A 56,396-nucleotide genomic window follows, 5' to 3' on the forward strand; every position below is an offset into this window, starting at 1 on the left:
CGCCGTTCCTGAGATAGCCGAGCAGGATGGATTCGTCCGGGATCGGATCGAGTTCGGCGAGTTCATAGGGCGCAAACAGCGGATCGATGATCTTCTCGTCATGCTTGACCACGAGCTTGCCGCCGGCAAGTGCGAAGGCATGGACGTTTTCCGCCTTGAAGGCCTGTTCCAGACAGTCGGCGGCGCGGTGTTCGGATTGGCGGTCGAGCGTGTTTTCCGCAAAGGCCACCATGGTGCTGGGTTCCGCATGCGGGCGATAGATATCGAAAAGCGATGGCTTCATGGGGTCAATGCGTCCAAAAGCTTGGCTGAAAAGGCCTTGGTTTCCTCGGCCGAGCGCGGCTCGGCGGTGCCGAAGCCCCAAACGGGGCCGGGCCAGTTGGGATCGCCCTCGCTGCGGGCAATGACATGAACATGAAGTTGGCGCACGATATTGCCGAGCGCGCCGGTATTGATCTTCGTGGCGCCCGTCACGGTCTTCAGCGCCTCGGCGACGAGCGTGGTCTCGAAGGTCAGCATGGTCTGGTCGAGCGGCGTGAGATCGAAGACTTCGCTGACATCGGAGCGCTGCGGCACCAGAACCAGCCAGGGCCAGCGGCTGTCTTTCATCAGGCGCAGTTCGCACAGGCCGATCTTGGTCAGGAGATCGCTGTCGCGCGCCAGCCGGTCGTCGGGTCGAAAATCGCTCATCGGGGTCTCCCGCATGCTGTTATCGTCGATTCATGCCACGCGCCCGATTTCCCTCCAACAGTTTTTTGTAAGCCGCGCTTGCATTCGGATGGAATATTGCCGATATGGGGAACGGGAGGTTGGTGGTGGACGAGCCACTCGCCAACCGGGTCAGGTCCGGAAGGAAGCAGCCCCAACGAGCTCCGGCACGGGTCATCGTGCCAGCCTCCCACCTTACCGTCCTGCTTCTGGCCGTCCTGTCGGGACAGACATTTGAATAACGGCAGGGTCGATGAGCGACGAAACCTCTAAACCGTCCACCGAAAAGCCCGCCGCCTATCGCGTCCTCGCGCGAAAGTACCGGCCGAAGGATTTTTCGGATCTCATGGTCGGCCAGGAGCCGATGGTCCGCACGCTGACCAACGCGTTCGAGACCGGCCGCATCGCCCAGGCCTATATGCTGACCGGCGTTCGCGGGGTCGGCAAGACGACGACCGCCCGCATCCTCGCCCGCGCACTGAACTACAAGACATCAGAGATCGACAAGCCGACGATCGACCTTCGCGTGCCCGGCGAACATTGCCAGGCGATCATGGAAGGCCGTCATGTCGACGTCATCGAGATGGACGCCGCCTCCCATACGGGTATCGATGACATCAGAGAGATCATCGAGCAGGTGCGCTATCGCCCGGTTTCGGCACGCTACAAGGTCTATATCATCGACGAAGTGCACATGCTCTCGACGCAGGCCTTCAACGGCCTTTTGAAGACGCTCGAAGAGCCGCCGGAGCACGTGAAGTTCATTTTCGCGACGACGGAAATCCGGAAAGTTCCGATCACCGTCCTGTCGCGCTGCCAAAGGTTCGACCTGCGCCGCATCGGTGCGTCGGATCTCGTCGGCCTGTTCACCACCATTCTCGGCAAGGAAGGCGTCGAATTCGAGCCGGATGCGCTCGCCATGGTCGCCCGTGCTGCCGAAGGTTCGGCGCGTGACGGCCTGTCACTGCTCGACCAGGCGATCGCGCATGGCGCCGGCCGCGTCGAGGTCAATGCCGTGCGCTCCATGCTCGGCCTGGCCGACCGCGCCCGCATCGTCGATCTCTTCGCGCATATCGTGAAGGGCGATGCCGCGGCAGCCCTTGCCGAATTCGCCGCACAATACGAGGCGGGCGCCAGCCCCTCCGTGGTGCTGACGGACCTTGCCGATTTCACCCATCTCGTCACGCGCATGAAATATGTACCGGATGCGACCGGCGACCAGTCGCTGAGCGAGGTCGAGCGCGTGCGCGGCGTCGAATTCGCCAATTCCATCGCGGTGACAGCGCTGTCGCGCATGTGGCAGATGCTGCTGAAGGGTATTCCGGAAACAGAAGCCTCCAGCCGCCCGGCCGGTGCCGCCGAAATGGTCATTATCCGCCTTGCCCATGCGGCAAACCTTCCCTCGCCGGAAGACGCCGCGCGCCGGCTTGCCGACCTCACCAGCGGTGACGGCGGCGGCAATGGTTTTCGCACGCCACAATCGGGCGGCAATGGTGGCCAGCCCTCGGCGCAGGCTTCTGTCTCCGCCGTCGCGCGCCAGCCGGATCAGCCGATACGGGCCCAGGCCGGTGGTGGCACCGTGACCATGCTGCGCCCCGTGCCGCAGGCCGAGCCGGCCGCGCAGCCTGTGGGCCGGGTTGATACCGCGCCCGCCGCCCAGCCGGCCGCTGCACCAAAGGTTCCTGTCAACTCGATCTCCGACGTCGCCGATCTCTGCACCAAGAACCGCGATATTCGCCTGCGGGCGTTGGTGCGCGCTTTCGTGCGGCCGGTCAGTGTCGAGCCCGGCAAACTGGAAATCAGCCTGACCGACGACGCGCCGAAATCGCTCGTCGCCGACCTGTCCAACCGGCTCCAGGAATGGACGGGCCAGCGCTGGCTGGTCATCCTGTCGCGGGAAGCCGGCGGTCCCACGCTCTCCGAAGCCGAGACGATGGCGCAGGAGGCCCGTGTGGCCGATGCGCGCCAGGACCCCGACGTCGCGGCCATTCTGCAACGCTTTCCCGGCGCCAAGATCACCGACGTGCGCATCAAGGTGCAGGAAACCGAAGACGAGGCAGAGACCGTCGAGGTTGCGGCCGCAGCGGAATCTGCCGAGGGCGACATCCTGCCCGGCGACGATATCGAACATTAAATATTCAGAGAACAAAAGGAGAGGCCGATGCGCGACATCATGGGCATGATGGGCAAGGTCAAGGAAATGCAGGCCAAGATGGAGAAGATGCAGGAGGAGATCGCTGCGCTGACGGTGAACGGCTCTTCCGGCGGTGGCCTCGTCTCCGTCACGCTCGACGGCAAGGGCAACCTCAAGGGCCTGAAGATCGATCCCTCGCTCTTCAAGGAAGACGACGTCGAAATCCTCGAGGACCTGATCGTGGCCGCCCATAAGGATGCCAAGGACAAGGCCGAGGCCGAAACCGCCGAGCGCACCAAGGCGCTGACCGCCGGCCTGCCGATCCCGCCCGGCTTCAAACTGCCGTTCTGATCCTGTAGGGTGAGGGCTTCCGAGGAGGATTTCCGATGAGCCTGATGACCCTGCTTGTCTTTGCCGGCGCGCTGATGATGGCGGCCGGTTCGCCCGGTCCGAGCATTGCCGCACTCGTCGCCCGCGTGCTGTCGCGCGGGCCGAAGGATGTGCTGCCTTTCCTCGCCGCCATGTGGATCGGTGAGGGCGTCTGGCTCACCTTCGCCGTGCTCGGCCTTGCCGCGATTGCCGAAACCTTCCATGCCGCCTTCGTCGTCATCAAATGGCTTGGTGTCGCCTATCTGCTCTATCTCGCCTGGAAAATGTGGTTCGCACCGACCGAGACCGGTGAGGAGGCGCTTCCGGAGGCGCGCTCCGGCGCAAAACTGTTCTTCGCCGGGCTGACGGTGACGCTCGGCAATCCCAAGATCATGATGTTCTATGTGGCGCTGCTGCCCGCCATCATCGATCTCGGCGCCGTTACGCTGGTCGGCTGGGCCGAGCTGGTCGTGACGATGTTCGTCGTGCTCGTGGCGATCGATCTCGCCTGGGTCTTCCTCGCCTCGCGTGCCCGCCTGTTCCTGAAAAGCCCGCGTGCCGTGCGCATCGCCAACCGGCTCAGCGCCGGCACCATGGCCGGGGCCGCGGCGGCGATTGCCGCGCGCTGATCAGCCGGTGAGTGCTGCGCGCAGCTTGTCGGCGATGGGGGCTGCGAGATAGCGGATACGGTCTTGCTCGGACATGTTCTTGCCGTAGGTGCGCAGCAGTTCCGGCATGGTGACGGGCTCGCCGGGGAAGGGCGTATAGGTCACCGCATCACCCGCCTGCATAACGCCGTCGCGCAGGACACGGCAGTAAAAACCCGGCCGGCCGGCCTGCATGAAGCGGCGTGCGAAACCGGGATCGCCCATCTTCGCCGTCAGCGTGTTGCAGGGAATGCGCGCCGAGGTCACTTCAAGAAGCACGCTTTCCGTCTCGAACCGGTCGCCGACGGAGACGGAGCGGCTGTCGATGCCGTCGATCACGACGTTCTCGCCGAATGTCCCCGGCTCGATGGTGCGGCCAAGCTCCTTCGACCACCAGTCGAGATCCACGGAGCCGAGGCCGTAAACCGCCTGTTCAGGCCCGCCATGGTGCTTGCGGTTGCAGATGGCGTCACCCAAAAGCCCCTCGCGGTCGACGACGATGGCCGCATCCGTCGGCACCTTGAAAATGCCGGTCTTGTAGCTTTTGCCGGGGACAGGGCGGGCTACGCCCGTGCATACCGCGAGGATTTTGATCAAGCGTCGAACTCCCGAGATTCCGTTTCCTCTTGATATGGGCTAGATAGCGGCAATGGCAAAACGAGTCACCGGCCCCGAAATCGAAAAACTCATCCAGCTCCTGGCCAAGGTGCCGGGCCTCGGGCCCCGTTCGGCGCGGCGTGCGGCGCTGCATCTCGTCAAGAAGAAGGACCAGCTGCTCGGCCCGCTCGCCGAAGCGATGGGCGAAGCGCATCGCAAAGTGCGCATCTGCTCGTGCTGCGGCAATGTCGATACCAGTGATCCCTGCACGGTCTGCACGGATGTGCGCCGCGACCATGCGATGATCATCGTCGTCGAGGACGTTTCCGATCTCTGGGCGCTGGAGCGCGCCGGCGCGATGAACGCCGCCTATCATGTGCTCGGCGGCACGCTCTCGCCGCTCGATGGCGTGGGTCCTGACGATCTCAACATTCGCGGCCTCGTCGATCGGGTGGCGAAGGGTGGCGTGCGCGAACTGATCATCGCCGTCAACGCCACCGTCGAGGGCCAGACGACGGCGCATTACATCACCGACCAGCTCTCCGGCCTCGACGTGAAGATCACGCGGCTTGCCCATGGCGTGCCCGTCGGCGGCGAGCTCGATTATCTCGACGAGGGCACATTGACGGCCGCGCTCCGCGCCCGCACCGCGATCTGAGGAGACCCCTTTTGAACATTCGCAAAGCCTTCAAGGCCTCCGTCGGGATCGCCTTGTTTTCCCTCGTTTTCGCCCTTCCGGCAGTGGCCGCCTCCAAGGCCGAGGTCGAAAAGATGTTCCGCGCCTGGATCGATAGGGATCTCTGGCCGGCGGCGAAGAAGACCGGCGTCAGCGAAAAGACCTTTCGCGCGGCGCTGGAGGGCGTGACGCTCAACTGGGACCTGCCCGATCTCGTGCCGCCCGGCTCCAAGCCGAAGAAGGAACAGGCGCAAAGCCAGGCGGAGTTTTCCTCGCCGGGCGCATATTTCTCCGAAAAGCGCCTGCAGGGGCTGGCGGGTACCGGCCGCAGCCTTGCCAAGATGCATGCTTCGACGCTGCGCAGGATCGAGCAGAAATTCGGCGTTCCCGGCGAGATCGTCGTCGCCGTCTGGGGCCGTGAATCGGGTTTCGGCAGCGCGAAAATCCCCTATTCGGCCGTTGAGGTGCTCGCGACGAAGGCCTTCATGTCGACGCGCAAGGACCTTTTCCGCAAGGAGCTGATCGCCGCCCTGCACATCGTCGATGGCGGCGACCGCACGGTGGCGCAATTGAAGGGCTCCTGGGCCGGCGCGCTCGGCCAGCCGCAGTTCATGCCGACGAGCTACCTGCAATATGCCGTCGATTTCGACGGCGACGGCGTGCGCGATATCTGGGGCTCGGTGCCGGACAGCCTGGCGTCGATTGCCAACTATCTCGCCAAGAAGGGCTGGCAGGCCGGGCGCGGCTGGGGTTACGAGGTCTCCATTCCCGGTGCCGTATCCTGCGCGCAGGAGGGACCTGATCTCGCCAAGCCGATCTCGGCCTGGGCTTCGACAGGCATCACGCGCATGTCCGGCAAGGCATTTTCGGGCGGCGAAGCCAAGGCTTCCGGCATGATGCTGGTTCCGGCCGGCACGCATGGGCCGGAATTCATCGTCACGCCGAATTTTTACGTGCTCAAGGAATACAACAACTCCGACCTCTATGCGCTCTTCCTCGGCAATCTCGCCGATCGCATCGCCTATGGCAGCGGACCGTTCCAGGGCCAGTGGGGCGATATCGGCAAGATGCTGCGCTCGGATGTGCTGGCCATGCAGAAGGCGCTGGTCGCCAAGGGCTACGATGTCGGCAAGGTCGATGGCCTGCCGGGCTACAAGACCCGCCGCTCGCTTGGCGACTGGCAGGCGAAGAACGGGCTTGCGCCGACCTGCTACCCGGATGCCTCGCTGAAATCCAAGCTGCGGTAAGGTTCTAGCCTACCTTCAGTGCATATCCACCTGCCGCTTGAACCGCTCGTATTCGTGCGGGACGATGGTCTGCCGCTCGATCATGCGATGGACGCGCGGGTCTTCCGCGCCGCTGTGCAGCTGGCGCAGCTTCTCGCCATTGGCGGCATCGGCATGGGTGCGGCGCTGGTTGTGGCGGACATATTCCACCCAGGTCGGCACGTGGTAGGTCTCGGTCCATATCGTCGGATTTTCGAGATCGCGCATCAGCGCCCATTGGCCCGCACCGTCGCGGATACGAATGCGCCGGCGTTCGGTCATCGCCTCCAGAAATTCGGGAATGTCGCCCTCGGCGATCTGGTAGTCGATGAGGATGACGATCGGGCCGCTGCGCGGTTTCAGGTCGAGCGGCAGGTCCGGCTCGCTGAAGCGATTGAGCGGATCGACATTGAGGCTCTGCAATTCGGGCAGTGCATAACGCAAGCCGAGTGCGGCACCGGCGATCATCGCGACGGCGGAGGCGAGAAGGGCGGTCTGTGCGCCGTGTGTGTCGGCGGTCGTGCCCCAGATCCAGCTTCCGGCCGCGATGCCGCCGAAGGTGGTGGTCTGGTAGAGCGAGAGCGCCCGCGCGACGACCCAGCGGGGCGTGGAGAGCTGCACCGTCGTGTTGAACAGCGAGAGCGCCATCACCCAGGAGAAGCCCGCAATCAAGAGCACGGCGCCGGTGATTGCCGCCGACGTGCTGGTCGCCGAAACCGTCGCGGCTATGGCGAAACCCGTGAAGGCCATGCGGGCGATGGCCTCGCTGGTGAATTTTTCGCGCAGCCGCGCATTCATGAAGGCCCCGCCGATGGCGCCGAGGCCGAAGCAGCCGAGCAGCACACCATAGGTCAGCGGCCCGCCGGCCACGAGGTCGCGGGCGATCAGCGGCAGCAGCGAGAGGATGGAACTGGTCGCCAGGCCGAAGGCGAAGCCGCGCAAGAGAACCTTGCCGATATTGGGCGACATCGACACGTAGCGCAGGCCCGCCGAGATGGCGCGGCCGAAGTCTTCGCGCGGCAAGGCGCGTGGCGAAACGTTCGGCTTCCAGCGGATCAGCGCGTAGAGCAGGGCGAAATAGCTGAGCGCATTGGCGGCGAAGGCGGCCGCCGCACCCGCCGCCGCGACGATAGCGCCGCCGATGGCGGGGCCGACGGAGCGGGTGAGGTTGAAGCCCATGCTGTTGAGCGACACGGCGGCCGGCAGGTCCTCGCGCGGCACCATGTCGCCGACGGAGGCCTGCCAGGCCGGATTGTTGAGCGCCACGCCGCAGCCGAGCAGGAAGGTGAAGGTCAGAAGCAGCCAGGGCGTGATGACGCCGTACCAGGTACAGAGGGTGAGGCCGATCGCGACTGCCAGCATGAAACACTGCGCCGTCAGCATCAGCTTGCGCCGGTCGAAATTATCGGCAAGGGCGCCGGCGGCGACGGAAAACAGCATGATCGGCAGCGAGGTCGAGGCCTGCACCAGGGCCACCATGTTGGCGGAGGGCGAGATGGAGGCCATCATCCAGGCCGCGCCGACGGACTGGATGAGCCCGCCGAAATTGGAGATCAGGCTCGCCGCCCAGATCAGCCGAAAGGTTTCGTTTCGGAAGGGGGCGAGGGGGGATTTCCGGTCCGGCACGGTGGGGCACTCATTCTCGACGCAGCGTTGGCTAGCAATCTAGTCCAAACAACAAAAGCGGCAACCCGGTGGCGGCAAATACGTCGCCCACAGGCGGGCTTTGCGGCCGACCTTGCATTTATGACGAACCCGGTCTATATCACTCCCAAATTCTTGATCGTCAGATGAAGAGTGGGCCCGCAAGGACCCGCTCTTTTTTGTTGCCGCGATCAGGTGCATGATAACGACCATCCCGGGAGGGCATGTCATGTCCGACACGACCCAGACAGAAACTGTAGCGATCGAGCCGCGCCTAATCGTCGAGACCGGCCTTGACCGCCGCGTTGCCGACATCATCGAGCCGACCATCGAGCAGATCGGCTACCAACTGGTGCGCGTGCGCCTGTCGGCGCAGAACGGTGCCACGCTGCAGATCATGTGCGAGCGGCCGGACGGCACCATGACCGTCGAAGACTGCGAGAAGGTCTCGATGGCCGTCTCGCCGGTGCTCGACGTTGAGGATCCGATCGACAAGGCGTATCATCTTGAAGTGTCGTCGCCCGGCATCGACCGGCCGATGGTGCGCAAGTCGGACTTTTCGCGCTGGACGGGCCACCTGCTGAAGTGCGAGACCTCGATCCTCGTCGAAAGCCGCAAGCGCTTCCGCGGCAAGATCGTCGCCGCAGACGAAAACGGCTTCACGCTGGAACGTGAGCAGCCCGCCGCCGGCGAGGAGCCGACGGTCGTCATTCCCTTCACGGCGCTTGCCGAGGGCCGGCTGATCCTGACCGACGAGCTGATCCGCGACGCGCTGGCCGCCGATAAGAAGGCGAAGGCCGCGCAGGCCGCCAACCAGAACGACGAAGACGGCGACGACGAAGAATAAGTTGTGAGTACGTTTCGCCCGAGGTGGCGGAACGGAGAGGACGGAACCGGAGCGGCCTGGCCGCTCCCGATTGCCGGGGGCGAAAAACCCGGCTCGACCATGGAGACCTGAGACAATGGCAGTCAGTGCGAACCGGCTTGAGCTTCTGCAGATCGCGGATGCCGTGGCCCGTGAAAAGGTCATCGACCGCGAGATCGTGCTTGCCGCGATGGCCGACGCCATCCAGAAGGCAGCCCGCTCGCGTTACGGCACGGAATCCAACATCCGCGCCGACATCAATTCCAAGACCGGCGAAATCCGCCTCCAGCGCCTGCTTGAGGTCGTCGAGGTCGCAGAAGATTACGGCACTCAGATCCCGCTGGAACTGGCGCGCGACCGCAACCCGGACGCCAAGCTGGGCGATTTCATCGCCGATCCGCTGCCGCCGATGGATTTCGGCCGCATCGCCGCCCAGTCGGCCAAGCAGGTCATCGTGCAGAAGGTGCGCGAAGCCGAGCGTGACCGCCAGTTCGACGAATACAAGGATCGTATCGGCGAGATCGTCAACGGCACGGTCAAGCGCGTCGAATACGGCAACGTCATCGTCGATCTCGGCCGTGGCGAAGGCATCATCCGTCGCGACGAGATGATTCCGCGCGAAAACATGCGCTACGGCGACCGCGTTCGCGCCTTCGTCTATGACGTGCGCCGTGAACAGCGCGGCCCGCAGATCTTCCTGTCGCGTACCCATCCGCAGTTCATGGTGAAGCTCTTCACCATGGAAGTTCCGGAAATCTACGACGGCATCATCCAGATCAAGTCGGTCGCCCGTGACCCCGGTTCGCGTGCGAAAATCGCCGTCATCTCGAACGACTCGTCGATCGATCCGGTCGGCGCCTGCGTCGGTATGCGCGGTTCGCGCGTCCAGGCCGTCGTCGGCGAGCTGCAGGGCGAGAAGATCGACATCATTCCGTGGTCGCAGGATCCGGCGTCGTTCATCGTCAATGCCCTTCAGCCGGCGGAAGTCGCCAAGGTCGTTCTGGATGAAGATGCAGAGCGCATCGAAGTCGTCGTTCCCGATGAGCAGCTGTCGCTGGCCATCGGCCGCCGCGGCCAGAACGTGCGCCTCGCTTCGCAGCTGACCGGCTGGGACATCGACATCCTCACGGAAGCCGAAGAGTCCGAGCGTCGCCAGAAGGAATTCAACGAGCGCACCAACCTCTTCATGGAATCGCTCGACGTCGACGAGATGGTCGGCCAGGTGCTGGCGTCCGAAGGCTTTGCGGCCGTTGAAGAACTGGCTTATGTCGATCTCGACGAAATCGCCTCGATCGACGGTTTCGACGAAGACACGGCCCAGGAACTCCAGACCCGCGCCCGCGAACATCTCGACCGCCTCGAAGCGGCGATGGACGCCAAGCGCAAGGAACTCGGCGTGTCCGACGAGCTGCGCCAGATCGACGGCCTGACGAGCCAGATGCTCGTGGCGCTCGGCGAAGACGGCATCAAGACGATGGAAGACTTCGCAGGCTGCGCCGCGGACGACCTCGTCGGCTGGTCGGAACGCAAGGACGGCGAGACGAAGAAGTTCGAGGGCCTGTTCTCGAAGTTCGAGGTCTCCCGCGCCGAAGCCGAAGCCATGGTCGTCCAGGCCCGTCTTGCGGCCGGCTGGATCACCGAAGAGGACCTGGTTAAGGAAGAGCCGGTCGTCGAGGGCGGCGAACAGGACGCCTGATCGGCGTCCTCCAGAGCATGTCTCCCGAAAGTGGCTTCCGGTTTCGGGATAAAGACATGCTTGAAACGCTTTAGAATTGGACATGTCGCCCGCTGATTTTGCACAGCGGTTTGCGTTGGCAAGAGCGGAAACCTATATGGGCAAGAAGGACCAGGACGGCGTGAACGACCGCATGTGCATCGTGACGCGCGAAAAGGGCGAGGCGGATGATCTGATCCGCTTCGTCGCAGGTCCCGACGGCAGCGTCGTGCCGGACCTGAAGCGTCAACTCCCCGGACGCGGATGCTGGGTAAAGGCCGAACGGGCGATCGTCGACAAGGCGGTCGCCAAGAAGCTTTTCGGGCGTGCGCTGAAGGCGGAGGCGAAGGCGGCTCCCGACCTCGGCGCCGAGGTGGACCGGCTGATCGCCGCCCAGCTCGGCGGCATGATGAACATGGCGCGCAAGGCGGGCCAGTTCATCACCGGGTCCTCGAAGGTCGATCAGGCGGTGCGTGCGCTTGCTGCCCTTGCCGTGTTCCATTCGACGGATGCGGCGGCGGACGGCGTTCGGAAAATAGATCAGGCGCGGAAAGCTTCGAGTTTTCTCACCGACGACGAAACGGAAATACCCTCCTTCAAGCTCTTTTCGGAGAGCGAATTGGAGGGCCTTTTGGGAAGTAATGCTTTTATCCATGCCGCAGCGCTTGCAGGGCAGGCGGGTGAGGGTGTAGTGAAGCGCGCAATCATGCTCGAGAAATACCGGGGCGACAGCCAAATGATGGCAAAAGGTGGCGCTGGCCAGACAAACCAATGACGCGGTTACCGGCATTCGGCCGGCCGAAATCGCATTGGATGAACACATTTGAACGACAGAGTCTGGTGATACGCATCCGGCTCTGATCTTAGGAACGGAACGGAATGACCGACAACGAAGACGACAAGACGATCAATGTGGCTGGCAAGAAGACCCTTAGCCTGAAGCCCTCGGGGGTTCAGCAGGGAACCGTGCGCCAGGACATGGGTCGTGGCCGCACCAAGGCCGTTGTGGTCGAGACCCGCACGAAGCGCCACTTCAGCCGTCCGGGCGAAGAACGCCAGGCATCGGCGCCCGCAGCACCCGTGCAGCAGCGCCAGCCGGAGCCGCAGCAGACGCGCCCCGCGCCGCAGCCTTCGCGCCCCGTACAGCAGCAGCCGTCGCGCCCGATGCACCAGCAGCCCTCCCGCCCGGGCGAGCAGAACCGCCCGCGTGGCGTGGTGCTGAACCAGCTTTCGCCTGACGAAGTCGAGGCCCGTCGCCGCGCGCTTGCAGAAGCGCAGATCCGCGATGCCGCCGAAGCCCGCCAGCGCGCCGAGGACGAAGCCCGCCGCAAGGTCGAGGACGAGGCCCGCCGCGTTGCCGAGGAAGAAGCCCGCATCGTCCGCGAGAAGGAAGAGGCGGAACGCCGTGCCGCAGAGGCCGCCGCTCCCGCGCCCGTCGTGGAAGAGGTTGTTGCGCAGCCGGTCGCAAGACCTGCGCCTGCCGCTGCCGAAACCCGCCCGCAGCCCGGCCGCACGCCGGCTCCTGGCCCGGTTGCCACGCCGGTCGCCGGCCGCCGTCGCGAAAACGAAGAGGACGACGACAAGCGTCCGCGCGGTGGCGCGCCTGCAAACCGCGGCGCCGTCAAGCGTCCGGAACCGGCAAAGGTTCCGGCCCGCCCGAAGGCCGATGACGGCCGTCGCCAGGGCAAGCTGACGCTGACCACGGCCTCGACCGATGAGGACGCGACACAGCGCGGCCGCTCGCTCTCGGCCATGCGCCGCCGCCAGGAGAAATTCCGGCGCAGCCAGATGCAGGAGACGCGCGAAAAGGTCATGCGCGAAGTCATCCTGCCGGAAACCATCACCATTCAGGAACTGTCGCAGCGTATGTCCGAACGCGCCGTCGACGTCATCAAGTACCTGATGAAGGAAGGGCAGATGATGAAGCCCGGCGATCTGATCGACGCCGACCTGGCTGAAATCATTGCCGGCGAATTCGGCCACACCGTCAAGCGCGTTTCGGAATCCGACGTCGAAGAGGGCATCTTCAACGTCACCGACGATGCCGGCGATCTGGAATCGCGTCCGCCGATCGTGACCATCATGGGCCACGTCGACCACGGCAAGACCTCGCTGCTCGACGCCATCCGCAAGGCCAACGTTGTTGCCGGCGAAGCCGGTGGCATCACGCAGCATATCGGTGCCTACCAGGTCGAGCACAACGGTCACAAGATCACCTTCATCGACACCCCCGGCCACGCGGCGTTCACCGCCATGCGTGCCCGCGGTGCGCAGGCGACTGACATCGCGATCCTCGTGGTCGCGGCCGACGACAGCGTGATGCCGCAGACGATCGAGTCCATCAATCACGCCAAGGCGGCGGGTGTTCCGATCATCGTGGCGATCAACAAGATCGACAAGCACGAAGCCGACCCGCAGAAGGTGCGCAACCAGCTCCTCCAGCACGAGGTCTTCGTCGAAACCATGGGCGGTGAAACGCTCGACGTGGAAGTGTCGGCCAAGAACCGCCTCAACCTCGATAAGCTGCTCGAAGCCGTTCTGCTGCAGGCCGAAATCCTCGACCTCAAGGCGAACCCGGACCGCACGGCAGAGGGCGTCGTCGTCGAAGCCCAGCTCGACCGTGGCCGTGGTGCCGTCGCCACCGTTCTCGTGCAGACGGGTACCCTGAAGCCCGGCCAGATCATCGTGGCCGGCGATCAGTGGGGCCGTGTGCGCGCGCTCGTCAACGACAAGGGCGAACACGTCAAGGAAGCCAGCCCCTCCATGCCGGTCGAGATCCTTGGCTTGTCGGGCACGCCGGCCGCCGGCGACAAGTTCGCCGTCGTCGAGAACGAAAGCCGCGCCCGCGAAATCTCGGAATACCGCCAGCGTCTCGCCCGCGAAAAGCAGGTGGCACGCCAGGCCGGTTCGCGCGGTTCGCTCGAGCAGATGATGAGCCAGCTGCAGAACACCGGTCTCAAGGAGTTCCCGCTGCTCATCAAGGGCGACGTGCAGGGCTCGATCGAAGCCATTGCCGGTGCCCTTGAAAAGCTCGGCACGGACGAAGTCCGCGCCCGCATCGTTCACTCCGGTGCCGGTGGTATCACGGAGTCCGATATCTCGCTGGCCGAAGCCTCGAACGCCGCCATCATCGGCTTCAACGTTCGTGCCAACGCCCAGGCCCGCACGGCTGCCGAGCGCGCCGGTCTCGAAATCCGCTACTACAACATCATCTACGATCTGGTGGATGACGTGAAGGCGGCGATGTCGGGCCTGCTCTCGCCGGAACGCCGCGAAACCTTCCTCGGCAATGCCGAAATCCTCGAGGTGTTCAACATCACGAAGGTCGGCAAGGTCGCGGGTTGCCGTGTCATCGAAGGCAAGGTCGAGCGTGGTGCGGGCGTTCGCCTCGTGCGCGACAACGTCGTCATCCACGAAGGCAAGCTCAAGACGCTCAAGCGCTTCAAGGACGAAGTGTCCGAAGTGCCGATGGGCCAGGAATGCGGCATGGCTTTCGAGAATTACGAAGACATCCGCGCCGGCGACACGATCGAGTGCTTCCGCGTGGAGCACATCACCCGCACGCTGTAAGCGTCCGGCGATCCAAACATCGTGCGAGCGCCGGACCGTTTCGGCGCTCGTATTTTTTTGAAGGTGACGACCATGGTAAGAGCAACAACCTCAGCACCGTCGCAACGCATGCTGCGCGTGGGCGAGCAGGTACGCGCGGCGATCACCCAGGTTCTCCAGCGCGGCGAAGTGCGCGATCCGCTGATCGAAACGACGGTGATTTCCATCTCGGAAGTCCGCATGTCGCCGGACCTCAAGCATGCGACGGCCTATGTGACGCCGCTCGGCGTGAAGGATCACGACGCCGTCATCGAGGCGCTGAACCGCAATGCGAAATACATCCGCGGCCGCATGGGCTCGCAGCTGCGGCAGATGAAATATATGCCGGATGTCCGCTTCCGCGACGACACCAGCTTCGACAATTACAAGAAGATCGACGAACTCCTGCGCTCGCCGGAAGTGTCGCGCGATCTCTCCGCCGATGACGGCGAAGACGACAAATAATCCAGGATACAGATGTCCAGACCTCGCAAACCCAAGGGCCGGCCGGTTTCCGGCTGGCTGATCCTCGACAAGCCCTTCGATTTCGGCTCGACCGAGGCCGTCTCCAAGATCAAGTGGCTGTTCAAGGCGCAGAAGGCCGGCCATGCCGGCACGCTCGATCCGCTCGCCTCCGGCATGTTGCCGATCGCGCTTGGCGATGCGACCAAGACCGTCCCCTATGTGATGGACGGCCGCAAGATCTATGAATTCACCGTGACCTGGGGCGAGGAGCGCACGACCGACGACCTCGAAGGCGAGGTGACCGAGAGCGCCGACAAGCGTCCGACCGCCGACGAGATTCAGGCGATCCTCGGTGAATATACCGGTGTCATTCAGCAGATCCCGCCGCAGTTCTCGGCCATCAAGATTGCCGGCGAGCGGGCCTATGACCTGGCCCGCGAAGGCGAAGTTGTCGAGATCCCGTCGCGCGAAGTGGAAATCCACCGGCTGACGCTTGTCGCTTCGGACGAGAACACCGCCCAGTTCGAGGTCGAATGCGGCAAAGGCACCTATGTGCGTGCGCTCGCCCGCGATTTCGGCCGCCAGCTCGGCTGCTACGGCCATATCTCCGCGCTGCGCCGCACCTTCGTCGCACCTTTCGGCGAGGACGACATGGTGCCGCTCGCCGACCTCGTCGCACTCGAGAAGATCGAGGACGAAGCCGAACGGCTGGCAGCCCTCGATGCGTTCCTGATCGATACCGGCGAAGCGCTGTCCAGCCTGCCGCAGATCGTCATCAACGACGATCAGGCGCACCGCCTGCGCATGGGCAACCCCATCATCGTGCGCGGCCGCGATGCGCCGGTTTCGGCTGACGAAGCCTATGCTTCTGCGCGTGGCAAGTTGGTGGCGATCGGCGAGATTGCCGGCGGCGAATTCCGTCCGAAGCGGGTCTTCCAGGGCTAATAATCGGGGGGCGGAACCAACGGCCCCCGACTTGATTTCACCACAAGCTACAGGCTTTATGAGCCGGCGAGGTTCGCTTCAGGGCGGGCCGGGCGGCGCTTTGCCGTTTCGGTCGTCTGGGGGGAAGGGTGGAAAGGGCTGGCCGTTGACGATGTCGCCGACTGACAGATCGGTATCTGCTGGGGATGTGGACGCAAAGCCCGCCGAGGCCCGCCGGCGTATGCATTACCCGGTTGCCTTCTACCTCGTCTGCCTCATCCTCGTCATCGTCATCCCTGCCTTTCTCTTTTCCATCGTCGTGCTGAAGCGCACGAACGAAGCACAGGAGCGTATTTTCGAATCGCTGCTGCGCACCTCGACGACCGCCGTGAACCGCGCCGTCGAGCGCGAGATCTCCGGCATGTTTTCGACGCTGAATTTCCTCTCGACCTCGGAAAACCTGCAAAACGGCGACTATGCGGATCTGCATGCGCAGGCTGTGAAGACGCTTGAGGGCACGGACATCAATTTCCTGATCATCGATCAGACGATGCGCCAGCTCCTCAACACGCGCGTTCCCTATGGCACGGCGCTCAGCGCCGCTTCCGACCCGGTGTCTGCCGGCATGGCGCTGGCGCGTGGCGAGCGCATGGTGTCCGATCTGTTCTTCGGCAAGACGGCGCAGCAATGGGTGTTCAACGTCTACCAGCCGATGCGGCTTCCAAACGGCGAACATGTTCTGCTGACGCTGACAAAAAACGCCGACGCGCTGCGGCGCGCGGTCAATCCGGACGTCCTTTCCCCCGGCTGGAATGCCGCCGTGCTCGATAGCCGCGGCACGATCATCGCCTCGACGGACGAGAAGCAGGAGACCGGCAAGCCGTTCTTTCTGCGCGTGGTGCCGGCGCTCCGGCTCGGCGTCAGCACGATGGGACAGGACGGCGTCAATTATCAGGTCGTGACGGAGTTTTCCTCGCTCGCCGGCTGGCGCATGATCGCCTGGGCGAAATCCGCCGATGTGCAGGCGCCCGCCGTGTCGTCGTTCCTTTGGCTGGCCGTCGGCGGCCTGGTCTTTGCGCTTCTTGCCGCCGTCAGCGCGATCGGCATTGCGCGTCTCCTGTCGCGCGATGTGCGCCTGCTCGCTGCCGATGCCCGTCGGCTCGGACATGGCGAGCGGATTGCGGCGCGCCCCTACGCCATTTCCGAACTGGAGACCGTCTCGCGCGCCCTGTCTGAAGCGGCAGATGCCCGCGTCAAATCGGAAAACGAGGTGCGCTTCCTCATGCGTGAGGTGGCGCATCGCTCGAAGAACCAGCTCACCGTCATCCAGGCCATGCTGAACCAGTCGGCGACCGGCGCGGAAAATGCCGCGGATTTCGCCGAAACCTTCCGCAGGCGCGTGTCCGGCCTCGCTCGCTCCACGGACCTGATGATCGCCAACGCGACCGACGGCATCAACTTGGTGGAGCTTGCAAAAAACCAGCTGAAACCCTTCACGCCCGCCGATGCATCGCGCGTGCGCATTGCCGGCCCCGCCGTGCTGCTTGATCCGCAGGCATCCCAGACGCTCGGCATGGCGCTGCACGAGCTTTCGACCAACGCCACGAAATATGGCGCACTCGCCAACGACAAGGGCATCGTCTCGTTGAGCTGGGTGACATCAGGCGAAAACCTTGCCCTCATCTGGCGCGAAAGCAAGGCGTCGATCGACCGGGAGGCCGTCACCACCCGCCGCAAGGGGTTCGGCAGCGTGGTGCTGGAGCGCATGCTCGGCATGGCCCTTGATGCCAAGCTGGAATTCCTCGTGCATGACGACGGCATCGAGTGGCGGGTGACGATCCCGCTCGCCCGTCTGCGCGACGAGGATGCGCAGCAGGGGGCCGTATATTGACGAAGCCCGCATTTTCCCTTCGCAGGATGATTTCATGACGGTTCTTTTGCGTGCTGCTTTTCTTGCCGGCCTTTTCGCCGCAACGCCTGCCTTCGCCGCCGACGAATGCCTGGTCGACGACCCCACGGGAACGCCGCTCAATGTGCGCGCCGAGCCGAACGGCGCGATCCTGACGACATTGCAGAACGGCATGAGCGTCACCGTGATCGAGGAACGGAAGCTCGGCACGAAACGCTGGCTTCTCGTTTCGCTGGAGGGCCGGCAGCTCGGCTGGATCTTCGGCGCCTATGTCGTCTGCCCCAAGGCCGGCGGCGCGGTGGAGGCGGCCCCCCGCCAGCCGGCGGAGCAGCGTTAGAACACCCTTCCCTTTCATGAGGGAATGGTTTATAGGCACCGCCAGCAATGCGGGGCTTTGGCCTCCTTGCCTTCACGGCCATCGCTGGACGACATCCCGGCTTTTGGCGACCCTTAGTTCTCCATTCATGAAAGGACATACGATGTCGATCACTGCTGAGCGCAAGGCTGCGCTGATCAAGGAATACGCAACCGTCGAAGGCGACACCGGTTCTCCGGAAGTCCAGGTTGCGATCCTGACCGAGCGGATCAACAACCTCACCGGTCACTTCAAGGACCACAAGAAGGACAACCACTCGCGTCGTGGCCTTCTGACGATGGTTTCCAGCCGCCGCTCGCTTCTTGACTACCTCAAGAAGAAGGACGAAGCCCGTTACAGCAAGCTGATTGCTGCTCTCGGTATTCGCCGCTAAGCACTTTCGGCGGGCGTTCTTACGAGCGCCCGCCGCTTTCATTTCCGGGGCGAAAGCCTCGACGTACCGTTTCGCCTGTGCCGGTCGAGGCCGCCTCGTGAAACGGATCCTCCAGCAGGCCGGATGCGCCGGCCCTGCGGAACCAACCGATGACCTGTCATGGGGCAGGATTGCAGGACGCTTCGGGCACGCGCCTTTGAGATTGCGTGCCACTCTCCGGAAGCCTCCCGCTGTCTTGCCCATGACGCGTCATAAATCGGATAGACCACCTGCGCCTTCAGGCGGCGGTGCGCGTATCCGTCAAGAAGGACAAGACATGTTCGATACCCATACGGTTGAAATCGAATGGGCGGGCCGTCCGCTCAAGCTGGAAACCGGCAAGATCGCCCGTCAGGCTGACGGCGCGGTTCTCGCGACCTACGGCGAAACCGTCGTTCTCGCCACCGTGGTTTCCGCCAAGGCGCCGAAGCCGGGCCAGGATTTCTTCCCGCTGACCGTCAACTACCAGGAAAAGACCTACGCCGCCGGCAAGATCCCGGGTGGCTACTTCAAGCGCGAAGGCCGCCCGTCGGAAAAGGAAACGCTGGTTTCCCGCCTGATCGACCGCCCGATCCGCCCGCTCTTCCCGGAAGGCTACAAGAACGACACGCAGGTCGTCGTCACCGTCGTCCAGCATGACCTCGAAAACGATCCCGACGTCCTGTCGATGGTTGCCGCTTCCGCAGCGCTCACGATCTCCGGCGTTCCCTTCATGGGCCCGGTCGGTGCAGCGCGCGTCGGCTACATCAACGGCGAATACGTTCTCAACCCGCATCTCGACGAGATGGATGAATCGGTTCTCGACCTCGTCGTCGCCGGCACGCAGGACGCCGTCCTGATGGTCGAATCCGAAGCCAAGGAACTGAACGAAGACGTCATGCTCGGCGCCGTCATGTTCGGCCACAAGGGCTTCCAGCCGGTCATCGACGCGATCATCAAGCTCGCCGAAGTGGCTGCCAAGGAACCGCGCGACTTCCAGCCGGAAGACCATTCCGCTCTCGAAGCCGAAATGCTCGGCATCGCGGAAACCGAACTGCGCGCCGCCTACAAGATCACCCAGAAGGCTGACCGCTACGCCGCCGTCGACGCCGTCAAGGCCAAGGTCAAGGCCCACTTCTTCCCGGAAGGCGTTGAGCCGAAGTACACGGCCGAAGTCATCGGCGCCGTCTTCAAGCATCTCCAGGCCAAGATCGTTCGCTGGAACATCTTGGACACCAAGAGCCGCATCGACGGCCGCGATCTGGAAACCGTTCGCGCCATCGTTTCGGAAGTCGGTATCCTGCCGCGCACGCACGGCTCGGCTCTCTTCACCCGCGGTGAAACCCAGGCCGTGGTCGTTGCCACGCTCGGCACCGGCGAAGACGAGCAGTATGTCGACAGCCTGACGGGCATGTACAAGGAACGCTTCCTGCTGCATTACAACTTCCCGCCCTACTCGGTCGGTGAAACGGGCCGCATGGGCTCCCCGGGCCGCCGCGAAATCGGCCACGGCAAGCTTGCCTGGCGCGCCATCCGCCCGATGCTGCCGACGGCGGAGCAGTTCCCCTACACGCTGCGCGTCGTTTCCGAGATCACCGAGTCGAACGGCTCGTCCTCGATGGCAACGGTCTGCGGCACCTCGCTCGCTCTGATGGACGCCGGCGTTCCCCTGGCAAAGCCGGTTGCCGGTATCGCCATGGGCCTGATTCTGGAAGGCGATCGCTTCGCAGTCCTCTCCGACATCCTCGGTGACGAAGACCACCTCGGCGACATGGATTTCAAGGTCGCCGGCACCGCCGACGGCATCACCTCGCTGCAGATGGACATCAAGATCGCCGGTATCACCGAAGAGATCATGAAGGTCGCGCTCAGCCAGGCGCAGGGCGGCCGCAAGCACATCCTCGGCGAGATGGCCAATGCCATCACCGAAGGCCGCTCGCAGCTCGGCGAATTCGCACCCCGCATCGAAGTCATGAACATCCCGGTCGACAAGATCCGTGAAGTCATCGGCACGGGCGGCAAGGTCATCCGCGAAATCGTCGAAAAGACCGGCGCCAAGATCAACATCGAAGACGACGGCACGATCAAGATCGCATCGTCCTCCGGCAAGGAAATCGAAGCGGCCCGCAAGTGGATCCACTCGATCGTCGCGGAACCGGAAGTCGGCATGATCTACGAAGGCACGGTCGTCAAGACCGCCGACTTCGGCGCCTTCGTCAACTTCTTCGGCCCGCGTGACGGCCTCGTGCACATCTCGCAGCTCGCTCAGGAGCGTGTTGCCAAGACCTCCGACGTCGTCAAGGAAGGCGACAAGGTCTGGGTCAAGCTGATGGGCTTCGACGAGCGCGGCAAGGTTCGCCTCTCCATGAAGGTTGTCGACCAGGCAACCGGCAAGGAAGTCGCCGCCGAGAAGAAGGGCGACGGCGAAGCCGCCGAGTAATCGTCCCGTATCGTATCAAGGGGGCGCGGAGCGGCACGTTCCGCGCCCCTTTTCCTTTGACCAACCCGTTGTCCCGTCCGCCGAAAGCCCGCTATGACCCGCGAAGCCCTGAAGACCCTGTTCCATCCCTTTGCCGCCGGCACGCTCGGCATGCCCGGCGAGGGCGAACGTTATCTCTTCCTTGGCGCGGAAGCCGGCCAGCGCCCGCCGGAAGGCTTTGGTGCTTCTCTGGAGGCCGTGCAGCCGCTGCGCCCGCTCTATCGTGGGCTGGAAGCCGTTCGCGCACCGGTGAAGCCGGTGATCGAGGGCGATGACTTCGACGGCGCGCTCATCCTGATGACCAAGCACAAGGGCGAGAACGAGAACCGTATCGCGCAGGCACTGCGTCTCGTGCGCACCGGCGGCCTGATCGTCGTTGCCGGCAGCAAGGAAGACGGCGTGCAGTCCATGCGCAAGCGTCTCGACCAGCTGGGCCTTACCGGCGACTACATGCCGAAATATCACGGCCTCGCCATCTGGTTCGCCCGCCCGGAAGACCCGGCCGATGCGATCGCCAAGCTGGCGGCCAAGCCGGTGCGCATCGTCGGCCGGTTCACGGCAGCCCCGGGCATGTTCTCGCATGACCGCATCGACGAAGGTTCCGAACTACTCGCTACTCGCATCCCGGAGGATTTCCACGGCCACGCCGCCGATTTCGGCGCGGGCTGGGGCTATCTTTCCGTCATGCTCGGCGGCCGCGCGCCGCAGGTGAAGGGCATCGATATCTTCGAGGCGCATTACGAGGCGCTGGAAGCGGCCAAGGAGAACATGGCGGAGAACTGCCCGAACATCCCGGCGCGCTTCTTCTGGTTCGACCTGACGGCGGAAACGCCGCGCGACCACTATGACCTCATCGTCATGAACCCGCCCTTCCACGAGGGCCATGCCGCCGACCATTCGCTGGGTGCGGGCATGATCCGCATGGCGGCGAAGTCGCTCAAATCAGGCGGCCGCCTGCTGATGGTCGCCAACCGCGGCCTGCCCTACGAGCCGGTGCTGAAGGAAGCCTTCAAGGAAAGCGGCGAAGTCTGCCGCAACGCGCGCTTCAAGGTGCTGTGGGGCAAGCGCTGATAGCAGCGCTTTGACAGGCGTCAGCCCGTGCTGACGCCGATTGCCGCAGCCGATTGCCATTTTTCCGAAACGGGTCCACCATCGACGGACCGTACCCGTTCAGGAGATCCGTAATGGCTTTTGGACCTGCCAGGCCGCCGATCACGGAAGATGTGGCGGATGTTATCGCGAAAGATGTGAAGCAAGGGGAGGGGCATACGCCGACCTCCGAGGTGCCGCTCGCCTTCCTGAGGCGCGGCGCTGATGGCAAGCCGCTGGAAATGAACAGCCGCGTGAGGATGGTCTTCCTCGGCATACTTGCGGCGCTGATCCTGCTTATCGTGGTGCTGATGTTGCGCTCGTAAAAGGAAAACGGCGCGAAGTCCGAGAACTCCGCGCCGTTCTGTTACTCACTGTCGGCCTTGGCCAGCCGCTCCAGCGTCGGCATGGAGGTGATGTTGTAACCGGAGTCCACATAGTGGATCTCGCCGGTGACGCCGCTCGACATATCGGAGAGCAGGTAGAGCGCCGAATTGCCGACATCCTCGATGGTGACGGTGCGGCGCAGCGGCGCGTTCTTCTGCTGCCACGAGAGCATGGCACGGGCGTCCGAGATGCCGGCACCCGCCAGCGTGCGGATCGGTCCGGCCGAAATCGCGTTGACGCGGATGCCCTGCGGGCCGTAGTCGCCGGCAAGGTAGCGCACGGAGGCTTCCAGTGCCGCCTTGGCAACGCCCATGACGTTGTAGTTCGGCATGATGCGCGTGGAGCCGCCATAGGTCAGCGTCAGCATCGCGCCGCCGTCCGTCATCAGGTCCGCCGCGCGCTTGGCGATTTCCGTGAAGGAGAAGCACGAGATCACCATGGTGCGCGAAAAGTTGTCGCGCGAGGTGTCGGCGTAGAGGCCCTTCAGCTCGTTCTTGTCGGAAAAGCCGATGGCGTGCACGACGAAATCGAGCTTGCCCCATTTTTCCTTGATCGCCGCGATCGTCGTATCCACCGAGGCGATGTCCTCGACATCGCAGGGAATGACGAAGTCCGAGCCGAGCTCGGCGGCTAGCGGCTTCACGCGCTTGCCGAGCGCTTCGCCCTGATAGGTGAAGGCGAGTTCGGCACCTGCACCGGCGAGCTTCTGCGCGATGCCCCAGGCGATAGAGTGGTTGTTCGCGACCCCCATGATGAGGCCGCGCTTGCCGTTCATGATCCCCGTCATGCCAGTCATCCGTTGTGGCGCTGGAAGACCAGCGTGGCGTTGGTGCCGCCGAAGCCGAAGGAATTCGAGAGAACCGTGTCGATCTTGGCATTGTCGATGCGCTTGCGCACGATCGGCACGCCGTCGAATTCCGGGTCCAGCTCGGTGATATGCGCGCTTTCGCCGATGAAGCCGGCCTGCATCATCAGGAGGCCGTAGATCGACTCCTGCACGCCGGCAGCACCCAGCGAATGGCCGGTCAGCGACTTGGTCGACTGGATGTGCGGGATCTTGTCGCCGAAGACTTCGCGGATCGCGCCGATTTCCTTCGAATCGCCGACCGGCGTCGAGGTGCCGTGCGTGTTGATGTAGTCGACATCGCCCTTCACGGTGGCAAGCGCCTGGCGCATGCAGCGCATGGCGCCTTCACCCGACGGGGCCACCATGTCGTAGCCGTCGGAGGTCGCGCCGTAGCCGACGATTTCCGCATAGATCTTCGCGCCGCGGGCCTTGGCGTGTTCCAGCTCTTCGAGAACCAGAACGCCGGCGCCGCCGGCAATGACGAAGCCGTCGCGGCTCACGTCATAGGCGCGCGAGGCTGTTGCCGGCGTGTCGTTGTACTTGGAGGACATGGCGCCCATGGCGTCGAAAAGGTTCGACATGGTCCAGTCGAGGTCTTCGTGGCCGCCGGCGAACATGATGTCCTGCTTGCCCCACTGGATCATCTCGGCGGCATTGCCGATGCAATGTGCCGACGTCGAGCAGGCCGAGGAGATGGAATAGTTGACACCGTGGATTTTGAACCAGGTCGCGAGCGTTGCCGATGCCGTCGAGGACATCGCCTTCGGCACGGCGAACGGGCCGATGCGCTTGGGCGAATTGTTCTTGAGCGTGATTTCGGCCGCTTCGATCAGGGTGCGGGTGGACGGACCGCCCGAACCCATGATGATGCCGGCACGCGGATTGGCCGCGTAATCGGCTTCTTCCAGGCCGGAATCGGCAATCGCCTGCTTCATGGCGACGTGGTTCCACGAGCCGCCCTGCGAGAGGAAGCGTGCCGCACGGCGGTCGACGAGCTCGGTCGTGTCGATATTGGGCGAACCCCAGACCTGGCACTTGAAGCCGTGGTCGGCGAAATCCTGGCTGAAGCTGATGCCGGAGCGCGCGTCGCGCAGCGACGCCGTCACTTCGTCCGCGTTGTTCCCGATGGAGGATACGATCCCCAGACCCGTGACAACTACCCGTCTCATATTCCTGCCCTTTTCTAGAACGTCTTGTTGTGAAGGCGGCTCAGCGCCGCCCTCAGGCTTTCCGCAGCTTGCGCCGCCTTTTAAGCGTCTTTGTCCTTCGACAGGCCGACGCGCAGGTCGGTCGCCTGATAGATGGTCTCGCCATCGGCCTTCAGCCAGCCGTCCGCCGTGCCGAGCACGAGGCGGCCGCGCATGACGCGCTTGAAGTCGATGCCGTATTCGAGAAGCTTGGTGTCCGGGCGGACCATGCCCTTGAACTTCACTTCGCCGGTGGAAAGCGCCATGCCGCGGCCGGGCTCGCCGAGCCAGCCGAGGAAGAAGCCGGTGAGCTGCCACATGCCGTCGAGGCCGAGGCAGCCCGGCATGATCGGGTTGCCCTGGAAGTGGCAGGGGAAGTACCAGTCATCGGGCTTCACGTCATAAGCCGCGCGGATATAGCCCTTGTCGAAGGCGCCGCCGGTTTCGGAAATGTCGGTGATGCGGTGGACCATCAGCATCGGAGGCAGAGGAAGCTGCGCATTGCCGGGACCGAAAAGCTCGCCGCGGCCGCAGGACAGAATTTCCTCATAGTTGTAGCTGGATTGCCTGGTCGTCATCGTGGTGTTTCATCCCCGGTCGTGTTCACGCTTGTTCAGCGTTAGATTTAGCGGAGGACGGATGCGATTTGAAGCATCTCGGCCGCCTCGTTTTTTCTGCCCCATCCTGCGCGGATGGGACGTTCATTCAGCTGTCCGCATACATGATGCCAGCGGTCACAGCCAGTGCAAAGTGGCGGAGGCCAGGCAAAGGCCCCGGTTTTTCCGCATGTTGCGCGCCTTGCGGATGCCGCATTCCTATTGAATCCCGCTTCCGCTAAAGTTATATCGAAAGTTCAAGATTGTTATTCAAGGCTAAGCCAAGCGGATCCGTCGCCCATGACGCATGCACACGAGATGCCCATCGAAACGCGCCTGCGCCATTCTGGCCTGCGCCCGACGCGCCAGCGCGTGGCACTCGCCGACCTGCTTTTCGCCAAGGGCGACCGTCACCTGACCGTCGAGGAACTGCACGAGGAGGCGGTGACCGCCGGCGTGCCCGTGTCGCTTGCGACCGTCTACAATACGCTGCACCAGTTTACCGAGGCGGGCCTGATCCGCGTTCTCGCGGTGGAAAGCTCGAAGACCTATTTCGACACGAACGTCTCGGATCACCACCATTTCTTCGTCGAGGGTGAAAACCGCGTTCTCGACATTCCCGTCAGCAATATCGCGATCGACAACCTGCCGGAGCCCCCGGAAGGCATGGAAATCGCCAATGTCGACGTGATCATCCGCCTGCGTCCCTGCAGGAAGGACTGAGACCTTTCACATCACATCGTCGGGATGCCGCCCCGGCCGGGGCCGGTAGACCGGGAAACGCCAGCCGAAGCGCAGCGCGCCGCCGCGCACCGCGAAGGCTGCGGCAATGCCGATGGCCGAGGCGAGCCAGAGCGGCGCGCCTGCGACCGTCGCAGCCGTGAAGCCGGCCGCGCCGATCAGCGCTGCCGTCACATAGACCTCCGGCCGCAGCAGGACGGACGGTTCGTTCGCCAGGAGATCGCGGATGATGCCGCCGAAGCTTGCGGTCAACACGCCGGTCGTGATGGCGACCGTCGGCGAGTTCGTCGCGGCATAGCCCTTGGCTGCCCCCATCACGCAATAGGCCGAGACGCCCATGGCATCGAGCCAGAGCAGCAGGCGATAGCGCGACTCGATACGGTGGGCGAGCACGAAGACGAGAAGGGCGACGGCGACGCAGACGATAAGATAGGTCGGGTTGACCACCCAGAAGACCGGTGTCGCGCCGAGGATGACGTCGCGGAACGTGCCGCCGCCGATGCCGGTGGCTGCTGCCAGGAACAGAAAGCCGATGATATCGAGCTGTTTGCGCGAGGCCGAAAGCGCGCCGGTGGCGGCAAAGACCGCGACGCCGGTATAATCGAGCAGTTCCAGGATCGTCACGCGTTTCTCCCCTCCGGCCAAGCCTCGCGACAGCTTGGCAACGGTAAAGTCGCGCGCGACAGAATCACGTCGTGCGCTCCCGAGCGCATAATGACCGAATCGCCTGCCATGGAAAGGTTTGAGAGATGGCCATCCGTATGAGAATCCTGGCAATCGTCTCCGCCGCGCTGCTTTCGACCGGCGCGCCGGCCCGTGCGGCCGAGATCGTGCAGGATCCGCTGGCGACGGTGCAGGCCGAAGTGGCCACGCGCTGCAAGACGGCGATCTATGGCGAGGACTTTGTCGACAACATCGATTTCAACAACGACACGCTGGTCGATGCGATCTTCAATCTGGGCGCGGTCAATTGCGACGGCGTGCCCGGCGGTCTTTGCGGCGATGTCGGCTGCCCGCACCAATTCTATATTCATGTCGCGGAAGGCGGATATTTCCTCGCCGCCAATGCCGATCTCTACGGCTATGAGATGAAGAAGCGTTTTGGAAACATGGTGTTCGAGCTTAAGGCCAATGCCGCAAGCTGCGGGCGCGACGACAGCGAATACTGCACGATGACGGTGCGCGTGCGCGGCGCCGATTTCGAGACGATTTCCAAGAAATAAATCGCTTACTGCGGGAAGAATGCCTGCGTGCGGCCGGCGAGATAGTTGAACAGCAGGCCCGTCCACTCGCGAACCGCCGTCGTCATCAGCTGGCTATTGGCCGAAGGCTGCGTGAAGTCGAGCCCGAGGCTCGCCTTGCCCGTCGTGCGATAATCCGTCGGCCAGGGCAGCACGGTAAGGCCGAGCTCGCGGAACAGGCCCATCGAGCGCGGCATATGGAAGGCTGAGGTCACCAACAGGCAGTTTTCCAGCCCGTTTGACGCCAGTAGGGTTTCCGTATTGGCGGCGTTCTCGAAAGTATCGCGTGATTCTGTCTCGCGGATCAGCCGTTCCTCGGGAATGCCGAAGGCGGCGAAGAAACGCTCGGCGATGACGGCATCCCCCTCATAGGCGCCGCTCAGCGACCCATCGCCGCCGGAAACGAGAATGCGCGCCGTCGGGAAATCCCGCGCAAGCCGAAGCGTTTCCACGAAGCGGTCGCCGGCCTGCGTCATCTCGAAACCGCCGCGCGCGGTCACGATCTCCGATTCGAACCCGCCCCCGAGGGTGATGATGCAGCTCGGCCCGCCCACGGGAAGATCGGCGCGGGCAAACCGGTCCTCCAGCTGTTGCAGCAGCACGGCGCCGGTCGAGGTGAACAGCGTCACGAAAAGGACGAGGGCGGCGGCAAGGCTAGCCCATGTCCGGATGCGGTTCCATTTCAACAGCCCCGCGAAGAGGCCGATGACGAGCAGCAGGAAGGAAAGTGAGAGCGGCTGGGCAACGAGCCAGAAAATCTTCGAGATATAAAAGGTCACCCGTCGCCCGCTCCTGTCACTGTTGCCTGCCAAGCGCCCCTGTCGTAACCGGTGCGGAAGCGGCCTTGCCCTTGCGCAGGTAAAGGATGCCGGCCGCCAGCGCAACGCCGATCACGAGAACCGCGATGGCGACAAACGGGCGGTAGGCGATCCAGGCGATGGCGATCACCGTGGGGCCGATCAGCAGTGTCAGGATCAGCGCGATGATGGACGTGCCGAAATTGACGATGGAACCGATGAACGGCACGACATCGCCGATCACGCCGAGGATCGAGAAGATGAAGGCGAAGCCGATGAAGATGCCGACGAGCCCGCCCACGCGCACCACCCAGGTGATAATCGTGTTCTCGCTCTGCGCGGTCTCGAACATCGCTGCCGCATCGTGGAGACCGGCCTCGCTCAGCAGAAGCTCGCGCCCGTTCGTTGTTTTGTAGGGCGTGATGCCCGTGCCGCGCTGCGCGCCGACGAAGCTCGCCTCGGACAGATCCGACCGCTTGAAGGAAATCCTGATATCGCCGATCTGCGGGTTCTGCGGATCGAACGAGAAGACCGCCTGGCCGCCAAGCGCCGAAACCGGCTTGCCGAGCGTTGCTGCCTCGCCGACGCGGGTCGCGTCGAGCGCGGTCAGCGGAATGGGCCTGTCGTCGCCGAGATTGGCCGCCGTGCGGCCATCGACGCTGAAGGCACCGATATTGACCGAATCGACCGGGAAGCTCGCATCGTCGATCGGCTTTTGCGGGTTGTCATGGCCCGACTGGCGGAAGCTGCCGGAGCTGATTTCGCGGTGGTTCCATTCCTTGCGGTAGGAATAGGTGGTGACGGTTTCCTCGCTGCCGCCGAGCTGCTTGCGCGTCTCTGACTTGGATTCCTCGACCCACTGATACATCTCGACCACGCGGTCGAGGCCGACGGCGCCCTCGGCCGAAATGCCGAGCTGGTTGTCTTCCGGCACGCCGACCGGCTTGACCGGCCCCGATATGTGCACGAGCTTGCCCTCGTTTGCCGGATCGACATTGCCATTGTCGACGGAAACGACAAGGCCGGCGCCCTCGACGAGCGAGCGATAGGTTTTGACCGAGCGGCCCTCGTTCCAGAAGAGAAGCCAGATGCAGGCGATGAGAAGGATGAAGCCGACCACGATCTTGATCAGCGCCCCCTTCAGCCTGGAAAACCAGGAGGTGGTCGTCGTTTCCGTAAAGCTCATGATGTCCCCCGACAAAGCTGGCGTCGGTCCCTAGACGCTCGGCGGATCATGCTTATTCTTGCTCCATGAATGACGCAAGCAAAGTCGTTCCGACAGAGGGGCAGGAAGGGAACATCCTGCCCCGCCTGCCGTTGTCCATCACCATGTGAAGGGAGCTCGTCATGACCGAAGACCGCGAAGAAAAAATCCGCAAGCGCGCGCATGAACTCTGGCTGCTGGAAGGCCAGCCGGAGGGGAAGCCGGATGATCATTGGTTGCAGGCCGAGCACGAGATCGATCACGGCGGCACCGGCGAAATCGAAGGTGACGACGTCCCCAATCTCGCCGCCCTGCGCGAAGCTGCCCGCCAGCACACCGATGCCTATATCGTGAAAACGGATCTCGAAGATGCCGACCAGCGCGAGGCGACGCCGGGCATGCGCGAGCAGCCGTGAAGGCGGAAATATGCCTGAAGCACTACGGAATGTATTTGTCTTAGGAAAGGTTTGGTGGAGCTAAGCGGGATCGAACCGCTGACCTCTTGCATGCCATGCAAGCGCTCTCCCAGCTGAGCTATAGCCCCATAACGGGTCCGGCAGAGCCGGTTTCCGGGAACCGAAGCGGCGCTGCCGTTCGGTGTGGCGGCTTATTACTTCCCGTCTGGAAGGATGGCAAGCCGAAAAATGAAAACCGGCCGATTTTTTTTAAAACCGGCCGGTAAATCAAAATCTTACGCTTCGTCGTCGTCGCCGCCGACGCCGATGATGCCGGTCATGTCGTCATCGTCGTCCTCTTCCTGTTCCAGGAAGGTGTCGTCGTCGTCGCCATCGATCTCGACGTCGTCGTCGCCGAGATCAGGCAGATCGTCGCCGGCCGCTGCATCGTCGTCGGCATCCTCGAGCGAAACGAGCTCGACTTCGGTGTTCTCCGTATCGACTTCGCTGGCGTCCTCGTCTTCTTCCTTCTCAAGGACTGCAACCGCAGCCGTCTCCTCGAAATAGGACAGCGGGTAGGACTTGCCCGTGTAGGGGGAAACGATCGGGTCGCGATTGAGGTCGTAGAACTTCTTGCCCGTTTCCGGGTCGATGCGTTTGGTTCCGAGTTCCGCTTTTGCCACAGTCAAAGCCTTCTGAGTGCCGAATGTTTCCGGCGGGGCCGGTTGTCCGGCGTGTTGAACGGTAAATTGATTAGCCGGTCCCCTTAATCGTCTTGCGCAATCCTGTCAAAGCCTAACTTTGGGGCCAGACTCCGGGTGGAGCGGGCGAGCGCCGCGCGACGATTGTTTTTTGGGAGGAGGATGACGGTTTAAATCGTTTGTGATAGCTAGCCCGCGTTCTCCCCGGCACTCTTTCCGGGAAGCCTTCTATCGATCAAGGAAGACGCCCATGTCGCACGGCGCCCATGCCCGGCCCGCAACCGCTCGCAAATCCTCCGGCCTCACCGGAACCGTTCGCATTCCCGGCGACAAGTCGATTTCCCATCGTTCCTTCATGTTCGGCGGCCTGGCCAGCGGCGAGACCCGCATCACCGGTCTGCTCGAAGGCGAGGACGTCATCAATACCGGCAAGGCCATGCAGGCCATGGGCGCCAAGATCCGCAAGGAAGGCGACACCTGGATCATCAACGGTGTCGGCAATGGCGGCCTGCTGGCCCCCGAGGCGCCGCTCGATTTCGGCAATGCCGGCACGGGCTGCCGTCTGACCATGGGCCTCGTCGGTGTCTATGATTTCGACAGCACCTTCATCGGCGACGCCTCGCTGACCAAGCGCCCGATGGGCCGCGTGCTGAACCCGCTGCGCGAAATGGGCGTGCAGGTGAAATCGGAGGACGGCGACCGTCTTCCCGTTACCTTGCGTGGGCCGAAGACGCCGACGCCGATCACCTATCGCGTGCCGATGGCCTCCGCCCAGGTGAAGTCCGCCGTGCTGCTCGCCGGCCTCAACACGCCCGGCATCACGACGGTCATCGAGCCGATCATGACGCGCGACCATACCGAAAAGATGCTGCAGGGCTTTGGCGCCAACCTCACCGTCGAGACGGATGCCGATGGCGTACGCACGATCCGGCTGGAAGGCCGCGGCAAGCTCACCGGCCAGGTCATCGACGTGCCGGGCGACCCGTCCTCGACGGCGTTCCCGCTGGTTGCCGCCCTGCTCGTACCGGGCTCCGATGTCACCATCCTCAACGTGCTGATGAACCCGACCCGCACGGGCCTCATCCTGACGCTGCAGGAAATGGGCGCCGATATCGAGGTCATCAACCCGCGCCTTGCCGGCGGCGAGGACGTGGCGGACCTGCGCGTCCGTTCCTCCGCGCTCAAGGGCGTCACGGTGCCGGAAGACCGCGCCCCGTCGATGATTGACGAATACCCTGTTCTCGCTGTCGCCGCTGCTTTTGCCGAGGGTGCGACCGTGATGAACGGCCTGGAAGAGCTGCGCGTCAAGGAAAGCGATCGCCTCTCGGCCGTCGCCAATGGCCTCAAGCTCAACGGCGTGGATTGCGACGAGGGTGAAACCTCGCTCGTGGTGCGTGGCCGCCCGGATGGCAAGGGCCTCGGCAACGCTTCGGGCGCGGCCGTCGCCACCCATCTCGACCACCGCATTGCGATGAGCTTCCTCGTCATGGGCCTCGTTTCGGAAAACCCCGTGACGGTGGACGACGCAACGATGATCGCCACGAGCTTCCCGGAATTCATGGACCTGATGGCGGGGCTGGGCGCGAAGATCGAGCTCGGCGCGTAAAATTTCGACTTTGTCGGGAATAGGCTGTTAAGTGCTGTCGCCTTAGGTTTTGTCGGAAGCCCGGGAGACAGCATGACTCGTACTCATCAACGCGTAGTTCGCCAACTTGACGAAGAGCATGTGGTTTATCGCTTGCATCTGCGAGCGAAAGCCGTGGTTTTGAATCAAGTCGAATATGAGCTGGTTGAAAAACTCTTTTTGCGCCGATTGTTGATTGGCGTAATGTCTGCCTTAGCAATTATTCTCGGGCTTCTTTTATCGTTCCATTTGTACCGCCGCGATGTTTTTCCTTTGGCTGTGTTCATTTGCATTGTTGCGGTCCTGATGTGGTTGGCAACAGTCTTGGACAAGAAGCTCATGGTGCGTACTAGCGCCATACTCGATGCCGCTCCAATCTCGGCAGAGAACAACAACGAGAGAGTGCCATCGCGGTTGGAAGCGTATCGATTGGCCTTGACCAGCGAGCTTCACAATGCGTCTTCCAACGCAATATGGCACATGATCATACATTCGGCACTGATTTTGTTTGCTTGCCTTTTCATTCTTGCGAAGCAGATGCAGGGAACGGATCCAACAGTGCCAGATACGCATCCCGTCATTCTCGTAATGGGCGCGAGCATATCCGGGCTCTTTCTGCATATCGTCCTTAGAGAACGTCGAAGGCGTAGCATGCACGATCCTGAATGAAATAGCGCGTGCCAATCAAGAATTGGCGCTGCCCAGCCCCTTGGCATAGCCCCCACTCTTCCGCTAACACGCTTGATGAAAAGCATATGACGCACGGATACGCCATGAAGACGATCGCCATCGACGGTCCCGCCGCTGCGGGCAAGGGCACGCTCTCGCGCCGCATCGCGGAGGTCTATGGCTTTCATCATCTCGATACCGGCCTGACATACCGCGCCACGGCGAAGGCGCTGGTCGATCGCGGCCTACCGCTCGATGACGAGGCGGTCGCCGCCGATGTCGCCCGCAACCTTGATCTCGCCGGGCTCGACCGTTCCGTGCTATCGGCCCATGCCATCGGTGAAGCGGCCTCGAAGATCGCGGTCATGCCTTCGGTGCGGCGGGCGCTGGTCGAGGCGCAGCGCACCTTTGCAGCGCGCGAGCCGGGAACGGTGCTGGACGGCCGCGATATCGGCACGGTCGTCTGCCCGGATGCGCCGGTGAAACTTTATGTCACGGCCTCGCCGGAGGTGCGCGCCAGGCGCCGCCACGACGAGATCCTCGCCGGCGGCGGGGCGGCCGATTATGAGACGGTCCTCGACGATATCCGCCGTCGCGACGAGCGCGATATGGGCCGGGCGGACAGCCCTTTGAAGCCCGCGGACGATGCGCACTTGCTTGATACCTCGGAAATGAGTATAGAGGCGGCGTTTTCTGCGGCACGGTCGATTATCGACGCTGCATTTAAGCAATAGCAATTCCAGGAAAAGTGCCCAGGCGGTTTTCCGTCCGGAATTGCGCACATAAGAGCAAAGCCTGTCCCCGCGCCGGATTTGCTGCCTTTCAAGGCAGCGGGCATCGTTTTGTTCCTCATCAACGCTAACCCCCGGCGCCCGTGCCCCACAGGCACACCAGGAGTTTCAATGTCTCAAGCAAACCCCACGCGCGAAGATTTCGCAGCCCTTCTGCAGGAATCCTTTGCGTCTAACGATCTCGCCGAAGGCTATGTTGCCAAGGGTATCGTTACGGCCATCGAGAAGGACGTCGCCATCGTTGACGTCGGCCTCAAGGTCGAAGGTCGCGTACCGCTCAAGGAATTCGGTGCCAAGTCCAAGGACGGCACGCTGAAGGTCGGCGACGAAGTCGAAGTTTACGTCGAGCGCATCGAAAACGCGCTGGGCGAAGCTGTTCTGTCGCGCGAAAAGGCTCGCCGCGAAGAGAGCTGGGCCAAGCTCGAAGTCAAGTTCGAAGCCGGCGAGCGCGTCGAAGGCGTCATCTTCAACCAGGTCAAGGGTGGCTTCACCGTCGATCTCGACGGCGCCGTTGCCTTCCTGCCGCGTTCGCAGGTCGACATCCGTCCGATCCGCGACGTCACGCCGCTCATGCACAACCCGCAGCCCTTCGAAATCCTCAAGATGGACAAGCGTCGCGGCAACATCGTCGTCTCGCGCCGCACGGTTCTCGAAGAGTCGCGCGCCGAGCAGCGTTCTGAAATCGTTCAGAACCTCGAAGAAGGCCAGGTTGTTGACGGCGTCGTCAAGAACATCACCGATTACGGTGCGTTCGTTGACCTCGGCGGAATCGACGGCCTGCTGCACGTCACCGACATGGCCTGGCGCCGCGTCAACCATCCGTCGGAAATCCTGTCCATCGGCCAGCAGGTCAAGGTTCAGATCATCCGCATCAACCAGGAAACCCACCGTATCTCGCTCGGCATGAAGCAGCTCGAGTCGGATCCGTGGGATGGCATCGGCACCAAGTACCCGACCGGCAAGAAGATTTCCGGTACGGTCACGAACATCACCGACTACGGTGCGTTCGTCGAGCTGGAGCCGGGCATCGAAGGCCTGATCCACATCTCCGAAATGTCCTGGACGAAGAAGAACGTTCACCCCGGCAAGATCCTGTCCACGAGCCAGGAAGTCGACGTGGTCGTTCTCGAAGTCGACCCGACGAAGCGCCGCATCTCGCTCGGTCTCAAGCAGACCCTCGAGAACCCCTGGCAGGCCTTCGCGCACAGCCACCCGGCTGGCACGGAAGTCGAAGGCGAAGTCAAGAACAAGACCGAATTCGGCCTGTTCATCGGCCTCGACGGCGACGTGGACGGCATGGTTCACCTGTCGGACCTCGACTGGAACCGTCCGGGCGAGCAGGTCATCGAAGAGTTCAACAAGGGCGACGTCGTCAAGGCAGTCGTTCTGGATGTTGACGTCGACAAGGAGCGCATCTCGCTCGGCATCAAGCAGCTCGGCAAGGACGCTGTCGGCGATGCCGCCACGTCCGGCGACCTGCGCAAGAACGCCGTCGTTTCGGCTGAAGTCATCGCGATCAACGATGGCGGCATCGAAGTGAAGCTCGTCAACCACGAAGACCTCACCTCGTTCATCCGTCGTGGCGATCTCTCGCGTGACCGTGACGAACAGCGTCCGGAGCGTTTCTCGGTCGGCCAGACCGTCGATGCCCGCGTCCTGAACTTCTCGAAGAAGGATCGCAAGATCCAGCTTTCGATCAAGGCTCTGGAAATCGCTGAAGAGAAGGAAGCCGTCGCACAGTTCGGTTCGTCCGACTCGGGCGCTTCGCTCGGCGACATCCTCGGCGCGGCTCTGAAGAACCGCAACAACGCCGAGTAAGCTTTCGCTTACGAAATAAAGAGCCCGCGGAGAGCGATCTCCGCGGGCTTTTTTGTTTTGGGATGCCGGTTACTCAGGTCCAGTAGTCGCCGAGCTTCTGGTAGAAGACGAGGCCTGGTTCGATGACGCCGACCATCTCGGCCGTCTTTTCGCGCCGACGGGCCATATCGGGCGTTTCCGGCTCGTCACCGTCCTCGGCCGTGTCGTCCGCATTCTCCTCGCCGCCGTCATGCTCGCCGGCAGCGCCGTCCTCGTCGGCGGCTTCATCCTCTTCCGCTTCGCGCGTTTCCGACCATTCGAGGTCTTCCTCCGCCGGCAGGTAGGGCACGAAGGCGAGCGGAATCCCCTCGCGGGCGACCGCGGCCGGCAGCGCGAGATCGGGCTGAGCGGCGACTTGCGCCTGGGCAGCGCCGTTTTCCGCAAGACGTTGGGCGGGGCGGGCGTCCTCCGCAAGAACCGGCGCCTGGCGGGCCGGCACGGATGCCGTCTGGGCCGGGTCGGGCCGCAGGCGTGCGGTTTCCTCTGATATGTCGGCGCTCGCCATGTCCGCGTCCTGTTCGGCGGCTGCGATCGTCTCCGCCTCCGGATCGACGACAGGCGGTAGCCCGGTCTCCGTCAATTCCACGTCCGGCGGCGGGACGACGTCGAGCGGACGCTCGAGGAGGGTGCGCAGGAACGTCGCTTCCTCGGGCGAGAGGTTTTCGACGAGATGAATGACCGCTTCCGTCAGAAGGGCAGGCGGCAGGTCGCGGGCCACGGCTTGCAGCACACTGCGCGCCAAGGCTTGGCCTGTGGTGTTGGTGAGCGGCTGTCGAGCCAAGGCTTCCTCGCGTCTGACGGTCGCCGAAGTGTTGTCCTCGGGCTCCTGCGCATCGGCCTGCTGGGGTTTGACGTTCTCGATGGCTTCCACCAGCGGGTGGTCGTCTGCAAGCGCCGGGACAGGCGCAGTCGCGACCGGGCGCGCTTCAGCCATCCGTTGAAGCGCGGGCGTCTCGTTCGGCTGCCGGACCGCGCCTGTAAGCTCGGCCCGCGCCGTCGTCGTTCCGCGCGTTTCGGCCTTGCCGGCCGCTTCCGCCTTTGCTCCGGTCGTTTCCGTTTTCACCGTGCTTTCGGCTTTTGTGACCGTTGCCGCTTTTTCCGTCGTTCCGGCGGTTTGCAGCGGCTGAGCAGTCGCGGCGCGTGGCTTCGAGCCGCCGTCGAAGTCGAAGACACGCTTCAACATTGCCTGCAGGGTGCGGGCATCGCCGCTGAGCAGCTGCGCCATCTGGGCGGCCTGCTGCAGGCTGTGACGGCCGACGACGGCGAGTTGCTGCGCCGTCAGGGCGGCGGGCTTCTGGCCACTGGCGGTGTGGCCTTCCGTAGCGTGGCGGTCTTCGGCCGTCAGGTTCGTGGCCAGCAGGGTGGCGAGTTTCTGCGCCTCCGGGCCGTTCGGGTTGCGCACGATCTCCACCAGCGTGCGTGTCGGCACGGCCGACAGGACGGTGCTGATCAGCTTTTCCACGGCCGGGCGCATTTCGGGCGGCAGTTTGGCGATGAGGTCGGCGAGCTTGCGCCCGCTTTCGCCTTCCCGGCCGGGCAGGGTCTTCAGGACGGTCAGCAATGTCTCAAGAAGGTCGCGGTTTGGGCTCGCCTCGCCGGTGCGCGGCATGTGCTTCAGCAGCGTCTCGATGAGGCGCAGCACGACTTCGGCGCGCAGGTTGGCAAGGGCGGCGGCGGAAAGCGGGGGCTTGGCGGCGGCATCGACCGATGTCCCGGCCGCAAGGGCAGGGGTGGGCTGGGTCGTCCCGGTCGTTGGTGCCACGCGCGGCAGCATGCCTGCCTCCTGTTCGCCGCCTTGCCGATGCGTTGCATCCTCAAGGTCTTGCCAATGTTCCATCGTTCGTCGGATGGCGCATCATGCGCGACGCTGCGAGGGGATGCTTCGGCCCGGACGAACCAGGCGCTTTACGCGGAGGCGACGGATAAACCTGTTGGCATTGAACCGCTTGACTGTGCCGGACGGGTGTTCCCGAGCTTCCGAACAACTTCTGGCTCTTACATTTGGCATTTTATGGTTAATGAATTCCTAACGTATCCCGAAGAGCTTCGCAGATGCAGCAAACGTCCCCGGATTGTCCCGCTCGACGGCTCTTGCCCCTTATGCTCAGCTCAAGTAAATCTTGCCCGCACTGTTGGCCGCCGGTGAAGCGGGCCGCGGATGCGGCGGAGACTTTTTGATGAACCTCACCAACCTCATCCTCAACACCGACAGCTACAAGTTCAGCCACTATCTGCAATATCCCCCGGAAACCCGTGCCATCTCGTCCTATGTCGAGGCGCGTGGCCATTCGGACCATGCGGAAGTGCTGTTCTTCGGCCTCCAGATGTTCCTCAAGGAGTATCTGTCGAAGCCGGTGACGATGCAGGACATCGATGAGGCTGAAGGGATCGTCTTGGCGCATGGCCTGCCGTTCAACCGCGAGGGCTGGACGCATATCGTCAGCAAACACGGCGGTTACCTGCCGCTCCTCATCGAGGCCCTGCCGGAGGGCACGCTGGTGCGGCGCGGCGTGCCGGTCGCCCAGGTCGTCAACACGGATCCGGCCTGCTACTGGCTGACCTCCTATATCGAGACGGCCTTCCTGCGCGCCATCTGGTATCCGAGCACCGTCGCCTCCAACTCTCGCAAGGTGAAGCAGATCATCCAGCCGTTCCTGGAGAAGACCTGCGACGATCCCGCCAGCGTGCTGCCCTTCCGCCTGCACGATTTTGGCGCGCGCGGTACGACGAGTTTCGAGCAGGCCGGCATCGGCGGTGCTGCGCATCTCGTCAACTTCATGGGCACGGATACCGTCAGCGCCGTGCTCTATGCCCGCCGCTACTACGGCGCCGACATGGCCGGCTATTCCATTCCCGCCTCCGAGCATTCGACCATGACGTCCTGGGGCCAGGAGCACGAGGCCGAGGCCTATGGCAACATGATCGACAAGTTCGGCGGCAAGGGCCTCTATGCCGTCGTTTCCGACAGCTACGACATCAACAACGCGGTCTCGGAAATCTGGGGCAAGCAGCTGAAGGATCGTGTGCAGGCCGCCGGCGGCACGCTCGTCGTGCGGCCCGACAGCGGCGACCCGGTCGAAACCCCGGTGCAGGTGCTGCGTCAGCTCGCCTATGCCTTCGGCACGCATCTGAACGGCAAGGGCTACAAGGTGCTCGACAACAGCGTGCGCGTCATCCAGGGCGATGGCATCTCGCCCGCCGATATCGGCCTCATTCTCGGCCGGCTGGAGGCCTTCGGCTTCTCGGCGGAGAACATCGCCTTCGGAATGGGCGCGGGCCTGCTCCAGCGCGTCAACCGCGACACCTATTCCTTCGCCATGAAGGCCAATGCAAGGCAGGATTCCGCCGGTATCTGGCATGACGTCTATAAGCGTCCGGCCACGATGAACCTGAAGGCGTCCAAGGCCGGCCGCCAGGCGGTGGTCGAGGGGTATATCGGGCTTGAAGGCGCGCGCGTCGACCAGCTCGCCGGCCGCCGCAACCTGTTGCAGCCGGTCTGGCGCGATGGCAAGCTGCTCGTCGACTGGCATTTCGAAGAGGTCCGTGCCCGCGCGGTGTGAGGTCTTGCCGTCGGGCCGTCGCCGCGCCATCTTTGGGTCCTGACGGAGACGAACGATGACGGTACGCCCGCCCCAGGCGCTTGCCCCCTCCTTCACCAAGGAGACGGGGCTCAATATTCTCGAATACGAACTGATGTCGGAGCGGGCGGATGCGCTCGGCCGGCACGGGCTGAAGGTCGAGAAGGCGCTCGCGTTGCTCTCGGAGCGTTTCGCCGCCGGCTGTGGCGAGGCGGAGCGCGAAGACCTGCTGAACGATGCGGCCGACAAGGTCTGGGCCTTCTTCATCCAGCGCGAAATGTGCGGCCTGCGCAGCCAGAAGGATGCGATCCGTCGCTATGGCATTCCGCCGGAGGTGATCGCGAGGCTCGGTATCGTCAGAAAGAAGCCCTAAGCCACAAGCTGGCGCGTGATCAGGTCGTAGATCCCGTTGTCGTCGATGCGCAGCGCAAAGATTTCCTTCCTGGCGTCCTCCCGCTCGTCCTTCTCCTTCGTGCCGGCGGCATCGAGATTGCGCACGGCCTCGCCTGTCGTTTCCGCAGGCGCATCCTTGTGCTGGAGAAGCGTGTCGTCGGGCTTCGCCGATGCCTTTTCAACCGCCTTGGTTGCCTCGGCGCCGGAGGCGAGAAGCTGGATTGCATCGACGGCATCGCGAGACGGGTCGGCACCCGTCTTGTCGGTTGCTTTGCCCTTGGCGGCCTCCTCATGGGCGCGGCCAACGGCGTCTTGAAGGTCCTTTACGTCTTCGAGCTTTTCGCCAGCCTCGAGTTTCTGGATCGTCTCCTCGCGCTCCTTGCGCGTCTCTGCATCCTCCACGCGGGTCGGATCGCGCCTGGTGCGCTCGAGCTTCAGCTCCTCGATCGTCTTGGGGTTCGCGGCGTCTTCCAGACGCGCGAGCACCTTCTGCATTTCCGGCGTCAGCGCCTTTTCGTCCTTAGCCTTTTCCGCCAGCGCATCCTTCACGCGCCCGGCTTCCTCGCCATAGGGATTGCGGATCGCCGCCACGAGATCGCTGGCGCGCAGGCCAAGATCGGTCAGGCCGGTCTTCTTCTCGATCGTCGCCATATCGGCCGGCAACTCGCCGCGCTGGCGGGTCAGCATGGCCGAGAGGCGTTGCTCGTAGTCGGCGTCGGCCTCGCCATCGCCCTGCGCGACACCGGTCGCAAGCGCCAGGCGTGCGACGAGATTGGCGCCGGTATCGTCCGAGGGGCCGCTCATCGCCTTCTTGACGGCATCGAGCGTCGTGCCGAGTGCCCGCAGCGAAACATTGAGCTCGCTGCCCTTCGAGGGAAGTCCGACGGCATCGACGAGGGTCAACTGGTCCGCAAGGCGCTGGGCGAAGTTGCGGGCGGCTTCGCCCTCCTGCTGGGTTATGCCGAGCGCATCGGAAAAGCGGGAGATCAGCTTGGCGAGCGTGTCGCCGTCCTGGATACTGTTGCCGAAGAAATGTTTGTTGATGCGGGCATTGGCCTTGCGCGCGGCATCGTCCGGGCGCAGATGCGCCTGTTGGATGAGGTCGTCCTTCTTGCGGCCGCTGGCCTTTTCCGCTTCCTCGCGCTGGCGGTCCTCAATCGTCGTGACGATCGATTGCAACGCCGAGACAGCGGCGGTGGACTGCGCGCTCTGCAGGGGTGTCAACATGATGGCAACCTCCAGAATCGACCTGAAGGATAGCCGTTCGCTCGTTAACCGGGCGTTAAGCCTGCGCCTGTCGGATTTGAGGGGTCGCGGGCGGCTGGGGCCGGCAGACGATCGTCACCAGCACGAAGCTGACATAGAGCAGCAGATACCACGAGCCGAGCTTGCTGAACGACACCATGTGCCAGGCATGCTGGCCGGGATAGAGCCAGACGCCCGTCGCCGTGCCGATGTTTTCGGCGACCCAGAGGAAGATGCTGGTGAGGAAGGCGGCCAGCACCAGCGGCATCCAGCGCGGCTTCGTCTCCACCGTATAGTAGATGCGCACCCGCCCGAAGAGCAGCGCGGTGGCGGCAAAGAGCAGGATGCGGATATCGGGCAGGTAGTGGTGCGCGTAGAAATTGGCGTAGATGGCGATCGCCAGCACCGCCGTCATCCAGAACGGCGGATAGTGCGTGAAGCGCATGTCGAAGATGCGGATGGCGCGCGCCATGTAGCTGCCGACCGAGGCATACATGAAGCCGGAAAACAGCGGCACGCCGCCGATGCGGATCAGCGCCGCCTCGGGATAGGTCCAGGAGCCCATATGGACCTTGAAGATCTCCATGACCGTGCCGACCACATGGTAGATGAGAATGACCTTCGCTTCCTCCAGCGTCTCCATCTTCAAAAGCAGGAACATGACCTGAATGGCGAGCGCCATCAGAAAGAGGGCGTCATAGCGATGAAGCGGCCAATCCGGCTGCCAGATGAGCTTGGTGAGGATGATCAGCCCGAGCATCAACCCGCCGAACAGGCAGGCCCAGGCCTGTTTCAAGCCGAACAGGATGAATTCCGAAAGACCCGGCGGCAACGCGGCGAGCCGGCTGCGAATGAGCCGACGCAGGGGCTCCAGCGTCGGGCCGGTCTGGTGCTGCTGTCCGTTCTGCACGGCGGGACTCAGCTATGGGCGAAGATGTCGGTCTCTTCCCAGCCGATGAGATCGAGCTTGGCGCGGGTCGGCAGGAAGGTGAAGCAGGCTTCGGCATGGGCAAGCCGGCCGTCACGCACGAGGCGGGCCATGAGCTTGTCGCGCAGGGCATGGAGATGCAGCACGTCGGAGGCGGCATATTCAAGCTGTGCCTGGGATAGCGTCTCGGCTGCCCAGTCGGACGACTGCTGCTGCTTGGAAATGTCGACGTCGAGCATCTCCTTGAGATTTTCCTTCAGGCCGTGGCGGTCGGTATAGGTGCGCGTCAGGCGCGAGGCGATCTTGGTGCAGAAGACCGGCGTCGTGGTGACGCTGAACGTGTGGAACAGCACCGCGATGTCGAAACGGCCATAGTGGAAGATCTTCTGGCGGTTCGGGTCTTCCAGCATGGCGACGAGATTGGGGGCTTCCTTCTGGCCGGCGGCGATGCGGATGACATCGGCGGAGCCGTCACCGGAGGAAAGCTGGACGACGCAGAGCCGGTCGCGGCGCGGAATAAGGCCGAGCGTTTCCGTATCGATGGCAATCGCCCCGGTATAGCGGGCCGCATCGGCCGCCGAGATGTCACCTTCGTGATACCGGATTGCACTTGCCATGAAAAACCCCATCTAACCAATTGGAATGCTCGCAGGCCTATAGCGCATGTCGCCGGCCGGCGGTATCTCTTTGTGGATTGCGAAAGGCCGGCTTCAGCCGGATGGAACGATGAAGACACGAGCCACCCTTGCCCTTCTGGCCCTCCTCCTGTCCGCCGCCTGCAGTCAGGCACAGGTGTTCAAGGACCTGCCCGGCGTGACGCCGAGCGACGCCACCGATGAATACAAGAGCAAGGGGCAGGTGGCGTGCGAGCCGACGGTAGGGTATGCGCGTGATCGCGATTTCCGCTGGATGCCGCGCAACATGTATGTCTGCGAGCAGAACGGCATAACCGCAAGCGGCACGGCCCTGCCGCCGTCCAGCGTGCGCGCGTTGCGCGGTCTGGGGTACTAAGCAATCCAGCAAAAGTGCGCAGCGGTTTTGCGTCCGGAATTGCGGGAGCACCCAGGTCGCACGCTTCTCACGCCCGTGCTACCACAGCGTGGACGCATATCCGGAGGAGCCATGACCGACAACACAATGCCGCTGGTGATCAGCGCGCCCGAGCCGCGCACGCTCGATCTCATCTTCACGCCACAGACAGAAGCGGAACTGCGCCGCACCTATCGCATCGTCGAGGCCGATCCCGATGATATTGCCGGGCTCGGCGATGCTGTACTGTCAGAGGCACGCTATATCATCGGCCAGCCGCCGCTTTCGGCGGAAACGCTCGGCCGCATGCCCAATCTGCGCGCCATCCTGAATGTCGAGAGCAATCTCCTCAACAACATGCCCTACGATATCCTGTTTGCGCGCGGCATTCACGTCGTGACGACGGGGCAGGTCTTCGCCGAGCCGGTCGCCGAACTCGGCCTTGCCATGGCGTTGAACCTTGCGCGTGGAGTGATCGATGCCGATGTCGCCTTCCGTGAGGGCCGAGAACTCTGGGGTGGCGAGGGCAATGCTTCCGCGCGGCTCCTCTCCGGTTCGGAGATCGGCATCGTCGGCTTCGGCGATCTCGGTCGGGCGCTGAACCGCGTTCTCACGGGCTTCCGTGCGAAAATCCGGGTGTTCGATCCCTGGCTGCCGCCGTCGATCCTGCGCGAGGCGGGCGTCGAGCCGGCCTCGCTTTCCGAGGTGCTGGGAATGAGCGATTTCGTCTTCGTCGTCGCCTCGGTGACGAGCGAGAACAAGGGCTTTCTCGGCGCCGAGGCCTTCGCTGCGATGCGCAAGGGTGCGGCCTTCATCCTGCTCAGCCGGGCTGACGTCGTGGATTTCCCGACGCTGATGGCGGCGGTGGAGCGCGGCCATATCGTTGCGGCGAGCGATGTTTATCCGGAAGAGCCGCTACCGGCCGATCACCCAGTGCGCAGCCTGAAGGGCTTCGTGCGTTCGGCCCACCGTGCCGGCGCGCTGGACAGCGCCTTCAAGAAGATGGGCGAGATGGTGCTGGAGGATATGGCGCTGATGGACCGCGGCCTGCCGCCGATGCGCTGCAAGCGGGCCGAGCGCGAGACGGTCTCGCGCATGCGCTCCAAGCCGGTGAGCGTCAACTGAAACGAAAAAGGCCGTGGCGCGAGATCGCCACGGCCTTGTCGGTTTCACGCGCGTGGGATCAGGCGCGTTTGATGACCTTGATGAGCACGAGCAGGATCACCGCGCCGATCGTGGCGTTGATGATTGCAGCCAGTATGCCGCCGCCGATCGAGAAGCCGAGCCGGGGAAAAAGGAACCCGGCAATAAAGGCGCCGACGATGCCGACGACGATGTTACCGATGAGGCCGTAGCCGAAACCCGAGACGATAAGGCCCGCAAGCCAGCCCGCAATGGCGCCGACAAGGAGAAAAATAAGAATGCTTTCAATGCCCATGGAGTGCTCCCTTTGACAGTATCATTCTGTCACCGCCCAATCTGGCAGCGGTTTTCCGGAAAGCAAGAGGCTTTGAAAACTTCTCTTACGCCGCTCACACGATGCCGCCGCCGCCGCTTGCCACTGCCGGTCGCTTGCTCGCAACTTTCGCCCGGTAGCCGGCAGCCCGGTAGGTCGCGACCGGGTCGATCGCCCCGCCGGATTCCAGCCGTGCCATGGCGAGGATCGGCTCGACATCGGTGCGGAAGCCGACCTTCAGCGTTTCGGACGCCATCAGCGCGTCATTGCCGTCCTGATAGCCGGCCAATGCTGCGCGGTCGACGATGAGGCCCTGCGCATAGGCGCGGCAGACTTCCGTGGCGCTACGCATCAGGCTTTCGATCGGGTCGGTCACATTGTGGCTCTGGTCGAGCATATGCGCCGGGGCAAAGCCTTCGGCCTTGCGCACTTCCGCATCGACCAGCTCGTTGAAGACGAGGAACAGGCGGTAGGGATCGATCGAGCCTGTATCGAGGTCGTCGTCGCCATATTTCGAATCGTTGAAATGGAAGCCGCCGAGTTTCTTGAACTGGATGAGGCGGGCGACGATCATCTCGATATTGACGTTCGGCGCATGGTGGCCGAGATCGACGAGGCAATAGGCTTTGGGGCCGAGTTCCTGCGCGATCAGGTAATTGGTGCCCCAGTCCTGCACGACCGTGGAATAGAAGGCCGGTTCGTACATCTTGTGCTCGGTGAAGAGCCGCCAGTCCTCCGGCAGGCCTTTGTAGATCGCCTTCATCGCATCGAGATAACGCTCGAAGCTTTTGGTGAAATTCGCCTGGCCCGGAAAGTTGGTGCCGTCGCCGATCCACACCGTCAGCGCCTTGGAGCCGAGCGCATTGCCGATGGCGATGCATTCCAGATTGTGCTCCACGGCCTGCTGGCGCGTGCCGGCGCTGGCATGGGAGAGCGAGCCGTATTTGTAGGAATGCTCCTGCTGCGGCGCGTCGGAGAAGGTGTTGGAGTTCATCGCGTCGAAGCCGAGGCCAAGCGCCGCGCCGCGTTCCTTCAACTCCTTCAGGTCCGAAACCTTGTCCCATGGAATATGCAGCGAGACGGTCGGCGTCGCGCGTGTCAGCTCCTGAATGACCGCGCAGTCCTCCAGCTTGTCGTAGATGTTGCGCGGCTCGCCATCGCCGGGGAAGCGGGCAAAGCGCGTGCCGCCGGTGCCGACGCCCCAGGAGGGCACGGCGACCGCATAGGCCGCGACCTTGGTCTTCACCGCATCGATATCGATGCCCCTGCGGGCAAGCTGCGCGCCGAGATAGTCGTAGTCGCTCTTCAGGTCGGCGAGGCGCTTGTCGTTCTCGCGCGACACCACGTCTTTTGAAATCATCGTCATCGAAAAATTCCTCAGCGCGTGAAGGACTGGGCATTGCCCGCGTCGACATTGACGATGTTGCCGGTCGATTTCGCCGACATATCGGAGGCGAGGAAGTAGATGGCCTCAGCGATATCCTCCGGGAAGACAGAGAGTTTGAGCATGGAGCGCTCGCGGTAAAGCGCCTCCAGACCTTCCGTGTCGGTCTTGTAGATCGCCGCGCGCTGTTCCTTCCACTCGCCGGACCAGATCTTCGAGCCGCGCAGCACGGCATCCGGGTTCACCACGTTGACGCGGATTTGCTCGGAGGCGCCTTCGAGCGCGAGGCAGCGGGCGAGATGGATTTCGGCGGCCTTCGCCGTGCAATAGGCCGAGGCGCCGGGGGAGGCGGCAAGGCCGTTCTTGGAGGCGACGAAGACGACGTTGCCGCCCGCCTTCTGCCGGCGGAAGATGCGGAAGGCTTCGCGCGAGACGAGGAAGTAGCCTGTCGCGAGAATACCGATATTCTTGTTCCAGAGTTCGAGCGTCGTGTTCTCGATGACGGCGGAGGAGGCGAGGCCCGCATTGGAAACGAGAATGTCGAGACCGCCGAATTCGACCAGCGTATCGGCAAAGCTTTTGGCGACCAGCGCCTCGTCGGTGACGTTCATGGCGACCGAGCGCACGACATCCTTGCCGTAGCGGCCGGCAAGCTCGCTCTGCGCCTCGGCAAGGGCGGCCTCGTCGATATCGGCCAGCACCACGCAGGCGCCTTCCGCCATCAGCCGGTTCGCCGTCGCCTTGCCGATGCCGCCGGCGCCGCCGGTGACCAGCGCGATGCGGCCGGCGAGGCTCTTGGGCTTCGGCATGCGCTGGAGTTTTGCTTCCTCCAGCAGCCAGTATTCGATGTCGAAGGCTTCCTGTTCTGGCAGGCCGACATAGTCCGAGACACCGGACGCGCCGCGCATCACGTTGATGGCGTTGACGTAGAACTCGCCGGAAATGCGCGCCGTCGCCTTGTCCTTGGCAAAGGTGATCATGCCGACGCCGGGCACGAGATAGACGACTGCATTGGGGTCGCGCATGCCGGGGCTGTTGGCGCGCTTGCAGCGCTCGTAATAGGCGGCATAGTCGGCGCGGTAGGCGGCGACGGCATCGTCCAGACCGGCCAGCGTCTTGTCGATATCAGGATTGGCCGGATCGAAATCGACGACGAGCGGCCGGATTTTCGTGCGCAAAAAGTGGTCCGGGCAGCTGGTGCCAAGCGCCGCGAGCGGGGCGAGGTCCTTCGCCGTGACGAAGTCGAGCACGGCGCTGCTGTCGTCGAAATGGCCGACCTTCTTCTCATCCTTGCTGATCATGCCGCGAATGACCGGCATCAGTTTTTCGGCGACTGCGCGGCGCTCAGCGGGTGCCAGAACCGGCTTCACCGCACCACCGAAAGCCGGGGCCGTGTTGTTGCCCTCGAACCAGGCGATCGCCTTGTTGATGATCTCGACCGTCGTCTCGTAGCATTCCTTGGCCGTATCGCCCCAGGTGAAGAGGCCGTGGCTTTCCAGCACGAGGCCGCGCGCATTGGGGTTTTCCAGGCAGAATTTTTCGAGCCACAGGCCCAATTCATAGCCGGGGCGCTTCCAGGGCAGCCAGCCGATATCGTCGCCGAAGATTTTTTGCGTCAGCTCACGCGAATTCTTCGCGGCGGCGATGGCGATGATCGCGTCGGGATGCATGTGGTCGACATGCTTTTTCGGCACATAGGCGTGCAGCGGCGTGTCGATGGAGGCGGCACGCGGGTTGAGGTTGAAGGTGCAATGGGGGAGGTAGCCCACCATCTCGTCCTCGTGCTCGAGGCCGCGATAGAGGCCCTTGAGCGCGTTCAGCTTGTCCATGTAGAGCGTGGCGAAGCCGTCCATCTTGATCGTGCCGACGTCGCCGCCCGAGCCCTTGACCCAGAGCACCTCGACATTGCCGGCGCCGAGCGGATCCTTCTCGATGACCTTCGCCGAGGTGTTGCCGCCGCCGTAATTGGTGATGCGCTTGTCGGAGCCGAGCAAGTTGGAGCGATAGAGCAGACGCTCGGGCTCGCTCATGGCTGACGCCTTGGCGTCATCCCACAGGTTTGCAAGGCGTGCGCCCTGGTTCTTGTCCAGCATCGGCATTTCCTCCCGGTATTTCTCGTGGCAGCACCTATCGCGGTGCTCGACGGCATGCTTTCAGATCACACGGGATTTTTGCCGATGTCAATCATAAACGATCAAAAACAATCATATTGCACTGCACAATGAAAAAATATGATTGATTGTGATTGACAATGCGCGATCCTGATGGAAGCATTGCGAGCACTGGAGGAGCCATGCACGAGAAGGAAAGACATCGGATCATTCTGTCCGCCGTTCAGGAGAAGCCGGTCGTGACCGTGCCTGAGCTTGTGGACCTGACGGACAGTTCCGAGGCGACGATCCGGCGCGATATCGCGGCGCTGCATGTGCAGAAGAGGCTGCGCCGGGTGCGCGGCGGGGCGGAAGCGCTGCATCCGCCGCAGTTCGTCGGCCTTGCCGGCCGGCCCTTCACGGTCAACGAGACGCTGAACACCCGCCAGAAGCAGGCGATCGCCAAGGAGGCGGTGGCGCTCTGCGAGGACGGCGATCCGATCATCATCAATGGTGGCACGACCACCTTCCAGATGGTGCATTTCCTGACCAACCGCCGCATGCAGGTCTTCACCAACTCGTTCAACATCGCCGAACACCTGCTGAAGCATTCGAAGAACACGATCATGCTGTCCGGCGGCACGATCTATCGCGAGCAGAACATCGTGCTCAGCCCCTTCGACAATGACGTGACGCGCAATTTCTATGCGCGCCGCATGTTCATGGGTGCGCAGGGCATCGGCCCGCTCGGCCTGATGGAGGCCGATCCGCTGCTCATCCAGGCCGAGCAGAAGCTGATCGATCAGGCCGACGAGCTCGTCGTGCTGGTCGATTCCACCAAGTTCCGCAAGCGCTCCAGCCTCATCCTGTGCGGCCTGAAGCGCATTGCCACCATCATCACGGATTCGGGCATCGAGGACAGGGATGCCGCGATGCTGGAGGAGGCCGGCGTCAACCTGATCGTCGCCAACGTTCAGGCGAGCGCCAAATCGGAGACTGCATCCTCATCGGCATGAGGCCGGAGGGTTGATTTTTCACTGGGAGGAAATGACGTGAAAATTCTGAAAACCTTACTCGTGACGGCGGCCGTTTCGGTCGCGATGATGGCGACCGCGCAGGCGGAAACCAAGAAGATCGCGCTCGTCGTCAAGGCGCTCGGCATCGGCTTCTTCGAGGCTGCCAACAAGGGCGCGCAGGAAGCCGCCAAAGAACTCGGCGATGTCGAGGTCATCTATACCGGCCCGACGACGACGACCGCCGAAGGCCAGATCGAGGTGATCAATTCGCTGATCGCCCAGAAGGTCGATGCCATCGCCGTTTCGGCAAACGACACCAACGCGCTGGTACCGGCCCTCAAGAAGGCCATGGACCGCGGCATCAAGGTCATCTCCTGGGATTCGGGCGTCGCCCCTGAAGGCCGCCTGATGCACCTCAACCCGTCGTCGAACCCGCTGATCGGCAACATGATCATCAAGCTCGCCGCCGACAACCTGCCCGAGGGCGGTGACGTCGCCGTGCTCTCGGCCACCGCCACCTCGACGAACCAGAACGTCTGGATCGAGGAAATGAACAAGGTGCTGCCGAACTACAAGGGCATCAATGTCGTGGCGACCGTCTATGGCGACGACCTTGCCGACAAGTCCTACCGTGAGACGCAGGGCCTCATCCAGTCGCATCCGAACCTGAAGGCGATCATCGCGCCGACCTCGGTGGGCATCGTCGCGGCCGCCCAGGCCGTCACCGACGCCGGCAAGATCGGCCAGATCAACGTCACAGGCCTCGGCCTTCCCTCGGAAATGGCCGGTCACGTGAAGTCGGGCGCCTCCAAGTCCTTCGCGATCTGGAACCCGATCGATCTCGGCTACTCCGCCACGATGATCGCCAACGACCTGATCGGCGGCGCGGAAGCGAAGCCCGGCGCGGAGCTGAAGATGGGCCGCATGGGCACCGTAAAGCTCGACGACAAGAACGAAGGCGCCATGGCCGATCCGTTCATCTACGATGCCAAGAACGTCGAGGAATTCGCCAAGATCTTCTGATCTTGCGAGAAATCCGCCCCTTCCCCTCTGGGGGAGGGGCATTCTCCGTGACATGCTGATCCTGCCCGAACCGGCCATGCCGGTGGCCGGGCGATTGTAACCGAAATTCCGGTGGACCGAGACTTGCTGCAGGACACGACCATATCGCGGACCAGGCCCGCCGTCGCGCTCGAGGGGATCTCGAAATCATTTCCCGGCGTGCGCGCGCTGTCGGACGTTTCGCTCTCGCTCTATCCCGGCTCGGTGACGGCGCTGGTCGGCGAGAACGGCGCCGGCAAGTCGACGCTGGTGAAAATCCTCACCGGCATCTACCAGCCCGACGAGGGCACCATCCGTGTCGATGGCGCAGAGACCCAATTCCCGACCGCCAATGCTGCCGCCAAAGCCGGCGTGACGGCGATCCATCAGGAGACCGTGCTGTTCGACGAGCTGTCGGTCGCGGAAAACATTTTTCTCGGCCATGCCCCGCGCAACGGCTTCGCCCTCATCGACTGGAAAAAGATGAATGCGGATGCGCGCGCGCTGCTGTCGCGCGTCGGTGCCGATCTCGACCCGTCGATCCGTTTGCGCGATCTCGGTATCGCCAACAAGCATCTCGTCGCCATCGCCCGTGCGCTCTCCATCGATGCGCGCGTCGTCATCATGGACGAGCCGACGGCGGCGTTGTCGCACAAGGAAATCCACGAGCTTTACGAGCTGGTCGACCGGCTGAAGGCGGACGGCAAGGCGATCCTCTTCATCAGCCACAAGTTCGACGAGATCTTCCGCATCGCCGACCGCTACACCGTCTTCCGCGACGGGCGCATGGTGGGCGAGGGGCTGATCTCGGAAACGATGCAGGACGAGCTGGTGCGCCAGATGGTCGGGCGCGATGTCGGACAGGTCTTTCCCAAGCAGGAAGTCGCCATCGGCGAGCCGGTGCTCACCGTCTCCGGCTATCGTCACCCGACGGAATTCGAGGACATCAATTTCGAGCTGCGCCGCGGCGAAATCCTCGGTTTCTACGGTCTCGTCGGCGCCGGCCGCTCGGAATTCATGCAGTCGCTGATCGGCATCACCAGGCCGTCGGCCGGCGCGATCCGGCTGGATGGCGAGATCAAGGTCATCCGCTCGCCGGCCGAAGCCATCGAAGCCGGCATCGTCTATGTGCCGGAAGAACGTGGCCGGCAGGGCGCGATCATCGGCCTGCCGATCTTCCAGAACGTCACGCTGCCCTCGCTGTCGCGCACCTCGCGCTCAGGATTTTTGCGCATGGCGGAGGAATTTGCCCTGGCGCGGGAATATACGGCGCGGCTCGATCTGCGCGCCGCCTCGCTCGATCAGGACGTCGGCACGCTCTCGGGCGGCAACCAGCAGAAGGTGGTCATCGCCAAATGGCTGGCGACGCGGCCGAAGGTCATCATCCTCGATGAGCCGACCAAGGGCATCGACATCGGTTCCAAGGCCGCCGTGCATGCTTTCATGAGCGAGCTTGCCGCCTCGGGACTCAGCGTCATCATGGTCTCCTCGGAAATCCCCGAAATCATGGGCATGGCCGACCGCGTCATCGTGATGCGCGAGGGCCGCATCGCCGGCCGTTTCGAGCGCGCGGAGCTGACGGCCGAGAAACTCGTGCGCGCCGCCGCCGGCATTCAGGAGACCGCGTGATGAAGCTTCTCCTCAAAAACCGCGAAATGCTGCTGGTCGTCGCCATCATCGCGCTGCTGGTGCTGATCGCCATCCGCTTCCCGCCCTTTGTGGCGCCGGGCAATCTCGCCAATGTCTATAATGACACGTCGATCCTGATCATTCTGGCGCTCGGCCAGATGGCCGTCATCCTGACACGCTGCATCGATCTATCGATGGCCGCCAACCTCGCCCTGTCGGGTATGGCGGCCGCCATGCTCAACGCCGCGTTCCCCGGCCTGCCCGTGCCGCTGATCATTCTCGCCGCCGTCGCGCTCGGGGCGTTTCTCGGTTCGATCAACGGCCTGCTCGTCTGGAAGCTCGACATTCCGCCGATCGTCGTCACACTCGGTACGCTCACCATCTACCGCGGCCTGATCTTTCTGCTGTCCGGCGGCGCCTGGATCAATGCGCATCAGATGAGCGATGCCTTCAAGGCTTTGCCGCGTGCCACATTGCTCGGCTTCCCGCTGCTTTCCTGGCTGTCGCTGGTCATCATCGCCATCATGGTCGTCGTCATGCGCCGCACGCCGCTCGGCCGCGCCTTCTTCGCGCTCGGCGGCAATCCGCATGCTGCTGTTTATACGGGCATCGATGTCGGCCGCACGCGTTTCCTCGCCTATTGTCTGTCGGGCACGCTGGCCGGCCTTTCGGGTTATCTCTGGGTCTCGCGCTATGCCGTCGCCTATGTCGATATAGCCGCCGGCTTTGAGCTCGATATCATCGCGGCCTGCGTCATCGGCGGCGTGTCGATTGCCGGCGGTATCGGCTCGGTCGGCGGCGCGGTGCTCGGCGCGCTGTTCCTCGGTGTGATCAAGAACGCGCTGCCCGTCATCAACATCTCGCCCTTCGCCCAGATGGCGATATCAGGCACGGTCATCATCATCGCCGTCGCCGTCAATGCGCGTGCCGAAAAGCGCAAGGGCCGGGTCATTCTCAGGAAAGCGGAGGCCGTCCATGGCTGACGTCCAGACGATTGCACGCCACATCCCCGACCGGCTGGAAAGCCGCGGCGCGCGCCTCATCAAAAGCTGGGAGACGCTGCTGGTCGCCGTGGCGCTGGCGATCTTCCTTGTGAACTCCTTCGCCTCGCCCTATTTCCTCGATCCGTGGAACCTGTCGGACGCGACCTTCAACTTCACCGAAAAGGCGATGATCGCCTTCGCCATGGCGCTGGTCATCATATCGGGCGAAATCGACCTCTCCGTCGCCTCGATCATCGCGCTCACCTCGACGGTGATGGGCTACGCCGTGCAACTCGGCTTTGATACGCCCGCACTCGTCATGATCGGCCTCGCCACTGGCCTTCTCTGCGGCGCCTTCAACGGCCTGCTCGTCACCGGCCTCGGCCTGCCCTCGATCGTCGTCACCATCGGCACGATGAGCCTCTTCCGTGGCCTCTCCTTCCTCATCCTCGGCGACCAGGCCTTCACCGGCTATCCCGCAAGCTTCTCCTGGTTCGGCCAGGGCTATGTCTGGTGGGTCTTCTCCTTCGAGTTCTGCCTCTTCGTTCTGCTCGCCGTCATCTATGGCGTGGTGCTGCACAAGACGAGTTTCGGCCGTACCGTTTATGCCATCGGCAACAACCAGACGGCCGCGCTTTTCTCCGGCGTGCGTGTCGGCCGGGTGAAATTCGTGCTCTTCCTGCTGACCGGCCTGATGGCCGCCATCGCCTCGATCTGCCTGACGGCCCGTCTCGGCTCGACGCGCCCCTCCATCGCGCTCGGCTGGGAGCTGGAAGTGGTAACGATGGTCGTGCTCGGCGGCGTCAATATTCTGGGCGGCTCCGGCACCATCCCCGGCGTTGTGCTGGCGGCCCTCATCATGGGTATGGTGACTTTCGGCTTCGGCCTGCTCAACGTGCCCGGCATCGTCATGTCGATCTTCATCGGCCTGCTGCTGATTTCGGTGATCGCGCTGCCGATCCTCTATCGCCGTTTCCGTGGCCGCAGGAGCCATTGAGCCATGGAGAAATATGCGTTTCGCATGCGGCTCAATCCCGGCATGCAAGATGAATATAAAGCGCGGCACGATGCGATCTGGCCGGAATTGTCTGCGCTCCTCAAAGAGGCGGGCGTCTCCGATTACTCCATCCATCTCGACGAGGAGACGAACCTGCTCTTCGGCGTGCTCTGGCGGCGCGATGATCACACCATGACGGACCTGCCGAACCATCCCGTCATGAAGCGCTGGTGGGCCCACATGGCCGACATCATGCAGACGAAGCCGGACAATGAGCCCGTCGCCGTGCCGCTCGTCACCGTCTTCCATATGGATTGAGCCGATGAAGACCATTGCCGTCGTCGATATCGGCAAGACGAATGCCAAGGTCGTGCTCGTCGACGGCGAAAGCTTTCGCGAGGTTGCCGCCCGCACCATGCCGAACGGCGTGGTCAATGCCGCGCCCTATCCGCATTTCGATGCGGAGAAGCTCTGGGCCTTCATCGTCGAGAGCCTTGCCGCGCTGAACCGAGAACGCCCGATCGACGCCATCTCCGTCACGACCCATGGCGCGACCGCTGCCCTGGTCGGGGAGGACGGCAACCTTGTCCTGCCGGTCCTGGACTATGAGCACGAAGGCCCGCAGGAGGCTGCGGAGGCCTATCGAAAAATCCGTCCGCCCTTCGCCGAGAGCGGGACGCCGATCATGCCGATGGGCCTCAATGCCGGCCTGCAGATCTACTGGCAGTCAAAGCGTTTCCCCGAGGCTTTCGCCAGAACGCACCATATCCTGATGTATGCGCAATACTGGTCCTTCCGCCTGACCGGCATTGCCGCCAGCGAGGTGACCTCGCTCGGCTGCCACGCCGATCTCTGGGAACCGCGCAACGGTCGCTTTTCCAGCCTCGTTTCGGACGAGGGCTGGACGGACCTGATGCCGCCGGTGCGCAAGGCGGGCGACGTGCTAGGCCCGCTTCGCCCGGACATCGCGGCGGCAACGGGTCTCAGGCCCGGCGTGCCCGTCCATTGCGGTATCCACGATTCCAACGCCTCGCTGCTGCCTTACGTACTAACGCGAGAAGCGCCCTATGCGGTGGTCTCCACCGGCACCTGGGTCGTCGTCATGGCGATTGGCGCAAAATCGGTCGCCCTGGACGAGGCGCGCGATACGCTGATCAATGTCAACGCGCTCGGCGATCCCGTGCCGTCCTCGCGCTTCATGGGCGGCCGGGCCTTTTCGACGCTGGGCGGCAAGTCCGGCGACCTTCCGGCCTCCGCCATCGCCGCCGTGCTGGACCGCGATGCCATGCTGCTGCCGTCGATGCCGGAGGAGTCCGGACCCTATCCCGGCCGCAAAGCGCGCTGGACCGTTCCGCGCGACGCCCTTAGCGACGATGAGGCGCAGGCCGTGATCACCTTCCATCTCGCGCTGATGACGACGACTTGCCTCGATCTCATCGGTGCCGATGGCCCCGTCATCGTCGAGGGACCGTTTGCAGCCAACCGAGCCTTCCTGATGATGCTGGGGGTGGCGACGGGCCGGAACGTGCTGGCCGGCGGCAGCGCCACGGGCACGAGCATCGGCGCCGCGTGCCTTGCGGCAGGTCGCGCGCCGGAGCCCTCGATTGTCACGATTGCGCAAGACCTGCCGCCGGGCGCCGCGGATTACGCGGCGCGCTGGCGCATGCTTGCCGATAGAGGATGATAATCGCTGCCGGCGGGGTTTAGAAAACCCGGGCCTTGGCCGGAGCGCGGCCGGCGTCGATATCGAGAAGAAGCGTGATGGCGGCCAGCGTTACCGCTGCAATTACCGTGGCGCCCAATGCCAGAACAATCATTGTCCGTTCCTCCTGACATCATTGTCAGTTCATAAGGACACCCTACGCGCGCGAGCTTGCGTGTAGCTGACGTTACGGCGGTGTGTTTAATTTTAGCGATCCGCGAAGCAAGGCATAAAGCATTAACCTTCAGGCAAGGAATTAACCATAAACATGGTTCTACGCGTCGGAATGGGAAATTCGCCATTTCTCACCCAGGCATGATGCCGACCCGCCGTACCGGATCAAAGCCGGTATTCGAGTTTCACAGAATTTGATCATGGATCGACGGGTGCCCCGTGCTTTGAGAGCACGTTTGGTTTGCAACCTTTCCGCCATGCGAGAATTCGGTCGGTTCGCTCACAAGCGCAACCGGGCATCGTTGGTTTGGGAGCATACTGGTGCAGGAAATGCCGGCAGAAAACGCTCGAACGGGACAGGCAGCCAGCCTGCGCGACCGTTTGCGCTTTGCCGGCGTCGAAGCAGCCCAGGGCGAAACGCTCCGCCGCCACCGCCAGACGCTCGAACGGCATGTCGAAACCGCGCTTCGCGATCTCTTCCAGCGCTTCCAGACTTTTCCCGATGCCGCCCGCCACTTCCAGAGCGAGCGCCAGATCGACCGTCTGCACGACCTCCAGAGCTCCCACTGGAGCGTCCTGACCGACGCACGCTTCGACGGCCTCTATGCCGAGCGGGTGAAAGTCCTCTCCGACAGCGAAAGCCAGATGGGCCTCGACCCACGCTGGCGCATTGCCGGCCATTCGGTCGTGCTTGAAACGGTCGTATCCGGCCTCATCGAAGAATACTGGCCGAAATCCATCCTGCCCGGTGCCGGCAAGGCCCGCCGCAAAGAACTGACCGAACTCGTCTCCGCTTTCATCCGCACCGCCATGGTGGATGCGGAAATCGGCGTTTCGCTGCGTTTCAACGAGCTGCGCCACGCCCATGGTCGGGCGCTGGGCGAACAGCGCCGTGAGGACCGCGCGGAACTCGACCGCGTCTTCGGCGATACGATCCGCAGCCTCTCCACCCTCGATTTTTCCGCCCGCGTCTCCGGCGAGATGCCCGAGGCGTGGCGCGACATGGCCGACACGCTGAACGGCGCGCTGGATGAGATCCAGAAGCACCTTGCCTCCGCCGCCGACCGCGCCACCGAAGGCGACCGCCTCGTCGGTGCGCTTGCTTCCGGTGCTGGCAGCCTTTCGGCCCGCTCCGCCGAGCAGTCGGCAAGCCTGATCGAAACCGCCAATGCGCTCGGCGCCATCGTCGGGCGCGTGCGCCAGACGCTCGATGAAACCCGCAAGGCCCAGTCCGCCGCCCTCGCAACGCAGGATTCGGTGACCAAAAGCGGCAATATCGTCGGCGAAGCCATGTCGGCAATGGCCGATATCGAGGCGTCGGCGGAAAAGATCGGCCAGATCATTGGCGTGATCGACGAGATCGCCTTCCAGACCAACCTCCTGGCGCTGAACGCCGGTATCGAGGCGGCCCGCGCCGGCGACAGCGGTCGCGGTTTTGCTGTCGTCGCGCAGGAAGTGCGGGCCCTTGCCCAGCGTTCTGCGGACGCGGCACGCGAGATCAAGCAGCTGGTCACCAGCACCAAGTCGCAGGTCGAGACCGGCGTTGAGCACGTCCATCGCACGCAGGATGCCATCGGCAACATCGTGCGCCAGGTCGAGGGCATCAACGACGCCATCACCGGCATCGTGCGCGAAAGCGCCGTCGATGCCGAAGGGCTCGATGGCGTCACAGCCGATCTCGGCCGCACCAGCCGTGCGCTGGAAGCGGATGCCTCGGATGCCGGCCGCATCGGGTCCGAAGGCCGGGACCTGCACACCGTCATCCTCGAACTCGGCCGCACGATCCGCGAATTCCGCGTTTCGGCGCAGCGCGATGTCCGCCCGGTCCGCACCGCCCCGGCGATGCCGCGCGCCGCTGCGGAGCCAATGGCGGC

At 63.5% G+C, this 56,396-nt stretch carries 52 protein-coding genes, 1 tRNA gene, 1 other RNA gene and 2 pseudogenes (1 of these 56 only partly in view); 37 read left to right on the forward strand and 19 right to left on the reverse strand.

What is annotated here, in order from left to right:
- Nucleotides 1–283 (reverse strand): annotated as a pseudogene (locus ACOZK4_RS24025) (NADH pyrophosphatase); the annotation flags it as partial.
- Nucleotides 280–690 (reverse strand): HIT domain-containing protein, encoded by a 411-nt coding sequence (locus ACOZK4_RS24030; protein ID WP_421594228.1) that lies wholly within the window; start codon nucleotides 688–690, stop codon nucleotides 280–282. The pseudogene ACOZK4_RS24025 and the gene ACOZK4_RS24030, both read right to left, overlap by 4 nt.
- A gap of 114 nt (nucleotides 691–804) precedes the next feature.
- Between ACOZK4_RS24030 and ffs the strand changes: the two genes are divergently transcribed.
- From ffs to ACOZK4_RS24050, 4 genes are all read left to right on the forward strand, one after another.
- An RNA gene (ffs, locus tag ACOZK4_RS24035) (signal recognition particle sRNA small type) lies at nucleotides 805–902 on the forward strand.
- A gap of 59 nt (nucleotides 903–961) precedes the next feature.
- Nucleotides 962–2,842 (forward strand): DNA polymerase III subunit gamma/tau, encoded by a 1,881-nt coding sequence (locus ACOZK4_RS24040; protein WP_421594229.1) that lies wholly within the window; start codon nucleotides 962–964, stop codon nucleotides 2,840–2,842.
- 27 nt (nucleotides 2,843–2,869) lie between these two features.
- On the forward strand, nucleotides 2,870–3,193 hold the full coding sequence (locus ACOZK4_RS24045) for a YbaB/EbfC family nucleoid-associated protein (protein WP_313532599.1): 324 nt from the start codon (nucleotides 2,870–2,872) through the stop codon (nucleotides 3,191–3,193).
- Between the two features lie 35 nt (nucleotides 3,194–3,228).
- Nucleotides 3,229–3,840 (forward strand): LysE family translocator, encoded by a 612-nt coding sequence (locus tag ACOZK4_RS24050; RefSeq protein ID WP_298101461.1) that lies wholly within the window; start codon nucleotides 3,229–3,231, stop codon nucleotides 3,838–3,840.
- Here ACOZK4_RS24050 and ACOZK4_RS24055 read toward each other — a convergent pair whose 3' ends face one another.
- On the reverse strand, nucleotides 3,841–4,452 hold the full coding sequence (locus ACOZK4_RS24055; RefSeq protein WP_421594362.1) for an MOSC domain-containing protein: 612 nt from the start codon (nucleotides 4,450–4,452) through the stop codon (nucleotides 3,841–3,843).
- A 55-nt stretch (nucleotides 4,453–4,507) separates the two neighbouring features.
- Here ACOZK4_RS24055 and recR point away from each other — a divergent pair, with 55 nt between their 5' ends.
- Nucleotides 4,508–5,113, forward strand: coding sequence for a recombination mediator RecR (recR, locus tag ACOZK4_RS24060; RefSeq protein ID WP_313532603.1), 606 nt, complete (start codon nucleotides 4,508–4,510; stop codon nucleotides 5,111–5,113).
- A gap of 17 nt (nucleotides 5,114–5,130) precedes the next feature.
- On the forward strand, nucleotides 5,131–6,378 hold the full coding sequence (locus ACOZK4_RS24065; RefSeq protein WP_421594363.1) for a lytic murein transglycosylase: 1,248 nt from the start codon (nucleotides 5,131–5,133) through the stop codon (nucleotides 6,376–6,378).
- Between the two features lie 15 nt (nucleotides 6,379–6,393).
- On the opposite strand, the gene ACOZK4_RS24070 is transcribed toward ACOZK4_RS24065, so the two are convergent.
- Nucleotides 6,394–8,022, reverse strand: coding sequence for an MFS transporter (locus tag ACOZK4_RS24070; RefSeq protein ID WP_421594231.1), 1,629 nt, complete (start codon nucleotides 8,020–8,022; stop codon nucleotides 6,394–6,396).
- 247 nt (nucleotides 8,023–8,269) lie between these two features.
- Here ACOZK4_RS24070 and rimP point away from each other — a divergent pair, with 247 nt between their 5' ends.
- The 12 genes from rimP to ACOZK4_RS24130 all read left to right on the forward strand — a co-directional run bounded on the left by rimP (nucleotide 8,270) and on the right by ACOZK4_RS24130 (nucleotide 22,166).
- Nucleotides 8,270–8,887: a ribosome maturation factor RimP gene (gene rimP, locus ACOZK4_RS24075; protein ID WP_421594232.1), complete on the forward strand. Its 618-nt coding sequence runs from the start codon at nucleotides 8,270–8,272 to the stop codon at nucleotides 8,885–8,887.
- A gap of 115 nt (nucleotides 8,888–9,002) precedes the next feature.
- Nucleotides 9,003–10,601 (forward strand): transcription termination factor NusA, encoded by a 1,599-nt coding sequence (gene nusA, locus ACOZK4_RS24080; RefSeq protein WP_421594233.1) that lies wholly within the window; start codon nucleotides 9,003–9,005, stop codon nucleotides 10,599–10,601.
- 136 nt (nucleotides 10,602–10,737) lie between these two features.
- Nucleotides 10,738–11,394 carry an RNA-binding protein gene (locus tag ACOZK4_RS24085; RefSeq protein WP_421594234.1) on the forward strand — a complete coding sequence of 219 codons (657 nt, stop codon included), beginning with the start codon at nucleotides 10,738–10,740 and terminating at the stop codon, nucleotides 11,392–11,394.
- Nucleotides 11,395–11,498: 104 nt separating this feature from the next.
- Entirely contained in the window at nucleotides 11,499–14,189 is a 2,691-nt protein-coding gene (infB, locus tag ACOZK4_RS24090; protein WP_421594236.1) for a translation initiation factor IF-2, read from the forward strand.
- A gap of 72 nt (nucleotides 14,190–14,261) precedes the next feature.
- On the forward strand, nucleotides 14,262–14,672 hold the full coding sequence (gene rbfA / locus ACOZK4_RS24095; RefSeq protein ID WP_421594237.1) for a 30S ribosome-binding factor RbfA: 411 nt from the start codon (nucleotides 14,262–14,264) through the stop codon (nucleotides 14,670–14,672).
- A gap of 12 nt (nucleotides 14,673–14,684) precedes the next feature.
- Nucleotides 14,685–15,617 carry a tRNA pseudouridine(55) synthase TruB gene (gene truB / locus ACOZK4_RS24100; RefSeq protein ID WP_421594239.1) on the forward strand — a complete coding sequence of 311 codons (933 nt, stop codon included), beginning with the start codon at nucleotides 14,685–14,687 and terminating at the stop codon, nucleotides 15,615–15,617.
- A 187-nt stretch (nucleotides 15,618–15,804) separates the two neighbouring features.
- Nucleotides 15,805–17,487, forward strand: coding sequence for a sensor histidine kinase (locus tag ACOZK4_RS24105; RefSeq protein ID WP_421594241.1), 1,683 nt, complete (start codon nucleotides 15,805–15,807; stop codon nucleotides 17,485–17,487).
- A gap of 34 nt (nucleotides 17,488–17,521) precedes the next feature.
- The gene (locus ACOZK4_RS24110; protein ID WP_313528915.1) at nucleotides 17,522–17,842 is read left to right on the forward strand and encodes an SH3 domain-containing protein; all 321 of its coding nucleotides are present in this window, start codon (nucleotides 17,522–17,524) and stop codon (nucleotides 17,840–17,842) included.
- 142 nt (nucleotides 17,843–17,984) lie between these two features.
- Nucleotides 17,985–18,254: a 30S ribosomal protein S15 gene (gene rpsO / locus ACOZK4_RS24115; RefSeq protein ID WP_230807809.1), complete on the forward strand. Its 270-nt coding sequence runs from the start codon at nucleotides 17,985–17,987 to the stop codon at nucleotides 18,252–18,254.
- Between the two features lie 316 nt (nucleotides 18,255–18,570).
- Complete coding sequence (gene pnp / locus ACOZK4_RS24120) at nucleotides 18,571–20,712, forward strand: polyribonucleotide nucleotidyltransferase (RefSeq protein WP_421594242.1); 2,142 nt, start codon at nucleotides 18,571–18,573, stop codon at nucleotides 20,710–20,712.
- Between the two features lie 93 nt (nucleotides 20,713–20,805).
- On the forward strand, nucleotides 20,806–21,822 hold the full coding sequence (locus ACOZK4_RS24125) for a class I SAM-dependent methyltransferase (RefSeq protein ID WP_421594243.1): 1,017 nt from the start codon (nucleotides 20,806–20,808) through the stop codon (nucleotides 21,820–21,822).
- Between the two features lie 113 nt (nucleotides 21,823–21,935).
- Nucleotides 21,936–22,166 carry a hypothetical protein gene (locus ACOZK4_RS24130; protein ID WP_117368086.1) on the forward strand — a complete coding sequence of 77 codons (231 nt, stop codon included), beginning with the start codon at nucleotides 21,936–21,938 and terminating at the stop codon, nucleotides 22,164–22,166.
- Between the two features lie 41 nt (nucleotides 22,167–22,207).
- On the opposite strand, the gene fabI is transcribed toward ACOZK4_RS24130, so the two are convergent.
- The 3 genes from fabI to fabA all read right to left on the reverse strand — a co-directional run bounded on the left by fabI (nucleotide 22,208) and on the right by fabA (nucleotide 24,839).
- Nucleotides 22,208–23,014 carry an enoyl-ACP reductase FabI gene (gene fabI, locus ACOZK4_RS24135; protein ID WP_421594244.1) on the reverse strand — a complete coding sequence of 269 codons (807 nt, stop codon included), beginning with the start codon at nucleotides 23,012–23,014 and terminating at the stop codon, nucleotides 22,208–22,210.
- A gap of 5 nt (nucleotides 23,015–23,019) precedes the next feature.
- A complete protein-coding gene (gene fabB, locus ACOZK4_RS24140) occupies nucleotides 23,020–24,243 on the reverse strand; it encodes a beta-ketoacyl-ACP synthase I (RefSeq protein ID WP_421594246.1) in 1,224 nt (407 codons plus the stop codon).
- An 80-nt stretch (nucleotides 24,244–24,323) separates the two neighbouring features.
- Entirely contained in the window at nucleotides 24,324–24,839 is a 516-nt protein-coding gene (fabA, locus tag ACOZK4_RS24145; RefSeq protein ID WP_298103844.1) for a 3-hydroxyacyl-[acyl-carrier-protein] dehydratase FabA, read from the reverse strand.
- Between the two features lie 318 nt (nucleotides 24,840–25,157).
- Between fabA and irrA the strand changes: the two genes are divergently transcribed.
- Nucleotides 25,158–25,580, forward strand: a complete 423-nt coding sequence (gene irrA, locus ACOZK4_RS24150) for an iron response transcriptional regulator IrrA (protein ID WP_421594247.1) — start codon at nucleotides 25,158–25,160, stop codon at nucleotides 25,578–25,580.
- Nucleotides 25,581–25,586: 6 nt separating this feature from the next.
- On the opposite strand, the gene ACOZK4_RS24155 is transcribed toward irrA, so the two are convergent.
- Complete coding sequence (locus ACOZK4_RS24155; RefSeq protein ID WP_421594248.1) at nucleotides 25,587–26,222, reverse strand: trimeric intracellular cation channel family protein; 636 nt, start codon at nucleotides 26,220–26,222, stop codon at nucleotides 25,587–25,589.
- Nucleotides 26,223–26,359: 137 nt separating this feature from the next.
- Here ACOZK4_RS24155 and ACOZK4_RS24160 point away from each other — a divergent pair, with 137 nt between their 5' ends.
- Entirely contained in the window at nucleotides 26,360–26,821 is a 462-nt protein-coding gene (locus ACOZK4_RS24160; protein WP_421594249.1) for a hypothetical protein, read from the forward strand.
- Between the two features lie 5 nt (nucleotides 26,822–26,826).
- Here ACOZK4_RS24160 and ACOZK4_RS24165 read toward each other — a convergent pair whose 3' ends face one another.
- Together ACOZK4_RS24165 and ACOZK4_RS24170 are read right to left on the reverse strand one after the other, a co-directional pair.
- Nucleotides 26,827–27,618, reverse strand: coding sequence for a YdcF family protein (locus ACOZK4_RS24165; protein WP_421594251.1), 792 nt, complete (start codon nucleotides 27,616–27,618; stop codon nucleotides 26,827–26,829).
- Nucleotides 27,619–27,634: 16 nt separating this feature from the next.
- Entirely contained in the window at nucleotides 27,635–28,822 is a 1,188-nt protein-coding gene (locus tag ACOZK4_RS24170) for a TMEM43 family protein (protein ID WP_421594252.1), read from the reverse strand.
- A 173-nt stretch (nucleotides 28,823–28,995) separates the two neighbouring features.
- Between ACOZK4_RS24170 and ACOZK4_RS24175 the strand changes: the two are divergent.
- Nucleotides 28,996–29,256, forward strand: a pseudogene (locus ACOZK4_RS24175) (DUF2934 domain-containing protein); the annotation flags it as partial.
- 52 nt (nucleotides 29,257–29,308) lie between these two features.
- Here ACOZK4_RS24175 and ACOZK4_RS24180 read toward each other — a convergent pair.
- Together ACOZK4_RS24180 and ACOZK4_RS24185 are read right to left on the reverse strand one after the other, a co-directional pair.
- Nucleotides 29,309–29,384, reverse strand: a tRNA-Ala gene (locus ACOZK4_RS24180).
- A 147-nt stretch (nucleotides 29,385–29,531) separates the two neighbouring features.
- A complete protein-coding gene (locus ACOZK4_RS24185) occupies nucleotides 29,532–29,918 on the reverse strand; it encodes a TIGR02300 family protein (RefSeq protein WP_313528887.1) in 387 nt (128 codons plus the stop codon).
- Nucleotides 29,919–30,186: 268 nt separating this feature from the next.
- On the opposite strand from ACOZK4_RS24185, the gene aroA reads away from it, so the two are divergent.
- The 4 genes from aroA to rpsA all read left to right on the forward strand — a co-directional run bounded on the left by aroA (nucleotide 30,187) and on the right by rpsA (nucleotide 34,838).
- Nucleotides 30,187–31,542 (forward strand): 3-phosphoshikimate 1-carboxyvinyltransferase, encoded by a 1,356-nt coding sequence (aroA, locus tag ACOZK4_RS24190; protein ID WP_313528885.1) that lies wholly within the window; start codon nucleotides 30,187–30,189, stop codon nucleotides 31,540–31,542.
- A 72-nt stretch (nucleotides 31,543–31,614) separates the two neighbouring features.
- On the forward strand, nucleotides 31,615–32,229 hold the full coding sequence (locus tag ACOZK4_RS24195) for a hypothetical protein (RefSeq protein WP_421594254.1): 615 nt from the start codon (nucleotides 31,615–31,617) through the stop codon (nucleotides 32,227–32,229).
- 104 nt (nucleotides 32,230–32,333) lie between these two features.
- Nucleotides 32,334–32,963, forward strand: coding sequence for a (d)CMP kinase (cmk, locus tag ACOZK4_RS24200; protein WP_421594364.1), 630 nt, complete (start codon nucleotides 32,334–32,336; stop codon nucleotides 32,961–32,963).
- Between the two features lie 168 nt (nucleotides 32,964–33,131).
- Nucleotides 33,132–34,838 carry a 30S ribosomal protein S1 gene (gene rpsA / locus ACOZK4_RS24205; protein WP_313528881.1) on the forward strand — a complete coding sequence of 569 codons (1,707 nt, stop codon included), beginning with the start codon at nucleotides 33,132–33,134 and terminating at the stop codon, nucleotides 34,836–34,838.
- Between the two features lie 73 nt (nucleotides 34,839–34,911).
- On the opposite strand, the gene ACOZK4_RS24210 is transcribed toward rpsA, so the two are convergent.
- Nucleotides 34,912–36,651 carry a hypothetical protein gene (locus tag ACOZK4_RS24210; protein ID WP_421594256.1) on the reverse strand — a complete coding sequence of 580 codons (1,740 nt, stop codon included), beginning with the start codon at nucleotides 36,649–36,651 and terminating at the stop codon, nucleotides 34,912–34,914.
- Nucleotides 36,652–37,054: 403 nt separating this feature from the next.
- On the opposite strand from ACOZK4_RS24210, the gene ACOZK4_RS24215 reads away from it, so the two are divergent.
- The gene (locus tag ACOZK4_RS24215) at nucleotides 37,055–38,437 is read left to right on the forward strand and encodes a nicotinate phosphoribosyltransferase (RefSeq protein ID WP_421594257.1); all 1,383 of its coding nucleotides are present in this window, start codon (nucleotides 37,055–37,057) and stop codon (nucleotides 38,435–38,437) included.
- Between the two features lie 55 nt (nucleotides 38,438–38,492).
- Nucleotides 38,493–38,828, forward strand: coding sequence for a DUF6665 family protein (locus ACOZK4_RS24220; protein WP_421594258.1), 336 nt, complete (start codon nucleotides 38,493–38,495; stop codon nucleotides 38,826–38,828).
- On the opposite strand, the gene ACOZK4_RS24225 is transcribed toward ACOZK4_RS24220, so the two are convergent.
- The 3 genes from ACOZK4_RS24225 to ACOZK4_RS24235 are packed head-to-tail and all read right to left on the reverse strand — an operon-like array spanning nucleotide 38,825 to nucleotide 41,638.
- Entirely contained in the window at nucleotides 38,825–40,075 is a 1,251-nt protein-coding gene (locus ACOZK4_RS24225; protein ID WP_421594259.1) for a hypothetical protein, read from the reverse strand. The two genes, ACOZK4_RS24220 and ACOZK4_RS24225, sit on opposite strands and share 4 nt — an antisense overlap.
- A gap of 55 nt (nucleotides 40,076–40,130) precedes the next feature.
- Entirely contained in the window at nucleotides 40,131–41,003 is an 873-nt protein-coding gene (locus tag ACOZK4_RS24230) for a DUF817 domain-containing protein (protein ID WP_421594260.1), read from the reverse strand.
- An 8-nt stretch (nucleotides 41,004–41,011) separates the two neighbouring features.
- Entirely contained in the window at nucleotides 41,012–41,638 is a 627-nt protein-coding gene (locus ACOZK4_RS24235) for a ribonuclease D (protein ID WP_421594261.1), read from the reverse strand.
- 109 nt (nucleotides 41,639–41,747) lie between these two features.
- Here ACOZK4_RS24235 and ACOZK4_RS24240 point away from each other — a divergent pair, with 109 nt between their 5' ends.
- Both ACOZK4_RS24240 and ACOZK4_RS24245 read left to right on the forward strand, forming a co-directional pair.
- On the forward strand, nucleotides 41,748–42,032 hold the full coding sequence (locus tag ACOZK4_RS24240) for a hypothetical protein (protein WP_421594262.1): 285 nt from the start codon (nucleotides 41,748–41,750) through the stop codon (nucleotides 42,030–42,032).
- A 111-nt stretch (nucleotides 42,033–42,143) separates the two neighbouring features.
- A complete protein-coding gene (locus ACOZK4_RS24245; protein ID WP_421594263.1) occupies nucleotides 42,144–43,175 on the forward strand; it encodes a hydroxyacid dehydrogenase in 1,032 nt (343 codons plus the stop codon).
- Between the two features lie 58 nt (nucleotides 43,176–43,233).
- On the opposite strand, the gene ACOZK4_RS24250 is transcribed toward ACOZK4_RS24245, so the two are convergent.
- From ACOZK4_RS24250 to ACOZK4_RS24260, 3 genes are all read right to left on the reverse strand, one after another.
- Entirely contained in the window at nucleotides 43,234–43,488 is a 255-nt protein-coding gene (locus ACOZK4_RS24250; protein ID WP_313528864.1) for a GlsB/YeaQ/YmgE family stress response membrane protein, read from the reverse strand.
- A 94-nt stretch (nucleotides 43,489–43,582) separates the two neighbouring features.
- Entirely contained in the window at nucleotides 43,583–44,872 is a 1,290-nt protein-coding gene (rhaI, locus tag ACOZK4_RS24255) for an L-rhamnose catabolism isomerase (protein ID WP_421594264.1), read from the reverse strand.
- 11 nt (nucleotides 44,873–44,883) lie between these two features.
- Entirely contained in the window at nucleotides 44,884–46,983 is a 2,100-nt protein-coding gene (locus ACOZK4_RS24260) for a bifunctional rhamnulose-1-phosphate aldolase/short-chain dehydrogenase (RefSeq protein WP_421594266.1), read from the reverse strand.
- 200 nt (nucleotides 46,984–47,183) lie between these two features.
- Here ACOZK4_RS24260 and ACOZK4_RS24265 point away from each other — a divergent pair, with 200 nt between their 5' ends.
- From ACOZK4_RS24265 to ACOZK4_RS24300, 8 genes are all read left to right on the forward strand, one after another.
- On the forward strand, nucleotides 47,184–47,996 hold the full coding sequence (locus ACOZK4_RS24265; protein WP_257949825.1) for a DeoR/GlpR family DNA-binding transcription regulator: 813 nt from the start codon (nucleotides 47,184–47,186) through the stop codon (nucleotides 47,994–47,996).
- 36 nt (nucleotides 47,997–48,032) lie between these two features.
- On the forward strand, nucleotides 48,033–49,019 hold the full coding sequence (rhaS, locus tag ACOZK4_RS24270; RefSeq protein WP_313528856.1) for a rhamnose ABC transporter substrate-binding protein: 987 nt from the start codon (nucleotides 48,033–48,035) through the stop codon (nucleotides 49,017–49,019).
- Nucleotides 49,020–49,142: 123 nt separating this feature from the next.
- On the forward strand, nucleotides 49,143–50,666 hold the full coding sequence (locus ACOZK4_RS24275) for a sugar ABC transporter ATP-binding protein (protein ID WP_421594268.1): 1,524 nt from the start codon (nucleotides 49,143–49,145) through the stop codon (nucleotides 50,664–50,666).
- A complete protein-coding gene (locus tag ACOZK4_RS24280; RefSeq protein ID WP_421594269.1) occupies nucleotides 50,663–51,649 on the forward strand; it encodes an ABC transporter permease in 987 nt (328 codons plus the stop codon). The genes ACOZK4_RS24275 and ACOZK4_RS24280 overlap by 4 nt, the downstream gene beginning before the upstream one ends.
- On the forward strand, nucleotides 51,642–52,646 hold the full coding sequence (locus ACOZK4_RS24285; protein ID WP_421594271.1) for an ABC transporter permease: 1,005 nt from the start codon (nucleotides 51,642–51,644) through the stop codon (nucleotides 52,644–52,646). The genes ACOZK4_RS24280 and ACOZK4_RS24285 overlap by 8 nt, the downstream gene beginning before the upstream one ends.
- A gap of 3 nt (nucleotides 52,647–52,649) precedes the next feature.
- Nucleotides 52,650–52,964, forward strand: a complete 315-nt coding sequence (rhaM, locus tag ACOZK4_RS24290) for an L-rhamnose mutarotase (RefSeq protein WP_421594273.1) — start codon at nucleotides 52,650–52,652, stop codon at nucleotides 52,962–52,964.
- Between the two features lie 4 nt (nucleotides 52,965–52,968).
- Nucleotides 52,969–54,330 (forward strand): FGGY-family carbohydrate kinase, encoded by a 1,362-nt coding sequence (locus ACOZK4_RS24295; RefSeq protein WP_421594275.1) that lies wholly within the window; start codon nucleotides 52,969–52,971, stop codon nucleotides 54,328–54,330.
- Nucleotides 54,331–54,852: 522 nt separating this feature from the next.
- Nucleotides 54,853–56,396, forward strand: partial view of a globin-coupled sensor protein gene (locus ACOZK4_RS24300; protein ID WP_421594277.1) — the 5' portion only. It continues 55 nt past the right edge of the window; the window shows 1,544 of its 1,599 coding nt (coding positions 1–1,544); the start codon lies at nucleotides 54,853–54,855; its stop codon lies off the right edge, out of view.

It is taken from the genome of Shinella sp. M27, from assembly GCF_049199905.1.
In the GTDB taxonomy this organism is placed as follows: domain Bacteria; phylum Pseudomonadota; class Alphaproteobacteria; order Rhizobiales; family Rhizobiaceae; genus Shinella.

Bases quoted from the DNA above. Each gene is read 5' to 3' on its own strand.
- ACOZK4_RS24125 (WP_421594243.1), top strand. From the start codon at position 20,806: ATGACCCGCGAAGCCCTGAAGACCCTGTTCCATCCCTTTGCCGCCGGC.
- ACOZK4_RS24195 (WP_421594254.1), top strand. From the start codon at position 31,615: ATGACTCGTACTCATCAACGCGTAGTTCGCCAACTTGACGAAGAGCAT.
- rimP (WP_421594232.1), top strand. From the start codon at position 8,270: ATGTCCGACACGACCCAGACAGAAACTGTAGCGATCGAGCCGCGCCTA.
- truB (WP_421594239.1), top strand. From the start codon at position 14,685: ATGTCCAGACCTCGCAAACCCAAGGGCCGGCCGGTTTCCGGCTGGCTG.
- ACOZK4_RS24045 (WP_313532599.1), top strand. From the start codon at position 2,870: ATGCGCGACATCATGGGCATGATGGGCAAGGTCAAGGAAATGCAGGCC.
- aroA (WP_313528885.1), top strand. From the start codon at position 30,187: ATGTCGCACGGCGCCCATGCCCGGCCCGCAACCGCTCGCAAATCCTCC.
- ACOZK4_RS24160 (WP_421594249.1), top strand. From the start codon at position 26,360: ATGAGAATCCTGGCAATCGTCTCCGCCGCGCTGCTTTCGACCGGCGCG.
- ACOZK4_RS24215 (WP_421594257.1), top strand. From the start codon at position 37,055: ATGAACCTCACCAACCTCATCCTCAACACCGACAGCTACAAGTTCAGC.
- ACOZK4_RS24030 (WP_421594228.1), bottom strand. From the start codon at position 690: ATGAGCGATTTTCGACCCGACGACCGGCTGGCGCGCGACAGCGATCTC.
- ACOZK4_RS24170 (WP_421594252.1), bottom strand. From the start codon at position 28,822: ATGAGCTTTACGGAAACGACGACCACCTCCTGGTTTTCCAGGCTGAAG.
- infB (WP_421594236.1), top strand. From the start codon at position 11,499: ATGACCGACAACGAAGACGACAAGACGATCAATGTGGCTGGCAAGAAG.
- ACOZK4_RS24220 (WP_421594258.1), top strand. From the start codon at position 38,493: ATGACGGTACGCCCGCCCCAGGCGCTTGCCCCCTCCTTCACCAAGGAG.
- nusA (WP_421594233.1), top strand. From the start codon at position 9,003: ATGGCAGTCAGTGCGAACCGGCTTGAGCTTCTGCAGATCGCGGATGCC.
- ACOZK4_RS24250 (WP_313528864.1), bottom strand. From the start codon at position 43,488: ATGGGCATTGAAAGCATTCTTATTTTTCTCCTTGTCGGCGCCATTGCG.
- ACOZK4_RS24260 (WP_421594266.1), bottom strand. From the start codon at position 46,983: ATGCTGGACAAGAACCAGGGCGCACGCCTTGCAAACCTGTGGGATGAC.
- ACOZK4_RS24240 (WP_421594262.1), top strand. From the start codon at position 41,748: ATGAAGACACGAGCCACCCTTGCCCTTCTGGCCCTCCTCCTGTCCGCC.
- ACOZK4_RS24050 (WP_298101461.1), top strand. From the start codon at position 3,229: ATGAGCCTGATGACCCTGCTTGTCTTTGCCGGCGCGCTGATGATGGCG.
- fabA (WP_298103844.1), bottom strand. From the start codon at position 24,839: ATGACGACCAGGCAATCCAGCTACAACTATGAGGAAATTCTGTCCTGC.
- rhaM (WP_421594273.1), top strand. From the start codon at position 52,650: ATGGAGAAATATGCGTTTCGCATGCGGCTCAATCCCGGCATGCAAGAT.
- cmk (WP_421594364.1), top strand. From the start codon at position 32,334: ATGAAGACGATCGCCATCGACGGTCCCGCCGCTGCGGGCAAGGGCACG.
- fabI (WP_421594244.1), bottom strand. From the start codon at position 23,014: ATGACGGGGATCATGAACGGCAAGCGCGGCCTCATCATGGGGGTCGCG.
- fabB (WP_421594246.1), bottom strand. From the start codon at position 24,243: ATGAGACGGGTAGTTGTCACGGGTCTGGGGATCGTATCCTCCATCGGG.
- rbfA (WP_421594237.1), top strand. From the start codon at position 14,262: ATGGTAAGAGCAACAACCTCAGCACCGTCGCAACGCATGCTGCGCGTG.
- pnp (WP_421594242.1), top strand. From the start codon at position 18,571: ATGTTCGATACCCATACGGTTGAAATCGAATGGGCGGGCCGTCCGCTC.
- ACOZK4_RS24245 (WP_421594263.1), top strand. From the start codon at position 42,144: ATGACCGACAACACAATGCCGCTGGTGATCAGCGCGCCCGAGCCGCGC.
- ACOZK4_RS24085 (WP_421594234.1), top strand. From the start codon at position 10,738: ATGGGCAAGAAGGACCAGGACGGCGTGAACGACCGCATGTGCATCGTG.
- ACOZK4_RS24265 (WP_257949825.1), top strand. From the start codon at position 47,184: ATGCACGAGAAGGAAAGACATCGGATCATTCTGTCCGCCGTTCAGGAG.
- rhaI (WP_421594264.1), bottom strand. From the start codon at position 44,872: ATGACGATGATTTCAAAAGACGTGGTGTCGCGCGAGAACGACAAGCGC.
- recR (WP_313532603.1), top strand. From the start codon at position 4,508: ATGGCAAAACGAGTCACCGGCCCCGAAATCGAAAAACTCATCCAGCTC.
- ACOZK4_RS24040 (WP_421594229.1), top strand. From the start codon at position 962: ATGAGCGACGAAACCTCTAAACCGTCCACCGAAAAGCCCGCCGCCTAT.
- rpsO (WP_230807809.1), top strand. From the start codon at position 17,985: ATGTCGATCACTGCTGAGCGCAAGGCTGCGCTGATCAAGGAATACGCA.
- ACOZK4_RS24130 (WP_117368086.1), top strand. From the start codon at position 21,936: ATGGCTTTTGGACCTGCCAGGCCGCCGATCACGGAAGATGTGGCGGAT.
- ACOZK4_RS24110 (WP_313528915.1), top strand. From the start codon at position 17,522: ATGACGGTTCTTTTGCGTGCTGCTTTTCTTGCCGGCCTTTTCGCCGCA.
- ACOZK4_RS24235 (WP_421594261.1), bottom strand. From the start codon at position 41,638: ATGGCAAGTGCAATCCGGTATCACGAAGGTGACATCTCGGCGGCCGAT.
- ACOZK4_RS24285 (WP_421594271.1), top strand. From the start codon at position 51,642: ATGGCTGACGTCCAGACGATTGCACGCCACATCCCCGACCGGCTGGAA.
- ACOZK4_RS24295 (WP_421594275.1), top strand. From the start codon at position 52,969: ATGAAGACCATTGCCGTCGTCGATATCGGCAAGACGAATGCCAAGGTC.
- ACOZK4_RS24210 (WP_421594256.1), bottom strand. From the start codon at position 36,651: ATGCTGCCGCGCGTGGCACCAACGACCGGGACGACCCAGCCCACCCCT.
- irrA (WP_421594247.1), top strand. From the start codon at position 25,158: ATGACGCATGCACACGAGATGCCCATCGAAACGCGCCTGCGCCATTCT.
- ACOZK4_RS24225 (WP_421594259.1), bottom strand. From the start codon at position 40,075: ATGTTGACACCCCTGCAGAGCGCGCAGTCCACCGCCGCTGTCTCGGCG.
- rpsA (WP_313528881.1), top strand. From the start codon at position 33,132: ATGTCTCAAGCAAACCCCACGCGCGAAGATTTCGCAGCCCTTCTGCAG.